Origin of the sequence: Vibrio anguillarum (assembly GCF_001989995.2) — a bacterium.
GTDB classification, from domain to species: domain Bacteria; phylum Pseudomonadota; class Gammaproteobacteria; order Enterobacterales; family Vibrionaceae; genus Vibrio; species Vibrio anguillarum.
This window is the reverse complement of the sequence record NZ_JAHGUP010000016.1, coordinates 1-57,671: the sequence shown is the minus strand read 5'-3', so window position 1 is coordinate 57,671 and position 57,671 is coordinate 1. Positions and strand designations below refer to the sequence as shown.

General features: G+C 44.4%; 46 protein-coding genes and 2 pseudogenes (1 of these 48 running past the window's edge). 24 read left to right on the top strand and 24 right to left on the bottom strand.

Annotated features, from left to right (window positions below; genetic code table 11):
* Positions 1-1,026, bottom strand: partial view of a sugar ABC transporter substrate-binding protein gene (locus tag PL85_RS03315; RefSeq protein ID WP_013868518.1) — the 5' portion only. It extends 204 nt beyond the left edge of the window; the window shows 1,026 of its 1,230 coding nt (coding positions 1-1,026); it begins with the start codon at positions 1,024-1,026; its stop codon lies off the left edge, out of view.
* Positions 1,027-1,434: 408 nt separating this feature from the next.
* Between PL85_RS03315 and PL85_RS03310 the strand changes: the two genes are divergently transcribed.
* The 5 genes from PL85_RS03310 to PL85_RS03290 are packed head-to-tail and all read left to right on the top strand — an operon-like array spanning position 1,435 to position 7,202.
* The gene (locus PL85_RS03310; protein WP_013868517.1) at positions 1,435-2,469 is read left to right on the top strand and encodes a cyclodextrin porin; all 1,035 of its coding nucleotides are present in this window, start codon (positions 1,435-1,437) and stop codon (positions 2,467-2,469) included.
* 19 nt (positions 2,470-2,488) lie between these two features.
* Positions 2,489-3,496, top strand: a complete 1,008-nt coding sequence (locus PL85_RS03305; protein WP_064626702.1) for a UDP-3-O-(3-hydroxymyristoyl)glucosamine N-acyltransferase — start codon at positions 2,489-2,491, stop codon at positions 3,494-3,496.
* Between the two features lie 49 nt (positions 3,497-3,545).
* Positions 3,546-4,028, top strand: coding sequence for an early set domain-containing protein (locus PL85_RS03300; RefSeq protein WP_047691240.1), 483 nt, complete (start codon positions 3,546-3,548; stop codon positions 4,026-4,028).
* 32 nt (positions 4,029-4,060) lie between these two features.
* Positions 4,061-5,188, top strand: a complete 1,128-nt coding sequence (locus PL85_RS03295) for an ABC transporter ATP-binding protein (RefSeq protein WP_115340076.1) — start codon at positions 4,061-4,063, stop codon at positions 5,186-5,188.
* A 40-nt stretch (positions 5,189-5,228) separates the two neighbouring features.
* Positions 5,229-7,202, top strand: a complete 1,974-nt coding sequence (locus PL85_RS03290; protein WP_115340075.1) for an alpha-amylase family glycosyl hydrolase — start codon at positions 5,229-5,231, stop codon at positions 7,200-7,202.
* A 104-nt stretch (positions 7,203-7,306) separates the two neighbouring features.
* Here PL85_RS03290 and PL85_RS03285 read toward each other — a convergent pair whose 3' ends face one another.
* From PL85_RS03285 to srlA (PL85_RS03245), 9 genes are all read right to left on the bottom strand, one after another.
* Complete coding sequence (locus PL85_RS03285) at positions 7,307-7,663, bottom strand: PTS glucitol/sorbitol transporter subunit IIA (protein ID WP_013868513.1); 357 nt, start codon at positions 7,661-7,663, stop codon at positions 7,307-7,309.
* A gap of 6 nt (positions 7,664-7,669) precedes the next feature.
* On the bottom strand, positions 7,670-8,641 hold the full coding sequence (gene srlE, locus PL85_RS03280) for a PTS glucitol/sorbitol transporter subunit IIB (protein WP_094131810.1): 972 nt from the start codon (positions 8,639-8,641) through the stop codon (positions 7,670-7,672).
* Positions 8,638-9,201, bottom strand: coding sequence for a PTS glucitol/sorbitol transporter subunit IIC (gene srlA / locus PL85_RS03275; protein WP_115340074.1), 564 nt, complete (start codon positions 9,199-9,201; stop codon positions 8,638-8,640). Before srlA (PL85_RS03275) ends, srlE (PL85_RS03280) begins: the two co-directional genes overlap by 4 nt.
* Before the next feature lie 193 nt (positions 9,202-9,394).
* Entirely contained in the window at positions 9,395-10,171 is a 777-nt protein-coding gene (srlR, locus tag PL85_RS03270; protein WP_013868510.1) for a glucitol operon DNA-binding transcriptional repressor SrlR, read from the bottom strand.
* Between the two features lie 82 nt (positions 10,172-10,253).
* Positions 10,254-10,610, bottom strand: coding sequence for a transcriptional regulator GutM (locus tag PL85_RS03265; RefSeq protein ID WP_013868509.1), 357 nt, complete (start codon positions 10,608-10,610; stop codon positions 10,254-10,256).
* A gap of 95 nt (positions 10,611-10,705) precedes the next feature.
* Positions 10,706-11,485, bottom strand: coding sequence for a sorbitol-6-phosphate dehydrogenase (gene srlD, locus PL85_RS03260; protein ID WP_115340073.1), 780 nt, complete (start codon positions 11,483-11,485; stop codon positions 10,706-10,708).
* 58 nt (positions 11,486-11,543) lie between these two features.
* The gene (locus PL85_RS03255; protein ID WP_013868507.1) at positions 11,544-11,906 is read right to left on the bottom strand and encodes a PTS glucitol/sorbitol transporter subunit IIA; all 363 of its coding nucleotides are present in this window, start codon (positions 11,904-11,906) and stop codon (positions 11,544-11,546) included.
* Positions 11,907-11,918: 12 nt separating this feature from the next.
* Positions 11,919-12,914 (bottom strand): PTS glucitol/sorbitol transporter subunit IIB, encoded by a 996-nt coding sequence (gene srlE, locus PL85_RS03250; RefSeq protein ID WP_115340072.1) that lies wholly within the window; start codon positions 12,912-12,914, stop codon positions 11,919-11,921.
* Positions 12,915-12,927: 13 nt separating this feature from the next.
* Positions 12,928-13,476, bottom strand: a complete 549-nt coding sequence (gene srlA, locus PL85_RS03245) for a PTS glucitol/sorbitol transporter subunit IIC (protein WP_038148604.1) — start codon at positions 13,474-13,476, stop codon at positions 12,928-12,930.
* A 674-nt stretch (positions 13,477-14,150) separates the two neighbouring features.
* On the opposite strand from srlA (PL85_RS03245), the gene PL85_RS03240 reads away from it, so the two are divergent.
* Positions 14,151-14,495 (top strand): helix-turn-helix domain-containing protein, encoded by a 345-nt coding sequence (locus PL85_RS03240; RefSeq protein ID WP_026027796.1) that lies wholly within the window; start codon positions 14,151-14,153, stop codon positions 14,493-14,495.
* On the opposite strand, the gene PL85_RS03235 is transcribed toward PL85_RS03240, so the two are convergent.
* From PL85_RS03235 to PL85_RS03225, 3 genes are read right to left on the bottom strand one after another with little or no spacing between them, the layout of a single operon-like run.
* Positions 14,496-15,212, bottom strand: a complete 717-nt coding sequence (locus tag PL85_RS03235; RefSeq protein ID WP_115340070.1) for a hypothetical protein — start codon at positions 15,210-15,212, stop codon at positions 14,496-14,498. It lies immediately after the preceding gene.
* Positions 15,209-17,245 (bottom strand): lipase family protein, encoded by a 2,037-nt coding sequence (locus tag PL85_RS03230; protein WP_115340069.1) that lies wholly within the window; start codon positions 17,243-17,245, stop codon positions 15,209-15,211. Before PL85_RS03230 ends, PL85_RS03235 begins: the two co-directional genes overlap by 4 nt.
* A 2-nt stretch (positions 17,246-17,247) precedes the next feature.
* The gene (locus PL85_RS03225; RefSeq protein WP_115340068.1) at positions 17,248-18,090 is read right to left on the bottom strand and encodes a DUF4123 domain-containing protein; all 843 of its coding nucleotides are present in this window, start codon (positions 18,088-18,090) and stop codon (positions 17,248-17,250) included.
* 508 nt (positions 18,091-18,598) lie between these two features.
* On the opposite strand from PL85_RS03225, the gene ylqF reads away from it, so the two are divergent.
* From ylqF to PL85_RS03195, 6 genes are all read left to right on the top strand, one after another.
* On the top strand, positions 18,599-19,543 hold the full coding sequence (gene ylqF / locus PL85_RS03220) for a ribosome biogenesis GTPase YlqF (RefSeq protein ID WP_064626687.1): 945 nt from the start codon (positions 18,599-18,601) through the stop codon (positions 19,541-19,543).
* Between the two features lie 225 nt (positions 19,544-19,768).
* Positions 19,769-20,914, top strand: coding sequence for an efflux RND transporter periplasmic adaptor subunit (locus PL85_RS03215; protein WP_017045360.1), 1,146 nt, complete (start codon positions 19,769-19,771; stop codon positions 20,912-20,914).
* Positions 20,904-22,190 (top strand): TolC family protein, encoded by a 1,287-nt coding sequence (locus PL85_RS03210; protein WP_088729436.1) that lies wholly within the window; start codon positions 20,904-20,906, stop codon positions 22,188-22,190. The genes PL85_RS03215 and PL85_RS03210 overlap by 11 nt, the downstream gene beginning before the upstream one ends.
* Positions 22,187-23,404 carry an ABC transporter permease gene (locus PL85_RS03205; RefSeq protein WP_064626682.1) on the top strand — a complete coding sequence of 406 codons (1,218 nt, stop codon included), beginning with the start codon at positions 22,187-22,189 and terminating at the stop codon, positions 23,402-23,404. Before PL85_RS03210 ends, PL85_RS03205 begins: the two co-directional genes overlap by 4 nt.
* Before the next feature lie 2 nt (positions 23,405-23,406).
* Positions 23,407-24,690, top strand: a complete 1,284-nt coding sequence (locus PL85_RS03200) for an ABC transporter permease (protein WP_017046954.1) — start codon at positions 23,407-23,409, stop codon at positions 24,688-24,690.
* Entirely contained in the window at positions 24,683-25,402 is a 720-nt protein-coding gene (locus PL85_RS03195; protein ID WP_017045357.1) for an ABC transporter ATP-binding protein, read from the top strand. The genes PL85_RS03200 and PL85_RS03195 overlap by 8 nt, the downstream gene beginning before the upstream one ends.
* Positions 25,403-25,519: 117 nt before the next feature.
* Here PL85_RS03195 and PL85_RS03190 read toward each other — a convergent pair whose 3' ends face one another.
* Positions 25,520-26,506, bottom strand: a complete 987-nt coding sequence (locus PL85_RS03190; protein ID WP_115340067.1) for a CobW family GTP-binding protein — start codon at positions 26,504-26,506, stop codon at positions 25,520-25,522.
* Between the two features lie 492 nt (positions 26,507-26,998).
* On the opposite strand from PL85_RS03190, the gene clcA reads away from it, so the two are divergent.
* From clcA to cqsA, 3 genes are all read left to right on the top strand, one after another.
* On the top strand, positions 26,999-28,396 hold the full coding sequence (clcA, locus tag PL85_RS03185) for a H(+)/Cl(-) exchange transporter ClcA (protein ID WP_115340066.1): 1,398 nt from the start codon (positions 26,999-27,001) through the stop codon (positions 28,394-28,396).
* Between the two features lie 169 nt (positions 28,397-28,565).
* Entirely contained in the window at positions 28,566-29,519 is a 954-nt protein-coding gene (locus PL85_RS03180) for a TDT family transporter (RefSeq protein WP_459559267.1), read from the top strand.
* A 199-nt stretch (positions 29,520-29,718) separates the two neighbouring features.
* Positions 29,719-30,900, top strand: coding sequence for an alpha-hydroxyketone-type quorum-sensing autoinducer synthase (gene cqsA / locus PL85_RS03175; protein ID WP_017050024.1), 1,182 nt, complete (start codon positions 29,719-29,721; stop codon positions 30,898-30,900).
* An 86-nt stretch (positions 30,901-30,986) separates the two neighbouring features.
* Here cqsA and PL85_RS03170 read toward each other — a convergent pair whose 3' ends face one another.
* The 4 genes from PL85_RS03170 to cra all read right to left on the bottom strand — a co-directional run bounded on the left by PL85_RS03170 (position 30,987) and on the right by cra (position 38,633).
* Positions 30,987-33,038, bottom strand: coding sequence for an ATP-binding response regulator (locus tag PL85_RS03170; RefSeq protein WP_013868489.1), 2,052 nt, complete (start codon positions 33,036-33,038; stop codon positions 30,987-30,989).
* Positions 33,039-33,176: 138 nt separating this feature from the next.
* Positions 33,177-36,218, bottom strand: coding sequence for an AAA family ATPase (locus tag PL85_RS03165; RefSeq protein WP_115340065.1), 3,042 nt, complete (start codon positions 36,216-36,218; stop codon positions 33,177-33,179).
* Positions 36,218-37,360, bottom strand: coding sequence for an exonuclease SbcCD subunit D (locus tag PL85_RS03160; RefSeq protein WP_115340064.1), 1,143 nt, complete (start codon positions 37,358-37,360; stop codon positions 36,218-36,220). Before PL85_RS03160 ends, PL85_RS03165 begins: the two co-directional genes overlap by 1 nt.
* A gap of 142 nt (positions 37,361-37,502) precedes the next feature.
* Entirely contained in the window at positions 37,503-38,633 is a 1,131-nt protein-coding gene (cra, locus tag PL85_RS03155; protein ID WP_174223868.1) for a catabolite repressor/activator, read from the bottom strand.
* A 223-nt stretch (positions 38,634-38,856) separates the two neighbouring features.
* Between cra and fruB the strand changes: the two genes are divergently transcribed.
* The 6 genes and pseudogenes from fruB to PL85_RS18795 all read left to right on the top strand — a co-directional run.
* Positions 38,857-39,999 (top strand): fused PTS fructose transporter subunit IIA/HPr protein, encoded by a 1,143-nt coding sequence (gene fruB, locus PL85_RS03150; RefSeq protein WP_115340062.1) that lies wholly within the window; start codon positions 38,857-38,859, stop codon positions 39,997-39,999.
* A gap of 10 nt (positions 40,000-40,009) precedes the next feature.
* Positions 40,010-40,963, top strand: coding sequence for a 1-phosphofructokinase (gene pfkB / locus PL85_RS03145; RefSeq protein WP_115340061.1), 954 nt, complete (start codon positions 40,010-40,012; stop codon positions 40,961-40,963).
* 18 nt (positions 40,964-40,981) lie between these two features.
* Positions 40,982-42,724 (top strand): PTS fructose transporter subunit IIBC, encoded by a 1,743-nt coding sequence (fruA, locus tag PL85_RS03140; protein WP_094163156.1) that lies wholly within the window; start codon positions 40,982-40,984, stop codon positions 42,722-42,724.
* Between the two features lie 141 nt (positions 42,725-42,865).
* On the top strand, positions 42,866-43,243 hold the full coding sequence (locus PL85_RS03135; protein WP_234782774.1) for a hypothetical protein: 378 nt from the start codon (positions 42,866-42,868) through the stop codon (positions 43,241-43,243).
* A 53-nt stretch (positions 43,244-43,296) separates the two neighbouring features.
* Positions 43,297-43,980 carry a DedA family protein gene (locus PL85_RS03130; protein ID WP_026028609.1) on the top strand — a complete coding sequence of 228 codons (684 nt, stop codon included), beginning with the start codon at positions 43,297-43,299 and terminating at the stop codon, positions 43,978-43,980.
* A 285-nt stretch (positions 43,981-44,265) separates the two neighbouring features.
* Positions 44,266-46,803 (top strand): annotated as a pseudogene (locus PL85_RS18795) (M16 family metallopeptidase); the annotation flags it as partial.
* Positions 46,804-46,878: 75 nt separating this feature from the next.
* Here PL85_RS18795 and PL85_RS03125 read toward each other — a convergent pair.
* The 4 genes from PL85_RS03125 to PL85_RS03110 form a co-directional block, all read right to left on the bottom strand.
* Entirely contained in the window at positions 46,879-47,973 is a 1,095-nt protein-coding gene (locus tag PL85_RS03125; RefSeq protein WP_174223867.1) for a S1 family peptidase, read from the bottom strand.
* A gap of 128 nt (positions 47,974-48,101) precedes the next feature.
* Positions 48,102-49,082, bottom strand: coding sequence for a trypsin-like serine protease (locus PL85_RS03120; protein WP_115340059.1), 981 nt, complete (start codon positions 49,080-49,082; stop codon positions 48,102-48,104).
* Between the two features lie 77 nt (positions 49,083-49,159).
* Positions 49,160-50,293, bottom strand: a complete 1,134-nt coding sequence (gcvT, locus tag PL85_RS03115) for a glycine cleavage system aminomethyltransferase GcvT (protein ID WP_174223866.1) — start codon at positions 50,291-50,293, stop codon at positions 49,160-49,162.
* Positions 50,294-50,584: 291 nt separating this feature from the next.
* Positions 50,585-51,208 (bottom strand): helix-turn-helix domain-containing protein, encoded by a 624-nt coding sequence (locus PL85_RS03110; RefSeq protein WP_010320321.1) that lies wholly within the window; start codon positions 51,206-51,208, stop codon positions 50,585-50,587.
* Between the two features lie 392 nt (positions 51,209-51,600).
* Here PL85_RS03110 and PL85_RS03105 point away from each other — a divergent pair.
* From PL85_RS03105 to gcvP, 3 genes and pseudogenes are all read left to right on the top strand, one after another.
* Positions 51,601-52,894: pseudogene (locus PL85_RS03105) on the top strand (serine hydroxymethyltransferase).
* A gap of 57 nt (positions 52,895-52,951) precedes the next feature.
* A complete protein-coding gene (gene gcvH, locus PL85_RS03100) occupies positions 52,952-53,332 on the top strand; it encodes a glycine cleavage system protein GcvH (protein WP_115340057.1) in 381 nt (126 codons plus the stop codon).
* Positions 53,333-53,413: 81 nt separating this feature from the next.
* The gene (gene gcvP / locus PL85_RS03095; RefSeq protein WP_115340056.1) at positions 53,414-56,293 is read left to right on the top strand and encodes an aminomethyl-transferring glycine dehydrogenase; all 2,880 of its coding nucleotides are present in this window, start codon (positions 53,414-53,416) and stop codon (positions 56,291-56,293) included.
* A 149-nt stretch (positions 56,294-56,442) separates the two neighbouring features.
* Here the strand turns inward: gcvP and PL85_RS03090 are convergent, their stop codons facing one another.
* A complete protein-coding gene (locus tag PL85_RS03090) occupies positions 56,443-57,201 on the bottom strand; it encodes a class I SAM-dependent methyltransferase (protein ID WP_064626259.1) in 759 nt (252 codons plus the stop codon).
* Positions 57,202-57,217: 16 nt separating this feature from the next.
* Positions 57,218-57,643 carry a MarR family winged helix-turn-helix transcriptional regulator gene (locus PL85_RS03085; RefSeq protein WP_017037465.1) on the bottom strand — a complete coding sequence of 142 codons (426 nt, stop codon included), beginning with the start codon at positions 57,641-57,643 and terminating at the stop codon, positions 57,218-57,220.
* Positions 57,644-57,671 lie beyond the last annotated feature (28 nt).

Sequence of the window (57,671 nt, the reverse complement as noted above, 5' to 3'; positions counted from 1 at the left end):
GATCTCTTCCATTAACGATTGAACGGGTGGAATGGATTTCGTCATCTCATATCGCTTCATCAGCATCTTGTCAGACGCAATGTAATCAGCAAACAGTTGCGCTGCTTTTGGGTATTCACTGTATGTCGATACCACTGCAAGCCTAACTGTTGAAAAAGTACGTAATTGCTGACCTTCTAGAGTGGGAATCGGCATGACCCCATAGTTTACGCCGCTCGCGGCATAGCCTTGAATTGCCCAAGGACCATCAATAATTGCGGCCACTTTACCCTCGGAAAATAAACCACGGCGAACTTGCGGGTTACGCATATCAATCGGGTTTGAACTATTAGCCGCTTGCAATGTTTTCATGGCCAAAAGACCTTTTTGCGCTAATTCAGAATTGATCCCGATATCTTTAGCATCTGTCCCTTTATTCCCAAATTCATAAGCGCCATAAAGGGTTAAAAACATTCGAGATTCATAATAATTTTGCACATCCCACAATAAAGCGTATTTGTTCTCTTTTACATTATTAAATATCTCGCCAAAGCGAATCAGTGCTTCAAATGTTTTGGGTGCTTCAGGTAACAAATCTTTGTTATAAAAGAGCGCCAACGTCGCATAACTGACAGGGAAACCATAACTGGCTCCACCATATTGCATTGCAGAAATAGCATTTGGCATAAAGTTATGTTTCATACGATCAACTGAAACTAAGTTTTCCATCGCCCCACCAGCAACTACTAACCTTCCTAATAAGTCATGCTCTATTTCCGCCACATCCGCAACGCGTGCGGATCCGCCGTCTTGAATCATTCGCGATGCAGCGTCTATCGGAGCTAAACCACGAAATGTAAATTTAACTTTGTAACCAAAATCTTGATTGAATTGGTCAGCGGCATATTTCATATAGTCGAGCGTCGTGTTATCTGTCCAAATCAATAATTCAGAGTCTATTTCCGGCGTAATCGTCTCAGCAGAAACAATAGAAGCTGAGCAAATCAAAGTTGCAGCCAATACTGTTTTCATCCATCTATTTCTCATATCAACACCAATGGTAGTACAAAAGATACTACTAGGTTAAATGTCGCCGATTTTAAGTCAACCACTATCATCTTCATACCACAGTAAATTGTGATTTCAATCACCAAACCTTATTTAAAAACACTTAAATGGGCATATACAAAAACCTAAACAACACGTCACCAAGTAGAGCCACAAGGCAAAAACGCGTAAAAACCTCCTTTAAATTAATCGGCAAAGAAGTAAATTCGTGATCGAAATCCCTATAATAAGCAATTAAAGGTGACCGACTTCTCACTTATAGAATGCTTAGGAGGAAAAATTTATTAATATGCAGAACAATATTTAGGCGTTCACAGTGAACTACTAAATATTCATCTATATTATAACTACGATTTACAACCTTAAATAGGTTGATAAGGACCTGTCGTGAAAAGAACGTTACTTGCTATATCCGTAGCAACAGCAATCGCTGTTTCTACTCCCGCTTTCGCTGCCAGTGAGCATGGTTTAAACCCTGAAGATAGCTTTTTTGACCAAGCGCTTCAGTTTGGAGGCCATGTAGGAACTTCTCTTGAATACGAAGACAAAATTACCAATGGCTTTACTGGCATAGATAAAAAGGAAAAAACGACCACCCATGAAGCCTTTGGCGTGTACTACAACAATGCCAAATGGAACATGACCGCTTTGTATGCCCTTAAAATAGAAAATAGAGAGCAACATGAGGGCAGTTACCACGAAAATGAAGATGGATTAAAGCATCTATTTTCACTCAATAAGGGTTACGACTTAAGTAACGGTTGGGCGACAGGCCTAATTTATGAATTGGAATATACAGACAGCAAAGTTTATTCACCTTATGTAAGTGGTTTACGTAAAAATTTAGCAGAACACAGTTTACGACCTTATTTGACCTACTGGAATAATGAATACAGTTGGGGTTTTTATTCAAATTTGGAGTATCTCTATAGCAAAGAAGATAAAAGCGAATGGGGTGAACGAACAGAAACTGGGTATAGCATTTTATTCAGACCCTATAAACGGTTTGGTAACTGGGAACTTGGCTTGGAAATGTACTACCAAATCAAAGATAATGAAGATTACCAATCTAACGGAAATATCAATGAGATCAGTGATTTTACCGAGAAATATATTGAGCCCGTCGTACAATATAGTTTTGATGACGCAGGCACGCTCTATGTAAGAGCTCGTCTCGGTGACAATGAAACCAATAATGCCAGCAACAGCGGTGGTGGGAACGCTAATGTTGACTACTTCAAAGATATTCGTAAAGCCACTTTAGGCTATGAACAAGCTGTAGGTGACAGCTGGTTAGTTAAAGGAGAATACGAATTTGCTAATGAAGTAGAAGAAAAAAGTAAACTGGCGGGTTGGGAAGCAAAAAATGAAAGCGAGCTAACACAGCACACTGTTTATCTCCAAGCTCTATATCGTTTCTAATCCATTCAAAGAGGCTAAAATGATCCATGTTTCAGAAATTGCGCAGTTGATCTCCGGTAAAATTGAAGGTGATGCGTCTATATCGATTGATACAATTCGACCAGTAAATGCGCCACAGATAGCTGGCGGATTAGCGATTGTTTTTTCTAAAAAAGACATACATTCAATTTCTGAAACTACAGCAGATGTTTTAATTGGTCCGGCCGCGATTTGTAGCAGCACTGTCAAAACCAAAATTATTATTGAACATTTAGATGCAAATACTCTCAACAAACTGCTGCGTTATTATAAAGTACAGATGTATCAATTATTTGATCAAGGGAACACCGCAACCATCGACGATGTCTATATTGGAAAACATTGTCAAATTGGTGAAAACTGCCATTTCATGCCTGGTGTGAAGATTATGAATGGTGTGACTATCGGTAATAACGTCGCTATTCATGCTAATACAGTGATCAAAGAAGGCACAATTATTGGAAATAATGTCACTATCGATTCTAATAACTCTATTGGCAATTTCAGTTTTGAATATATGGCAGTGAAAGATGGAGCCTACCAACGCGTTGAAAGCATCGGCAGAGTAGTTATTCACGACGACGTAGAAATTGGTTGCAATAATACCATTGATAGAGGAACACTCGGCGATACCGTTATTGGCCAAGGAACCAAGATCGATAACCAAATCCAAATTGGGCATGACTGCCAAATAGGTAAACATTGTCTGCTCATCTCACAATCTGGATTTGCAGGGCATACCACTCTTGGTGATCACGTCGTGGTTCACGGCCAAGCGGGTACTGCTGGGCACGTCACCATTGGCAGCTACTCAGTAATTAAAGCCAAATCTGGCGTAAGTCATTCTTTTCCAGAGAAAAGTGACTTATTTGGTTATCCCGCGAAGGAGGCAAAAGCCTATTACAAGAACCTTGCGGTTCTCAATAAAATAACCCAGCACTTTGAAACTCATAAATCGAAATCAACACACCGAGGTTGGCTTTCTAAATTACTGCAGAAAAAAATCTGATGATCATCTGTTACTCAAATATTTCACATTACCAATGAAGGAATTTACGATGAAAAGCTCTCTACTTATCGCAGCGACACTGGCTGTATTGCTCGCTGGTTGTGCCAGCACCACTACCCAACAAAACGACTCAGTACAAAATGTAGACCCTCGATTCTCTCAATGTGACTTACCTACATTAGAAGAACGAGGCCCTATCCGCCCATCCATATTTGTTGTTGGAACCTTTGCTGATGGGCAATGGCTTCATATGGATAACCGCCAGATGGGTTACAAAGGTGACGGCATTTATCAAGTAGTAAGTAACGAAAAGGCAGGCAACGTGAGCTTGCAATTCGCCACAATGAGCTGGAACCCTCAATATACAGCCGCAGGATTAACGCTAACGGTAGGGCAAGTCAAAGAACTCAAACGTGCTGGCTTTGCCAAAAATACAGTCGTCATGCTACCAAAAGATGGCCAATACGTCTGGACGGTACAAATAGCCGACGATAAAACACCACGTTTAGTCATGATTTCTGAATGTAAATAACTGCTTGCACAATACAATACACGGAGAAATTCATGGCTACTGTTAGCTTACGAAAAATAGAAAAAGAGTATGAGAACGGCTTTAAAGCCGTTCACGGAATTGATCTAGATATCCATGATGGCGAATTCATGGTGTTTGTTGGACCATCAGGCTGCGCAAAGTCAACCACACTCAGAATGATTGCCGGGTTAGAAGGGATTAGCGGTGGGGAGATTCGTATCGGTAACCAAATTGTTAACGATTTACCCCCTAAAGAACGTGGTATCGCTATGGTGTTTCAAAATTACGCCCTATACCCTCATAAAACAGTTTTTGACAATATGGCCTTTGGATTAAAAATGCAAAAAAGGCCTAAAGATGAAATTAAACAAAGAGTAGAAGAAGCGGCAGAAAAATTAGAAATTACCGAATTGCTCTATCGTAAACCCAAAGAAATGTCGGGTGGACAACGCCAACGAGTAGCAGTAGGGAGGGCAATCGTTCGCAAGCCTGATGTTTTTCTTTTTGACGAACCACTATCCAATTTGGACGCAAAGCTTCGGGTTTCAATGCGTGTGAAAATTGCCCAATTGCATCAATCACTCAAAGAAGAAGGCACACCCGCAACGATGATCTATGTCACTCACGATCAAACTGAAGCCTTGACGTTAGGTGATAGAATTTGCGTATTAAACCAGGGCCGGATTATGCAAGTTGATACGCCAGCCAATCTTTATAATTATCCAGCCAACAAGTTTGTGGCCAGTTTCATTGGATCACCTGCCATGAATTTAGTCGACACTGTGATTCGCTCAGAAAACGAACAGCTTTATATAGACATTGCCGCCAATGTTCGCATGTTTATTCCACATGAGAAGCAAATCGCCTTACAACAATATATCAATAAACCTGTCTGTTTTGGCATTCGCCCTGAGCATATTCATTTAGCAGCAGAACACGACACTATCAATACCGTTGAAGGCACATTGACGGTTGTTGAAAATATGGGGAACGAAAAATATCTCTATTTTACTGTGGCAGGTAAGGAGTTGATAGCAAGAGTCAACGATCAAACCATTACAACTGCTCATATTGGCAAAACAATGCGTTTTAACCTCAATACCACATTTTGCCATATTTTTGATTTCTACAGTGAACAAAGTTTGACCAATAGCCAGTAATAATTACTGGTTAATATTCACAAAAATGAAGGGATCTCCAATGAAAAAAAACACCATACTGTGTACGGCAGTACTCAGTGTTATTGCACTTAATGGATTATTGAATAGCCAAATATTACTAGCCGCGGAACCAACTATTCAATCCGGAGAAAATACATACCTCGATTTTCGTAAAGAAACAATTTACTTTGTATTTTTAGACCGTTTCAGCGATGGTGATCCAAATAATAATACTGGTAAAAATGCAGAAACTTATAACCCTAACAATCTTAAAAAATATATCGGTGGTGATATTAAAGGCTTAATTAATAAATTGCCCTACCTCAAATCGTTAGGAATTACTGCCATTTGGATTACACCACCAGTCGATAATGCTGACAATACAGATGCTAATGGTGGTGCAGGTTATCACGGTTATTGGGGAAAAGATTTTTTCCGCGTAGATGAGCATTTAGGCAGTATCGAAGATTTCAAAGAACTCACGACTAAAATGCATTCTCCTGAATACAACATGAAATTAGTTCTAGACTATGCTCCTAATCACTCAAATGGCAATGATGAAAACGAATACGGAGCACTCTACCTAGATGGACAATTGATCACTGATTATAATACCGATGTTGCGGCGGGTACTAACTGGTATAACCATAACGGAGGTGTTACTGACTGGAATAATTGGTATCAAGTCCGTAATTATAACCTATTCAACTTATCTGATTTTAACCAAACCAATCCCGATGTTTATCAGTATCTTTTAGACGGTGCTAAATTTTGGATTGATGCTGGAGCTGATGCAATACGTATTGATGCTATAAAACATATGGATAAAACTTTTATCCAACGTTGGACTACGGACATTTATAATTACAGTAAAGCATTAGGTCGTGAAGGATTTTATTTCTTTGGTGAATGGTTCGGAGCAAGTGCAAGCATCACGACTGGTATTGATGGGTATGCCATTGACTACGCCAACTCTTCTGGTTCAGCTTTACTTGATTTCGGCTTTAGAGACACCTTAGAAAGGGTACTAACTAACCGTCCCGGAAATAACATGGAAACATTAAATGGCTACTTAGAAAAAAGGAAAACTGTCTTCAGTAGTGATGATTGGCAAGTTGTTTTCATGGATAACCATGATATGGCCAGAATATCCACCGCTCTAAGGTCAAATGCATCGACATTTGGCCCTGGTAATAATGAAGCTGGTGGCAATCAAAATGAAGAGTTTGCCAAACAACGTCTCAACCTAGGACTAGTTATCACAATGACAGTACGTGGGATACCCGCCATTTACTACGGAACTGAACACTATGCAGCTAACTTTACGACAAATGATTTCGGACAAGTAGGAAGTGATCCTTACAACCGAGAAAAAATGCCAAGTTTTGATGAGGATACCGAGGCATTTAAGATCATCCAAGCACTAACATCACTCAGAAAAAATAGCACAGCGATACAAAAAGGAAGTTACATACAACGCTGGAAAAATGACGACATACTGGTATATGAACGGCAAGATGGTTCAGATACTGTTACCGTTGCACTAAACCGTGGTCCAGCAACAACCATAGTAGTGAATAACTTAGCGATTGGTGATGGATCCCACCTCAACTTACTTAACAACGAAACAATTGCCGTTAACGAAGGAAAAGCAACACTCCATCTAAATCAAAATGAAGCTATCGTTTTGCACAATAGTGAGGGTGCCGAAGAACCAAGACTGAGTACCATCTCTTTTTCCTGTAATCAAGGATATACAATTACAGGACAAAGTGTTTATGCCATTGGCAATGTGACACAGCTAGGAAACTGGGATCTAACAAAAGCAGTCAAGCTTTCACCTAATTTATATCCAACTTGGAGCGCCGATATTGCAGTACCGGCAGGAGAGGCTATTGAATGGAAATGTGTTAAACGCCATGAATCTATCTCAACAAATCTAGTCGAATGGCAATCGGGAGGCAATAACCAATTTAATAGCTTAAATACTCAAACAACTAGTGGATCTTTCTAACCGCTTCTTTTCTCCATAGCTAACACCAGCTATTTGGTTCCTTTTAAAACAGGAGCCTTTTTTCTTAGATATGCCTAATCACAATCAAGCCACATTCCACCATTTTAACCAAACATCAGCACATCACCATGTTGAAGCACTTCTAATTTAGGACCGAGTAAATGGATGGTACCCGGCAATTCTGGGATTCGCTGACCGTCAAATTTAAGTGTTACATGCCCAAGCTCCGCAAGATTTTGGTTCGCCACACTGCCGACTGCCGTCACAACAAAACCGAGATCCCCAATTAATAAAGTGGTGTTGTGGTCAATCAATCCATACAACGAAGATCCAGAGTGTATGAAGCAATATTCCTTCACCGCATCAGGGGCGCTCGGGCCGAATAAAATCACCATATCATCATGCAGTGAGTCTTTAGCATAATCGCCAGCGGACAAAATCGTCGTTTGATACTGAAGCATATGCCCTCACTGATAAATGAAGAATGAGATAAGCCAAGCAATCAGCACCGTTGGCGCACCTGTAAGAAAACGAGAGTAAAGTACCGAAGGCACACCGACCTGTACCGTTTCGGGCTTAGCGTCTGCAAGGCCAAGCCCTACAGGGATGAAATCACAAGCAGCTTGAGCATTTATGGCAAACAAAGCGGGTAATGCTAAGTGCGGTGGGATATTTCCCATACCGATCTGAGTCCCGATAAGTACACCGATCACTTGCGCAATCACCGCACCTGGTCCAAGAAAGGGTGACAGAAACGGAAATGAACAGATCAAGGCAATCGTCAGTAAACCGATCGGGTTCCCTGCTAATGGCTCCAAAGTATGAGCAATTAAATCACCTAACCCAGACGCGAGAATAACCCCAATCAACATTGAAACAAACGCCATAAAAGGCAGAATGGTTTTAAGTACGGTATCAATGGTTTCACGTCCAGCCTGATTAAAGGTCGCCATCACCGAGCCCATACCGATCCCCACTTTAGCCAGTAAGCTATCTGTTTGTTGGCTAAGCTTCTTGGTCGTGTCAATGGATTGGGGCTGAGATAGGCTTGGTTCACAAAACGTGGTTTTGTGATCGTCTACCAAGGAAAAACAACCACTGTGTATGCCAGATGCATAAATATCTTCCTGAATATATTGTGCCAAAGGGCCACTTTGACCTGTAGCATGGATATTTAATGTCGGAATACCTTTTTTGGGATAAAGCCCACAACGCAATGTGCCACCACAGTCAATCACTACACAAGCGACTCGTTCATCGGGAACGAAATGTTCAAAGCCGTTAACCGCTTGCATGCCCGTCAACGCCACCATCTCATCAATAAAATGGGGACGAGTCCCTGCTGTGATATAGATGATCTTCTTGTCAACCTCAACCGGAATGAATAGCGGGCCACCCCATCCACCCTGGCCTCGGTTTACTTTCAATACCGTCATCACTTTTCCTCAACCACGTTAAGATCGACTTTATCGCTGAATACTACACCTTGTTGTCTAGCCACAAACATAGTCGTCATATCGGTTACCCAACCGCGTAAAAAGTTGGTCACTAAGCCGACCAGTAAATAGGAAATAGCGAGAGGACCGAGCGATAAGCCCTGTTGAGTGATCCCAGCGGCAATGCCTAGATAAATAAACAATTCACTAGGATTTACATGAGGGAACATACCATTCATGGTGTGGCAACTGTAGGAGGCAGAGGCATAATAAGAAGGTTTGTACTTTTCAGGTAAGAAACGCCCTAGGCTGAGCACCATGGGATTACAAAAAACAAAGGTTCCTACTGTCGGCAAGAGCAAATAGCGAGATATAGGATTAGACGCACTTTTCTGAGCTAACACTTCTATGCGCTGTTGGCCAATAAAACGGATCAGCGCATTCATGGCAACTAATAAACAGATCAGCACTGGAAGTACTTGTGTCACCATTTCGCTAAACACTTCACCGCCTTTCTCAAAAAGACCAATAAACCATTCCGCTCCCTCGATTATCCAATCCATACCTTCGGCTCTTAAATTATGTGGGGATAGTGGGAGTGTTTCCGTTATTGATATATTGAAAAAGAGGCAAAAGAGAAAAGCGTGAATTCAATCACCGATAACTTTTATTTTAAAAGTAAAAAATTGAAATAGACGACAAAATAAAAAAGAAAGCCAACTGGCCTCCTTTCATAAATGGGGTTTATGGAGTGACTTAGGAGCCAACGGTGATCACTTGGATACCTTTCTCTTCCAAATACGTCCGATCCTCTGCTGCGATAAGGTTATCTGTGACAACTATATCGATTTTATCTAGCGGAACCACCACGTTAGGGCTACGACGGCCAAACTTACTTGAATCGGTCACGACAATGATCTGATTGGCTGCTTGGCACATCGCCTGGCTGACTTGATACGCTTCGTTGTAGGTTGTTGTTCCCTGCGCAAGGTCAAAACCATCAGCACCAATAAAGAGTTTATCGAAAGAAAACTGTTTAAATGCTTGCTCTGCCAGCGTGCCATGGAAAGACGCTGATTTTCGACGATACGTTCCGCCCGGAACCAATACAGTATGTTCCGCATCCAAATTCGCTACCGCGTTGACGATGTGGATACTGTTCGTCATCAATGTCAGTGACATCACCTGTTCAAAATGCGGCACCATCTGCAGTGTGGTACTGCCACAGTCCAGAATGATCGAATCCCCGTCCTTGACCAGTTGTGAAGCGGCTTTAGCGATTAAGCATTTACGTTCAAGGTTCACCGTCTGCTTTTCATCCATCGAACGGTCTTCCAAAATGACGCTATTAGCGATACAAGCTTCAGCTGCTCCGTAACGGCGAATAACAAGCCCTTCTTCCTCTAACGAACGTAAATCACTGCGTATTGTCGCTCCTGATGTTTCAAAGGTATCCGCCAGATCGTTCACTGACGTTTTCCCATTAACACGCAGATAATCCAGCAACTGCGCTCTTCTGTTATCTAAATTCATAGCATCAACTTCATTATTAAACTGATAGCAGTTTATAACAGTTCCCTTTCAACTTAAAAGGAAAAGGGGGAACATTCTTTCATTACTGCCTAGAAATTGCGACGTTTAACGCTTCTTGAACATTAGAATCCAGTTGAAATATGAGTGATTCAGGGATAGGTAGTGATTGACCAATGAGTTGATCTAGGGTCTTTGGTCTAGCAAATACAGAAATACCCTTCATCACTTGGGCATCTACAACATGCTGATCTTCATCTTCAACCAACACCAGTACGGTACGCGGTTTCCATCGGCTTTGGGTGCGGCCTATCTTGACTTTCCCTTTGTGAGTCATAGATTGAAGCATCCGATTAAAAGATCGAATCTGCAAATAACCTAAGACGATCTGTATCATCCAAGCTCCTGCAGCAAAATAAATAAGTACAGTTGTTGAGTCCATCTCATACCTCTTGTCAAAAAGGGGCAAGCATAACGCCTGCCCAATATAAGCTGCCCTTATTCTAGGAGCATAGGGCTTAATCCATGGGGGATGGATTAGAACATTACCTGACCACCCGTGATATTGATCGATTGACCAGTACAATAGGCGGCTTCATCGCTGGCGTAAAACTTCAGTACATTAAGAACATCCTGATATTCACATCCTGCCTTAAGTGGTACTTTATCGATATAAATCTGTTCAACCTCTGATTCCGGTACACCCAATTTTTTCGCATACTGAGGTAGCAGTGATTGGAACATAGGGCTTTTCAACAAGTTACCCAACATCAAAGAATGCACCGTGATTTTGTGTTCCGCTAAATCTAACGCAAGTGACTGAGTCAGGCCAACCCCACCAAATTTGGCCGCTGAGTAACCACTGTTATGCTTTGAACCCACTTTACCCGACTTTGAGTTGATCTGAATAATGCGCCCACCACGTTGTTCACGAATCATTACTTTTGATACTTCTCGTGCACAGAGGAAATACCCCGTTAGGTTTACGTCAATCGATAGCTGCCAAGCAGTCAGTGGAAAAACGTCAATCTTGCCAGCCTGAGCTACGCCAGCGCTGTAAACCAGCAGATCAATCCGTCCAAAAAATTCATCTATTTGCCTAACCATATTCACTACACTTTGCTCTTTGGTGGCATCTACCTCCACACCCAGTGCTGTAGCCTGGCCGTATTCTTGATTAATTCTATTAGCCACCTTTTCAGCACTGCAACCATTTAAATCGGCGACCGCAACTCGGTAACCTTCATTAGCCAAACCTAAGCACAGAAATTCACCTAGAGTCTGACCACCACCAACCACTAACGCAACTTTACTCATAACTTACACCTTACTTAGAGGGTGCCCCATCGTAGGCATAGAGCACCCATACTGACTATTAATTTAAAAAGACAATTTCATCACCGCAGCGCACTTGCTGAGGTCGTTCACCATTGACATGAAGACAACCCGGATATTCAGCTTCAACTAAGGCATCAAACCGTATGGTAATGTGCCCAAGTTCTGCAAGGTTTTGATTGACCACCTCACCAACCGCTGTAATCGGATACTGATACCTTCCCAATTGCATCACACCACCGGGTTTGATATTCCCCTTGAGTGCGTCATGCGAGTGGATGAAGCAATACTCTGCCGCATCTTTTGGGGCAATATTACTGAAGATGATCATCATATCGTCTTCCAACGCACTATTGGCAAACTCACCAATGCTCTCGATCTTGACTTGATATAGTGGCGACATTGCTCTCCCCTCCTATTGATAGATAAATAGAGACACAAACCAAGCCAGTAGAACGGTAGGTGCACCAGTAAGGAAGCGTGAATACAGTACCGAAGGAACACCTATTTCAACGGTTCTCGGCTTAGCTTCTGCCATACCCAACCCAACTGGGATGAAATCACAAGCCGCTTGAGCATTGATGGCAAATAAAGCGGGCAACGCGAGATGTGGTGGTATATTGCCAAGACCAATTTGGGTGCCGACTAATACACCAATAACTTGAGCGATAACCGCACCGGGGCCAAGGAATGGAGAAAGCAACGGGAACGAGCAGATCAACGCGAGCGTTACTAACCCTAGTGGGTTTTGCGCCAAAGGCGTCAATACATGCGCGATCACATCGCCCAAACCAGAGGCAATGATCACCCCAATCAGCATGGAGACGAATGCCATAAAAGGCAAAATCGTTTTCAAAATGGTGTCAATGGCTTCACGCCCAGCTTGGTAGAAAATCGCCATCACCGAACCCATCCCAATGCCGATCCGAGCCAACAAGCTGTCACTTTGCTGAGTTAGTTTTTTACTCGTATCGTATTTGTTTGTCGCCAGATTCTCGTTCGAGAGTTCATCTCTTAGTGGTGGTGGTTGCATTGCTCCCCCCTCGCTGCCTACTAGTTGAATGTCACGCTCACGCACACCCGATACATAAATATCTTCAGTGATGAATTCAGCCAATGGTCCACTTTTACCCGTAGCGTGAATATTAACTGTCGGTATCCGTTTTTTGGGATACAAACCGCAGCGCAATGTTCCACCACAGTCGATGACCGCAACACCAATTTCTTCATCGGACACACTAGTTTTGAAACCATCAACCGCTTCATAACCGGTAAGCTCAACAATACGGTCGACAATCGCAGGGCGAGTACCACCCGTAATGTAAAACACCTTTTTATCAGCTTCGATCGGCAACTCCAATGGGCCACCCCAACCGCCACTACCTTTCTGTATACGTAATACTTTCGTCATTTTTATTGCCCCATTAACCTACGTGAACCTGACGCTCTAACTGAACACCCTGTTGACGTTCAACCATAGTTGTAGTGAAGTCAGTGACCCACCCACGGAAGAAATTCGTCACCATACCAACCAACAAATAGCTAACCGCAAGAGGTCCAAGCGGCAGACCGAGCGTTGTCAGGCCACTAGCGATACCTAGATAGACAAACAACTCACCAGGGTTAATGTGCGGAAATAAACCATTCATCGAGTGACAGCTATATGAAGCCGCCGCGTAATAGGAAGGTTTATAACGTTCAGGTAAAAAACGACCGAGACTCAATGTCATCGGGTTACAGAAAATGAAGGTGCCGATAACTGGCAATATCAAATAGCGAGAGATTGGGTTGCCAGCACTACTCTGTGCCAGTTTCTCCACTCGTTCTTGACCCACCAATCGGATAAGCGCATTCATCGCCACCAGCAGTGCAATTAGTAAAGGTAGAATACCGGTTACCATCCCCGTAAACACCTCTCCTCCTTTTTGAAATAGTCCGATAAACCATTCCGCTCCGTGAATTATCCATTCCATAATCAAACCTCATTGTTGTTATTGGCTTAGTGTCAAAGTACGTATTTATACTTCCACTTTGCATTTCAAATTAAAAGAATTGGCTTTCATTTTAATGACGATGATCACGAAATAATTTTCATAACGAAAACAACAACAACGAAATAACAAGAGATGAAAACGAATTAACAACCAAAAGGCATCACCCATTCCTGAGCTACTTTAAACACTACAAATCAATAACCTCAAAACCCAAGCCAAACATAACTGCATGTATTTAATGCATATTAAATAAAACAAGCTTTTATTAGGCCGCATTCGACAGGTATTGTCTGACCGTAAAAAAGCCACGACTCATCAGTATCATGATTAAAATAACTACAGACAATCCTTAAAGCAGTTTAATCAGAGCCACGCACTAATTTTTAAACCAAAAGAAACAACAGGAATATTACAAACCTGCTTTCAGTATAAAAGCCCATAAAGCAGGCTGTAAGCGCTACTGAATCACGCTTTACATTTTTTGATACGGTGGCTCGATATCAAATAGGAAGAACCCGAGAGCAGGAAAGAGTTTTGGTAGGGAAATTGATTAAAAATTTAAACTGGCCTTAACCTCTCATTGACACTACCTCAACTCGTTTTTGTCACTCTGCACACCACCAATAAAGGTGATAACAAAAAGAGGATGGGCTATGGTGTTTAGCGAAGAGGATCGCCAAGCCTTATACAATGTATGGATGTCACAAAAGGCTAAAATGCATTTGACTCAGATGGAGATGGCTAAGCGACTTAACCTTACTCAACTTGAGTTCTCACATCTTTTACGAGGGGATAGCTCTTTATCGATGACGTTTATCAGTCAATTCTGTCGTCATCTACATATTGAGCCTCACAGGGTACTACCGAGTTTGAAACAGACCGCCACCAGCGAGGTAAAAGCGATCTGTTTAAAAAACCGAATAAGTGTTGATGGTGATATCCAGCATGTTTCTATAGAAGGTAATCAAGTGATCATTGAATACATTCATTATGCCTAATTATTGCTCTACAGCGACTTGTTCTTGCACTAACGGCTCAGAGCGGTAATTCTCACCGGCTAAAATATCGTAATGAATCACAGTGTCGTTATTAAATTTCGAGAAATCGTAGTAGACGGTGTAGGCGTTGAATTCTTGATCTTGGCTTTTTTTCTTACCATCAATGTAGTAATAACAACCAAAGCCATTTGTCCATCGATTGAACTTTTCAGAGTAATATGGCTCACAATTTTTTGCCTCGATAAAAGTACTAAATGATAAAGGCTTTTCGTTATTTTTATTAGTCTTATAAAGACGCAATTTAGCAAAGCCAACTTGGTCAAAATCATTTTTTGCTTCGACTTCTATTTGGTGTAATTTCATATCACAACCAGAAGAGATAAAATTATGAAAAGGAAGCCTTATCTCATAGCTATCATTACTTTCCGAAAAGTTATGTTCAAATAATATATCTGCTTTTCCACCTTTCCTTTTCTTACCATCCGAGGCACTCCAAGAAAATGATTTACATGTTTCACCACCGCCAAAAAATGTACCATAAGCGGTTATATCTGCATCTATCGGTTTTTTCCCTCGAATCACAATATATTGATCTTCTGAAGAGGATCCAAACGGTGGCTGACGACTTTCATACCATTCCGCTAGCGGATAAACCACGTAAAACATAACTATGAAAAACCCAATAACTGCAAAGATAACTTTAAATCCAGTCTTCATTGTAACTGTTCCTTGATAGTGGTACTTATATCATTTTTATCACCAAACAATAATGATTCCCTTGACAATTGTGAAGGATTATTTATTAACGAATTTAGTTCTTTCTTCGTCCGTTGCAAGTTTAAAATAATTGTATTCGTAATACCTTGCTCCAGTCTTAAATTGAGTCTTTTCGCTTCTCCAACATGATATGGAATACTCAGACTAGCAGCAAGTTCATGTGAAATCTGGTGATAAGCCTTTGTAAGATGAGCTTCCGTATACTCTAACTCGTCACTTGCTTCTTTATATGTGTTAGATAAATAATCGTTCAATAATATATTAAGCTGTGCTTTTAAGTTTGGTATATATTCTGACATCATATGATCTAACCCTGAATCGATAATGGTGCTAGCATAACCATTAATATCAACATGTTCTTTGCGCAGTGAGTCAGCTAAAATAAATGAGTCATCTTGCTTATCAATCGCAAACGTCATGCTTTTAATATGTGTTTGGTAAGGCGTAAGCAACACTTGCTTTACCTTTTTTGGTTGGTGTTTTTCAATACTATAGGTTAATAGTTGAACCAAATTGCCATGATGGTGATAGTTATCATTGTCGTCATCAGTAACTCTATTAAACAATGAATCGGCCACATAGAGTAAAGGAGACGTACCTTTTAATATTTCCAATGGTAGAGGAACATTGCTTTCTTTTTTAGAATTTGTATTCATCCATTTAAATGGAACTTGTGGTACCAAATCATGGTTATTAACATGACGATAGTGGACAATATTATTAAATTTAGCAACAAAGGAATGAGTGCCAGTCCTTGGCATACCATATGTAAATAGTTTTAAATTATTTGATCTATAGTTTTTTTGTATTAGAGCTGAGATAATCAGAGCGCCTGCACCACCTAAACTATGACCACAAATGTAGAATTTCTTATCTGAGTGGTACTTAAGGATATCATCAGATAATGGAATCCATAGTCCTTTTGCATATTGATAAAAACCTTTATGTAGATAGGCATTATCTAGTTCGGGTATTGCTATTTGAGATGCATCTAAATCAGACATGACATCTTGATAACCTGGAGACTGTAAAAAGGCTCGGGTTCCATCAAGACCTTCAATTATTCTAAAGGCTACAGGATTTAACATTTTAACAGGTTTTGTGGTGTTTTTATCGGCTAATTTAACAATTTCTTCATTTCCGAAATATGTTTGGGTTCCACGTACTCCAATAATAGCTATATCACTATTACTTAAAATATATCCTTCACAACCAATAAGCTTATCGTTATAAAATTTATATTCCAGATGCTTAGAATAGGGTATCTCTCGTAACAGCCAAGTCTCTTTCGATGATGCACAATATTGAGGTCTATTACCTTGCTTTAGCTGCTTGATAATGAAATCAATTCCTCCATCTTCTAAGCTTGGATTTTCACCATCAGGAATACCAAATTCATCACTCGCATAAGCCAGCTGTGACAACAACGCAAAGGTATAACTATTCACCAAACTAAATTCATCGGTATCAATAATTACTGGCATATAACTGCGCAGTGCTTTGATTTCAAAAACGTAACTTTGGTTGTGGCTAAGGCTGAACCCTGCTTTTTCCGCAGAGGTATTGGTATCTATCCCTTTATGATGCTCTTGTAAAAACTCATCTTGCGGGGCTTCATCCCAAAAATCACCGATGGTAGTGCTGTGATACCGTTTCGGGTTTTTCTCAGCAGCATCCAGCTCTGCCGATGCACGGATTTTCACTGGCGACTCTTGCCCTTCTTTACGGCTGGCGTACTTTTCGACTTCGCTTAACAAAGAGGCTTGGCTGACGGAAGCGCGCCATTCACCTGCGGCAATATTTGCAAATAATACTTTACCAGCGCTGGTGGTTTGCGTGTGTGTGTTGGAGGTAATTTTGTTCGTAATGGTGACGGCAAGGCCATCAATCGGTTCATCGTTTTCACTCATGAACTCCAGTTCCAACCAGTTTTTCTCGGGGTTGCACTGCACGCAATGGTTAAATGAATCCATGATTATCCCTCATGTTGTAATTGGCGACTTAAGGCATGCAGAGCGTATTTAATCTCTTCATTTTGATTGTCTTTGATCAGTTCTATCATGCTAGGCTGAGCCAAGTATTCGTTGCCCATGATCGCCGCGATGGCCGCGCTCATCACACGATACGTTAAGGTTTGTTCAGCAGCAGAGAGAAACGGTGTGAGCATGGAAGCGATATCACGCCCTTGGGTTAAGTGCTGGTCCATTGCCTTGGGGAAATGCTGCCATAACCAAGATTCAAGGTTAGCTTTTAACAAAGGTAAGTTCTCTTGTTTATCAAGATGATGCGCTTTTATTACCCACCAAGAGCCTTGCTGAGCATTAAATGGCGCGTGCGAGGTGTTGTCAAACGTGACTAAGTGGCCTTGGCCACCATTATCTAATGCAGCCAATTGATTGATATTACCCGAAAACTGGTTCACTTCTGATTGGTCCATTCGCGCTAACATAGCAATAATGACCGACCTATCGTAAAAGCGAAACATCACTTCCTCGCCTTCTAATCCGGCAATTAATAAACTGCGAAGATGCTGCAACACTTCATCGCCCACGGCATGGCTTGACAGCCCAATACCCTGTTCAAGTAACGCTTCAGGGAGCGACAATACCGATTCAGACACAGGGATTAACCATGGTGAGAGTGCCATCACCTCAGTAAACATTGCACCATAAAACAGAGGCACGGCTTCTTCAAATCCAAAGCCCCCATTTTGCTGTAAGGCCTGCTTATGAAGCTTGCGATCAACTAACCAATAGCGATGGTTTTGCTGCTGTTGAAACCAAGACAGGATCATGACGGTTTCCCCTGCGTAGAGCATAATCTTACGGCTGGCATATGGGCTTGCTCTGCGTTTAATAACGCTTGGTAAGAAATGGTTCGAAGAGCGGCTGGCATGGTTTGGTCCTTTTTCGTGAATCGCATCGCATAATGTAATGACTCACTAAGCAAAAGCAATGCCAGTGTTAAATTATTATATTTCAATAGGTTAACTTTTGCTTTTGACTACTTGAGCAATAAATTGCTCCGCTGGGCAAAAACTTGCTTAACCAAGCACGATCTGACCGAATTTTTGCTCGGTTCAGTGCTCTCTCACCGACAAGAGATGTAACTGCACAAGCGTCGTCAATCCTAAGCCATCTCATCATTGACAGAACACGTAAAGTTCACCGCACAGCTTAGATTCCAGCCTCGCCAATTAAATGTTAACATCATCACATCTAAAACTGCGGTGGTTATCAGTAAACCTTGTTGATGATTCTCATAAACATCAATAAAAACTCTCTTCCTCCACCAGCAGAATTTTTACATTAAAAGGCAGTTTTCAAATGGTTAACAACACAATTCAATGGTTTCCGGGACACATGCATAAAGCACGTAAGGAGATCGAAGAGGTCATTCCGCAAGTTGATGTGATTATCGAAGTGTTGGACGCTCGTATCCCGTTTAGCAGCGAGAATCCACTTATCTCCCATTTGCGTGGTAATAAACCGTGTGTGAAGGTACTCAATAAACGTGACCTAGCAGACCCTGAAATGACGCAATTGTGGATCGACCATTTTGAGAAAGAACAAGGGGTGAAAGCAATGGCGGTAACCACGTCTAACCCTCAAGAAGTGCATAAAATCATGGAGCTTTGCCGTAAGTTGGCACCACATCGTGAAGAAGTGGGGAAAAATATTCGCACCATGATCATGGGTATCCCGAACGTCGGTAAATCAACCATCATCAATACGTTAGCCGGTCGCGCTGTGGCTCAAACAGGTAACCAACCCGCCGTTACTCGCCGCCAACAACGTATCAATTTGCAAAATGGCATTGTGCTGTCCGATACTCCGGGAATTTTATGGCCTAAAGTGGAAAACCCGCACAGTGGTTTTCGCCTAGCCGCAACGGGGGCAGTAAAAGATACTGCAATGGAATATGAGGATGTAGCCTTTTATACTGTTGAGTATTTAGCGCAAGCTTATCCTGAGCGTTTGCAAGAGCGTTATCAAATCGATGAGCTACCTCAATCTGATGTGGAATGGATGGAAGAAATTGGCCGCAAACGTGGTGCTCTGCGCCCCGGTGGCCGTATTGATCTGCACAAAGCTTCGGAGATCCTACTGCATGAATTGCGCCAAGGTATTCTCGGCCAAATTACTCTTGAACGCCCTGAAATGATCACCAAAGAGTTAGTGGAAGTGGAAGAACGAACGGCTAGAGAAGCCGAGGAAAAAGCAGCCAAAAAAGTAGAGCGTCGTAAACGTTATTTGCGTAATAAGCGCTAAATTCCTCTCGGATCCCTTCTACGCTACACCTCATTTCTACTATTACCATCAGGGCGGTCAATGATCGCCCTTTTCATCAGAACAGACAACTGCATGCTGTTTGCTATTTCTAGCTGACATTATCATGACAAATCAATACAGGTTTTTTATGCGCTACTTCTATAGCATGAAGGAACCTTCTGATGACACTCAAGTCATACCACCATTGTTTATTTTCTCCTTGATATGGAATTGTTCATGAAAAAGCGTTGGGCCATCGCGGTAATTAGCGCCGCCTTAATCAGCGGGGGCTATTACCTAACTACCAATAGCAATGAATCTCTCTCGGCTTTCCCCACTCTGACGGTCGAACAGGGAAATATTGCCAAACAGGCAATCGCTGTTGGCCAAATCGTGCCAGCTCACTCGGTATCTATAAAATCGCAAATTGAGGGGATTGTCGGTGAAATTTATCATCGGGTCGGTGAACAAGTTACCTTGGGCACGCCTTTGATCAAAGTGCGTCCAAATCCAACACCGCAAGCGTTAACCGACGCAACCACTGCCTTAATGCAAAGTGAGGCGAGCTTAGATTCCGCCAAACAGACGCTGGCAAACTTGCAGCAGTTAGTTGAACAAAAGATTGTGCCGGAAAACTACGGTGAGCTAATCCAAGCAAAATCAGAGCTGAAATCAAAACAAGCCGAAGTGCAACAAAAAAGGCAGAACCTTGAGCTGATCCGCAGCGGTGAAGCATCGGTTGGCGATTCGAAACTCACGTCCACACTCGTCGCCCCCATTGATGGCACCATTTTAAACCTAAAAGTGGAAGTAGGAGAGCCGATCATCTCCACTGCCTCAAGCCAAGCGGCAACTGAAATGATGTCGATTGCCGATATGAATGACATGATTTTCAAAGGCAGTGTCAGTGAACATGATGCGGCACAACTCGCCGCAGGGATGGCCGTCAACTTAACGTTAGCACCGTATCCAGAAGCAGAAATCAGCGGCGTATTAAGCAAAGTTGCGGTTCAATCTGATAAGTTGAATAACCCTAGTGATACTAAAACGACTAGCTTTGATAATGGATTTGAAGTGGAGATTAACCAGATTCGCTTTCCTGACAATATGGTGATTCGCTCGGGCTTTTCTGCTACCGCACAGATCACATTAAAGAGCGTGGAAAACGTCATCACCATTCCAGAACGCGCATTACGATTTAGCGGTGAAAAACCTGAAGTCTTGATCCCAGATCAGTCAGAACAAGGTTACCAAGTGCGCGCCGTAACCTTAGGTTTGTCCGATGGCATTAATGTGGAAGTGATTGCGGGTTTATCAGCGGAGGATGTGATCATCGACAACAGTTTATTCGGAGGCAAAGATGACCACTAAGCGCCCTTTTCAACGTAATGCGCTAGCAGCCGCGCTAATGACGTTCTGTGGCGCGGTGACTTTTTCAGCTCACGCCATCACTATTGAACAAGCTTGGCAAGCCGCCAAAGCTTTTGACCCTACTTATTCACAAGCACAGATCCAATCTCAAATCAGTGAAACAGAGGTCCGAAGTACCAAAAGTGCCTTGCTGCCTTCTTTTAGCCTCAGCGCGGATACCTCATGGGATGACGATGGCAACAACACTAAAGGCTATGGTGCCACATTAAATCAAACCATTTGGGATAGCGCTAATTGGGCACAGCTCGACCAATCTCAAGCAAGCTATGTGGCATCACAATTAAAAGTGAAGACTGCACATAATGAGCTGGCTGCAACATTACTGTATGCCTATCTCGATCTCGCCAGCGCACAAGGCGATCTACAACTTGCTGAGCAAAAGTTCGTAGAAGGTGCAAAACTGCTGAAGATTACCGAGCAGCGCTACAAAGCAGGAAAAATTCGATCAACGGCATTGGAAGACATGCGTGCTAACCACGTCGATGAGCAAGCCGATATACTCAGTGCGCAAGCCGCTCTAGAAGAGAAAAAGTCAGCCCTTATCGCGCTCATCAATCAAGACCCACAGCACATTGACCAAATTAAAACGACCGACCTCATTGAACCGCCAATGCAAGTCAGCAGCGAAACTGAATGGTTAAAGCTTGCGCAGAATAACAGCCCTGAGTTATTGGCTGCCCAGCAGGAAGTCGCCGCTTCTGAATTTGGCCGAGATGCAGCCAAAGCCAAATATTATCCCACCTTATCTGGCAGTGTTTCTTACCAAGACAATGATCAGGGTCGAGATGGGGATCTCAGTGCAGGTTTAAGCTTAAAAATTCCGTTGGATTTGAATGGTTCCACGCGCGCCACGGTCGATCAGGCTGCGCTGCAAGTCTTAAACGCCAAGCAAGTACTGCGCAAGGTAGATATCGAGATTAAACGCAAAATTCAAAGTGGCTTTAGCCAAATCCATCTGGATTGGCGACAAGTGGAGATGGCTCAGTTACAAGTCCGCTCAAGAGAGCAAGCTTTAAAAAGTAAACAAACCGTTTATGAGTCAGGAATGACTGAAGCTTCTGATTTGATTGACGCCCATAACGCTCTGTTTAACAGTAAAAACAGTCTACAACGGCGATTGTACCAATATTGGAAGCAGCGGATTGGCCTGCTGCAAGCTGCTGGGCAGTTAGATGATGACGTGATCGCTTCGCTCTCTCAGGCTCTGCACTCATGATCTCAAGCCTACAGCAAGTCGTGCAAACGCTGCTTGCCCATCGGCTACGCAGCGCCCTCGCGGTCATTGCTATCGTTTGGGGTATTGTTTCGGTTTTAGTACTCGTTGCCTTAGGTGAAGGATTTTATCGCGTCAATACACAATCTTTCGCGCTGTTAATGAGTGATACACAGATGGCTTTCCCCAGTCAAACCACCAAACCATGGCAAGGCCTTGCGGCAAGACGAGCGATTACCCTTTCAGAGCCGGAAATGCGCGCTTTGGCACAGCACCCAAACATCAGCGCCTTATCAGTTATCTACGGAAAATGGGATGCTAAAGTGACGAATGTAAAAGGCCGAATGCTTCCCGGTTACGTCAGCGGGATCGACTCTCAATTTTTAGCATTGCGCAACTTGCAACTGACCGCGGGGTCACGCGGCATTCACGCCAGCGATCAGCAAAACCATTCCCGAATTGCGGTGGTTGGTTGGCAGTTGGCACAAGTTGGTCAGCTATCTATTGGTGATACGATCAAAGTCAATACCATTCCCTTCTCGGTTGTCGGCATTACTCAGCAGCAAGAAGGGGGCATTTCTATAAACAATGAAAACAGCCAAGTGATGATCCCAAGCAGCGCTTTTACTGATCTTTGGCAAAGTGAGCCTGAATTTTTCCTTGTGCAGCCCGCCGCAGGGATACCAGCAGCGGTATTGCGCATGAACATCCTCTCTTTCTTCGCCAAACAGAAACATTTTGATCCGAGCGATACTGAGGCCATAAACCTACCGGACTTCAGCAGCGGCGCTCAATTTTTCAATGCCTTGTTTCGAGGTATACAACTATTTTTAGGGGCAAGTGGAGCGATGACGCTTGCGGTCGGCGCTTTGGGCGTCGCCAATATCATGTTCCTTTCTGTCACGGAAAGAACGCGGGAAATTGGTGTGCGTTTAGCCATTGGCGCAACACCGAAGATCATTTTGCGCCAGTTTATTTTAGAAGGTGGGTTGCTAGTGGCATTAGGTGCAGTGTTCGGAATGCTCCTCTCCTATCTGGTGGTGCGATTACTGAATTACATCGGCTTACCTGATTGGCTCGGCGAACCAGTCATCACTGTGCCAGCTCTAGGCTGGTCACTGCTCGTCACCACGTTGTTTGCACTGCTGGCTGCTTATTTCCCAGCAAAGCGTGCCGCCAATCTCACCCCCGTCATCGCATTAAGTGCGAGGGCTTAATAATGATGTTACCTATCAGGCAAATTTATCAAGAGATGGCGGCCGAAAAACTACGCTTGCTACTCACTATTTTAGCGGTGGCTTGGGGCACACTTTGCATCGCCACCATGCTCGCAACAGGCGAAGGATTACGCCAAGGGCTGACACGCTCATCACAAAGTGGCAATGGCAATTTACTCTATGTGACCGGGGGTTATGCCAGCCAGACCGCCGGACGCTTTTTTGAAGGGAAAGCCCTCTCTTTGCAAGCGGATGATGTTGAGCTTGTTCGCGCACTGCCCTTTATCCAACGCGCTGAAGTCAGCGCACAATGGGATAAACGCGTCAGCAATCAAGACAATGGCACCTGGCAGCGCCCACTAGCGGTTAACCCAGAATATCAGTCTTTAACTGGTATTGAGATAGCCAAAGGAGGGCGATGGATCAACCCGCTCGATAATCAACAGCAGCGTAAAGTGGTTGTACTCGGTTATAACGCCGCAGTGCAATTGTTCAATTCTGAGGATGGTTGGAGTTGGCTGGAACCCCAGACGCTGAGCATAAACCCTGTAGGTCAATTGATAAAAATAGGTGATGAAAACTTTACCGTTATCGGCGTGATAGCGCAGACAAGTGCAGAGGTAGAACAAGGAACCCCTATTGACTACGCGGTATTTGTGCCTTTTCGCACTTGGCAACGTTTTAACCCCAACGCAGCGATTGCAGCGATCAATGTGCAGCTCAATGCCACGGTTGATCGCGAAAAAGCCGCGCAAGTGATTAAGCAAGTGATCGCCAGAAAGTACGGTGCCAGTGCTTCAGACACGCAGCTCTTGCAAGTCGAAGACATGCTATTGAGGCAAAAAAGCATGCGCCGTTTCTTATTCGGTCTACAAGGCTTTTTGGGCATTATTGGGCTTATTACCCTCGGCGTAGCAGGCATTGGTATTGCCAATGTCATGTACGCCACGGTAAAACGATCCACGCGAGACATCGGTGTACGAATGGCCGTCGGAGCTACGCCAACCACTATCAAACTCCATTATTTAGTGCAAGCCTTGCTCACGATGTCACTTGGCGGTTTAGCTGGCTTAGGATCCACTTACGGGCTGATCACCTTATTAAGATACGCTCCCTTAGAAGGCAATATGCTGTTTGAGCAATTAGGGAAACCCTTACCCGAACTGTCGTTTTCGATTGTCTTTCTTGTGATCGCGGCGCTGGCGATTGTCGGTGTGATTGCCGCGTGGTTTCCCGCCAATCGCGCGGCTAGCATTACGCCATTAGAGGCATTACAAAGTGAATAAACAAAACTTACCAAACCTTGTTCAATTGACCAATATCAGCAAGCACTATCGCAGTGGTGAAGAGTTGGTCAAAGCATTAGACGGCGTTTCGCTATCGATTCAAAAAGGCGAATTTCTCTCTATTCTAGGGCCATCAGGCTCGGGTAAATCAACCTTAATGAATATCCTCGGTTGCTTGGATGTTCCTACATCGGGTGAATATCAGTTGGACGACAAGGCGGTCGCCTCGCTCAGCAGCCATCAATTGGCTCATATTCGTAATCAAAAAATTGGCTTTGTTTTTCAAAGTTTCAACCTGCTCGAATACGCTAATGCTCTCGATAACGTTGCCCTACCCTTGGTCTATCGCGGAGTAAAATTAAAAGAGCGCCGAGCACGTGCAGCAACACTATTAGAAAAAGTGGGGCTTGGCGATCGCATGCAGCATAAACCCAACCAGCTCTCGGGGGGGCAAAAACAGCGGGTGGCGATTGCGCGCGCGTTAGTCAATGATCCGCAAATTATCTTAGCCGACGAACCGACAGGTGCGTTAGATTCAAAATCAGGCGCTGAAATTGAAGCCCTGTTCAATGAGCTTCATCAAGAAGGACGAACGCTTATTGTCGTCACTCACGATCTCGCATTAGCGAAGCGAACTCACAGAATAGTGAATATCAAAGATGGGCAGATTTTATCTGATGAACGCGTTGATCACGCAACAAGGCAGCCATAAATAGCTCAACGCATTATAAGAAGTTATAAAGTGAACGAGAAAGACGAAGCCGTTCCAGTTCGCCTTTCTTAGTTCATTTTTTCTTTGTTCTTTCTTTGTTGGTTTTTTCTTTGGATCCTATTGAGAGATACCCGCCAATTTCAGCAATACCGCTTCGAGTTGATCCCATGGCATGAGCTGTGAGTCAATCACTTCTAAGCGTGATTCAAACCCTTCTAAGCTCATCTCATTCACTGAAACGACTCCTTGGTTGATGTTGAAGGCGTAACATCCTTTATCGGTATTGACGACCGCCTTAACACGCTCAGCGGTCAGGGCACTCAGCATAGAAAAGAGCTCATCAAAATCAAAATGGTATTCAGCGCCGATTAACCAACCACAACTGAAATAACCTTGGCCCCGATTTTCTTTGCGCACAAACGCTTTACCCGGCTGTAAGGCAAACTGTGGTTCTAACGAAGCATGATGATGGTGATGCGCTTCAATATGAGTAGAAGCTGCGCCGTGAAGACGTTCAATATCTAATAATTCTAAAGGCAACTCACCTTGCTTGACTAACTTGCTAAAAATCTTCGCGGGTGATTGATCAGTTACCCAGTCATTAAACGCATCCACATCAGCACTAGTGCATTGATCCACTTTGCTGCCAATCACCACATCACCACTGGCCAATTGGTCATTAAAATTTTGGTTGGATGTGTATTTTTCATTACGCAAGTTGCGCGGATCCACTAAAGTGATCGTGGCTTTTAAATCGACATACGGTGCATATTGATCAGAAGTTAAAGTCGCCACCACTTGTTTAGGGTGTCCAAGCCCTGTTGGCTCAATTAATAGACGATCGGGTTTTTGCCTAAGTAAGGCGTTAATTCCAACAGACATAGGAACACCCGCGGTACAGCACATACAGCCGCCCGGTACTTCTTTGATCAGCGCGCCTTGGTCAGACATCATCGCCCCATCAATACCAATTTCTCCAAACTCATTAACTAACACCGCCCACGTTTCATCAGCAGGTTTATTCTTCAATAAATTCAAAATGGCCGTCGTTTTTCCTACACCAAGAAAACCGGTAATAATGTTAGTTGGTACTTTTTTTGTCATGTCAGCACTCCTTTTGCGGCAGTATATACCGAAATAAGAAGCCAGTGCATGGTTTGCCAGTTAGACAGGCAACAATGAGCCGAGGTACATAAGCGACAAAAGGCGCACTACGGTGAGCGCGCCTTTCCCCTCGTAACTCAATCGTGAGTTCGCGAATCGGGAGGACTATAGATGCAACCCGATCATAAACGAGGACATAGAATTGAAATATTGCTGATTCCATCCAAATTGTAGGTAAGGCTTGAATTCCTCCCTGTACGATATCTGAATCTGCCTTACGCTTTAACTATGGTTCATTTGGCTGGCTTAGCAAGGTTCAATCTCTGTTTTTTAACTCATTTTTAACTCAGATCTCGTTTTTAGTAGAGAATCTCTCTATCTTCCAGATATGGAAATCTACATTGCAGCTTTGACGCTATAGTTAATCACTTTGGCGCGTATAATTCTGTAACAAAATATGTTCACATTTTACCAATCGAGGCCCTTTTTTACATGACCAAAAGAGAGAGATTGAAACAGTCACTGCTTGCAAAAGTTCCAAAAGATACGATTAACCAATTTCTCTCGAAGGACAAAACACCACTCTCAATCCTTTTTCTTTCGCTCATTGTCGGTATTCTTGCTGGGATTATTGGTACTTACTTTGAAGCCGCTGTGCACTTGGTTTCGGAAACACGCACCGAATGGTTGAGAAGTGAGATTGGCAGCATACTGCCACTTTGGCTGGCTGCTTTTCTTATCAGCGCGGCGTTGGCATTTATTGGTTATTTCCTTGTACACCGTTTTGCGCCCGAAGCCGCTGGTTCTGGCATTCCTGAAATTGAAGGCGCGATGGATGGTATGCGCCCCGTTCGTTGGTGGCGAGTACTACCAGTGAAGTTTTTTGGCGGTATGGGCGCGTTAGGTTCTGGGATGGTTTTAGGACGTGAAGGGCCCACGGTTCAAATGGGGGGAGCCATTGGCCGAATGGTGTCGGATATTTTCCGCATCAAAAATGATGATACCCGCCACTCACTCTTAGCGTCTGGCGCAGCTGGAGGCTTAGCTGCCGCATTTAATGCGCCGCTGGCGGGCATCATGTTTGTGATAGAGGAGATGCGCCCGCAGTTTCGCTATACCCTCATTTCAGTACGTGCCGTCATTGTCTCTGCGGTGGCGGCAAATATCGTCTTTCGAGTGATTAATGGCCAACATGCTGTGATCCAGATGCCGCAATATCAAGCACCAGAGCTGGCTTCACTGTGGCTGTTTCTGCTGCTTGGGGGACTGTTTGGTATTTTCGGTGTGCTATTCAACCGTTTAATCACACTATCACAAGATATTTTTGCCAGAATTCATCGCAATGATCGTAAGCGATATTTACTCACGGGTTCACTATTGGGAGGCTGTTTTGGCTTAACTTTATTGTATATTCCTGAATTGACTGGGGGTGGCATCTCACTGATCCCTAATATCACCAATGGTGACTATGGTGCCGCTATCTTGCTGCTTTTGTTCATTGGTCGTATTTTTACCACCTTGATCTGCTTTGGTTCTGGTGCTCCGGGCGGGATTTTTGCGCCAATGCTGGCATTAGGCACGCTGTTTGGCTACGCCTTTGGCCTGATTGCGCAAGAACTGTTACCACAATTAGCGATTGACCCAGGAATGTTCGCCATTGCAGGCATGGGTGCACTGTTTGCCGCAACGGTTCGCGCACCCATTACAGGTATTTTGTTAGTTATTGAAATGACCAATAATTATTATTTAATTTTACCGCTGATTATTACTAGCCTTGGCGCGGTTATTTTCGCTCAATTACTTGGCGGCCAACCCATTTATAGCCAGTTGCTTCATCGCACCTTGAAAAATGCCAAGCTGCAACAACAAGATCTTCCACCAAAAGAGTAATCGTGAGACTCATGAATATTGACTCCGCTGCGAATTGTTATGTCTAAGTAACAAATTAGAAGGTGAGATGTTGCACCACAACTCGATAAACTTGATAATGCGCTCGTTTGCTGGCTGCTAGAAATACATTATTCATTTTCTAGAGCAAATGATGACATGGAGTTTATCGTTGAACTGGAAAAGGTTAATTCAAGTACAAAGCACACCGCCCTCTCAAGCGGCGCTAGCATTAGGTGTGATCAGCCTCGGGCATGCGTGGGCGCTTTATATTCCCTCGGTCGGTCTCATTATTCGCCCCTATTTGGCACTGCTCGGTGCATTATTACTGCTGCCTGTCTTGCTAAAATACCTCACCAGCTTCAAGACATTCATGGAGGACATTCGCCACCCTCTTTCAGGTAGCTTGATGGCTCCAATGAGCATGACTTTACTGATCCTAAGTGATTATCTCGCTTTAATTTCACCGATGATTGCTTATCCTATTTGGTTTACCGCGCTCTTGCTGCACTTCACCATGATGCTGCTTTTCTTCAGTTTTCAGGCCATGAACTTTAAAATCAGCCATATTGTACCAAGCTGGTTTCTTTATCCGGTTGGGTTAATCAGTAGCTCGCTCGCTGGCACGCAATTTGGCCACACTGTCTTTTCAGAAACACTCGTCTCTGTCTGTATCGCTATCTATTTTTTTATGCTGCCGTTAGTGTTATATCGTTTGGTGTTTGCTGGAATGTTACCTAAACGCGCACGCCCAACACTCGCGATTATGGCTGCACCTATTAACCTCACCCTCGCGACGTATTTGGTCAACTTCCCTCATCCTGATCCAATATTAACAGGCGCACTGGCTGGCATTGCCATCACCATGACACTGCTTATTTACCTTTGCTATATCCGTCTGCTCAGGCTCAAGTTTCAACCGTCTATTGCTGCTGTGACCTTCCCTTCTGTCATCAGTGCTATCGCCATGCATCGTTTAACCACCTTCTTTGAAGGACAGTACCCGCAATGGCACTGGTTACATCAATTTGGGTTATTTGAATTGACTATTGCTACTTTCTTAGTCGTTTGGGTTTCTATTGGTTATATAAAAATGTATTGGCCTGAATTATTTGCTAATAAATAAAAACCTAATATTTATCTTTAATTAAAAATTAATTAGGGCTGGATAAGCCTAGGCAATGACGAACAATATAAAAGACACTATACCTTAATTTGCAATAGCAGCCAAAATAATAAAAACTCACTCGTGACAATTTTAAATTAATATTCAATATATCCTTTGTCAGCTGGCATTTAATTAAAAACATATAAAGGATATAACCATGAATTCACGTAAGTGGAAACACGAACTACCGGCTTCTATACAATCTAGAATTGACTATTTTATCAATGATTTGATTAATGCAAATGCTAACGGAAAACATCTAGTCCTAGGGAAAAGGCCAACAAAAAACGACATAGTGTTACAAAGTAATGATTATTTAAGCTTGGCTGATCATCCATTAATTAAAGCACGGCTGAAAAATGCCATCGATAAAACACATGATAGTGTTTTTATGTCCGCTATTTTTCTACAAGATGAAGAGTCTAAACCTTCATTAGAAACGAAATTTGCAGAATTTGTAGGCTTTGATAGTTGCCTTCTTTCTCAATCAGGATGGAATGCTAATACTGCCTTGTTGCAAGCCGTGTGCGGGCCACAAAGTAACGTCTACATTGATTTTTTTGCTCACATGTCAATGTGGGAAGGTGCTCGTTACGCTAATGCCAATATTCACCCATTCATGCACAATAATTGTGATCATTTGCAAAAACTAATCGCTCGACACGGCCCAGGGCTCATTGTGGTTGATTCGATTTACAGCACTATAGGTACGATTGCACCACTCACCGATTTGGTCACTATCGCCAAAGAGTATGGATGCGCCATTTTAGTTGATGAGTCGCATTCACTTGGCACACATGGCGAAAAAGGTGCAGGACTTGTCAGTGAATTAGGGTTAACAGCAGAGGTTGACTTTATTACAGCTAGCCTTGCGAAAACGTTCGCGTATCGCGCTGGCGCTATTTGGGCGAATAATAATGTGAATCACTGTATCCCTTTTGTGGGTTATCCCGCTATTTTTAGTTCAACTATTTTGCCTTATGAAGTCGAAGCGTTAGAAGCGACATTGGACATTATCAAATCAGCCGATTCTAAAAGAACTCAGTTGCACCGCAATGCACACACACTGCGTCGTGGACTAAATAGTATAGGGCTAAGCGTACGAAGTGAGTCCCAAATCATAGCGCTAGAAACCGGAGATGAACGAAATACAGAAAAAGTTCGCGATTATTTAGAAGAGAATCAAATATTTGGTGCTGTTTTTTGCAGGCCTGCCACTTCAAAGAATAAAAACATTATTCGGCTTTCGTTAAATAGTAATGTCACTGACTCACAAATTGACACCATATTAACCGTGTGTGAAAGGGCCCAAAATGATAGCAGTCTCTATTTCAAGTAAGTCACGCATCGACATACTAAACCAATGGTGCAATCTCAAATAAGAAGGATAAGGTAAGGAATAACCCTAGGGTTTACCTAGGGTTATTAAATCCAGTGACTTAATTTTTTTAACAATAGCGTTTTATCCGCTGGTTTTAAAACGTAATCATTCATTCCTGATGTACGGATTTTTTCTATCGTTGAAGGGCTATTGTCACCCGTGTGCCCAATAATAGGCACTTTACTGTAAGAAGCGGTGGATGAACGGATAGATAAAGTGGCCGAAATACCATCCATAATCGGCATTTCAATATCCATTAACACCAAGTCAATTGAATTATTGGCCAACATTTGTAATGCTAATTCCCCATCGCTCGCTTGCAGTACTTCATACCCTTGCTTTTCTAGCAACAGAGCGGTGAAGCTACGTAAGGAGTGGTTATCATCGACCAACAAAATTCGTTTTTCATAATCATATTGTTTTAACGGGATAACATTTTTATCGGCAATAAGCTCTTCCGTTTCAAAGAGTAGTTCATCAATAATCGCCGATCCATCCAATAACAATTTGTGCTTTTCAATTGGGTAAATGGTTAAATGACGCTCCATCGTCAGCGCGTAACGCTGATTTTGGTCATATAAATAGCAAACTTTTGCTTGTGTAAAATGCAGTTTAGGTTCCAGTTTGGTTAAGTAATCCGGCGTTTCATCCAACGTTTGCAGATCCACAAAGATCAGATCAAACTCAAATTCAAACTCTTCTCGACGCAAAGCACTCTCAGGCTCTAAGACATTAAGCTGGAAACCAAGATAGAACGATTTCTCACTGAGATAACGATTCACTATGCTCGTTTTGCCAATATAAAGCAGAGATTTCGCCTTCATTAGATCGAGTTTAATATTAGCGACGGCTTGCGAATCATACTCGGGAAACGTTAAAGTAAACTCCGTCCACTCTCCAAGTTCAGAACGGCAGATAATATCCCCTCCAAAAGCATGCATTACTTTACGGCAAAAGGGTAACCCCAGACCATAGCTGCCATTTTTACCGAAGGTATAAAAGTCTTTAAAAATATCGTCCAGCAAATGAGGTTCAATACCAACACCATTGTCTTTCACTGTAATTTGGTGGCAATTCTCACTTGATTTCAAGGTGATATGGATATTAAACATATCGTTATTTTGATAGTAGAACGCATTCTTGAGTAGATTGTAGAGCACGTATTTTAACAGTGTACTGCTGCCTAAAAAATCAAAGTCATCCACCACCTTAAGAGTCACTGCCTGCCTGTCTTCTGGTCTTTTATAAGAAAAACTGCGCAGTGCCTCTTCTATAACAGGCTTTACAGCATGCTTTTTAAAGGTCGATGTTGAGACCCTATTTTGATCAATCGAAGTTAACAGCAAATCAATGGTCTCATTACCGGAGCGAATGACTTCATCAGCATCTCTTAATAGCCCAGCAATCAGCTCTAAATCTTTAGACGGTAGCGTATAAGATTCTGATTTGGATGCCGTAGGATTGGGCAATACTGAACCCATTACTTCAATTGACGCTTTTAACGCACTTAATGGATTTCTCATTTCATGCGCAATCCCTGCGCCAAAAGACTTGGCAATTGATACCTTCGCTTCATGTTCAATTTGGTTACGAAAATAGAACAGGTTGCCAAAAATGTAAGTAAATAGAAAAATCGGTACGTACGGCCATTCCACCATCACTCGCAGTTCCGCGTCCATTACGCCATAAGTCACAAAGTAAGCACATGCTAATGCAATGGCGGCTTGAATCAGCATAACTTTTGTTTCGTGGACTAAGAGGATATGGAGGAAAATAGACGCCATGAACGACATCGCCCAGATCGTTGACCAATCGTTCATCAGCATCATGTAGCCAAAAAAGAATGGCAAACAAAATCCTATTGAAAACAAGTAATAATAAGGTAAGTAGTGCTGTAAATGTTTCGGCGTTGAATTGCGAAAAATAATCCCCGCAAATAAAATGGCGCAAATCGCCCGTAACTCCATACTTTCATAAGGTTGTGGAAAGAGATAAGTCCACACGTAATAATAAAGGGGAAAACCAATGAACCCCATCCATCCCACAAGGGTGAGGTTCGGCTCAGCGTACTGGTATATTTTTTTTACTACGTCCATGCAACCTTACCAAACTGATACATTCATTTTTATAATCATCATTATGCATAACATGGTCTTTTTAAACGTCGAAGTGAGTCACACTCGCCACGCTATGCTTATTAATAACTAGCACAAGATAACCTACATTCCCATTCATTATGCAACAAGTCTTATTGAACTGCCGTTGTTTCTCGCCACATCGACATCAATGCGTAAGGCTATTTGCTCTTTCAGCTCGCTCACGTGAGAAATGATGCCGATCGTTCGGCCTCCTTGTTGTAAGTCGACAAGGGTTTGAATCGCCAAGTCCAATGACTCAGGATCTAAACTGCCAAAACCTTCATCGATGAACAGTGTATCCAGTTTAATACCGCCGCTGTATGATTGCACCACATCCGATAAACCCAGCGCCAATGACAACGCCGCCATAAAAGATTCACCACCAGACAAGGTCGCCACATCTCGCCATTTTCCGGTGTAGCCATCTTCGACCATCAGATCAAGCCCTGAACCCACATTACCTTTGGCGCGATCTTCTTTACGCTTGAGCAGGTAACGCCCCTTACTCATGATCTGCAGCCTCATTGAGGCTTGGATCAGCACATCATCTAACAGCACGCCAAGAACAAAGCGGTGTAAACTCACTTTAGCGCCTGTTTTGCCGTTGGCGATATCGCTCAAAGTCCCAAATACTTGGTACTCTTGCTCTAAGGCTTCATTTTTTATATGTAAAATAGCGATTTTTTCTTTCACACTGGTTAAGGCATCCATTTTAGACCGTAACGTGCTCCATTGATCCAATGCGCTTTGCTGTAACATGGCTACAGCCTCGACCGCGCTTGCATACTCAGCAAGATTGGGCTCACTTTTTTCACTAAGCTCACTGGCTAATGTTTGAAGCTGGGCGTTTAACGTCGTACTTCTTTCATCAAATTGTTTGATCTGCTTTTCAAGCTGCTCGATCTGCTGCGAAGATAAACGTGCCTGTAAATAGTGCTCAGTATCGTCGAACTGGCTCTCAATCAGCGCACTGTGCCACTGCTGCTGTGACTGCGTAAACGCATTTTGCCAATGTATCTGGTGTTCGACCGCCGCCGCCAACGCCGCTTTCGCACCAGAAAAATCGGCGTTCGCTTGATTGAAGCGCGCTTTAGTTTCCGCATCTAAATGGTTGAGATTGGCCAATTGTAGCTCTAACTGGGTTAAAGATTCGTTCAAATGCAAACTGTCTTGATACAACTCCGGGATCCCTTGGCTTAATGCAGAAACTTGAGTCTGCTCTTTGGCAACCGTCAGGGTGGCTTGTTCGACTTTATGCTGCTGCGTTTCAGCATTTTGCTTAGCTTGTGCTAACTGCAATTCTAATTTTGCCAATTGTTGAGCTAATTGCTCTGGATTGAGCGATTCAAGATGAGCAATGGAATGTTCAAGATCGCTTTGAGCTTGCTGCAGTTGCACTAAACTTTGCGTATTTCCAGATAATGACTCCCTCAAACTTGCCATCTCTTGCTCAAGCCGTGCGTATTGGGTCGCTCGTTGCTGTTGCTGTTTTAGCGTTTCTTGCTCTGTGGCCAGTTTGTTTTGCTGTATCGCTCTTGCCTGCTGCACTTGCGCCTTAGTCACCGTTTCTCCGGCATAACGCGCTAATTTAGGATGATCGCAACTGCCACACACCGGGCACTCGTCGCCTTGCTCCAAGGTTCGAGCCAGCTCGGCGGCTTGGTTGGTGTGCCAAATCAGCTCTAATTTATCGGCTTGCTGTTTTGCGTCCAACGTTGCGTGCTGCGCCAACTCAAACTGCTGCTGACTATAGCTCAGTGCAGCTTGCTCTGTGGCTAAACGCTGTTCAAGCTGCTGCAGCTTTAATAAGCGATCAATCTGCTGTTTGGTGGTTTCAAGCTCTAAGTGCTGTCCTTTTAACTCAGCCAACTGTTGGTTGACTCTTTCGCACTCTTGGCGCTTAAGCATAATTTGCTGCTCAAACTGCTCAACAGCGGCGTGCAAGTTGTGGCGATTTTGCGTCGCGAGCTCCACTTCACGTAAGGCTTGTTGCAGCGCTTTTTGATGATGCTCCCGTTCAACAAGCTTAGTTTTGATTAGGTTTAAGTCATAAATTTGTTGCATCAGATTCGGCACTACTTTGACTTTTTCTGCCGCGTCTTCTTGAGCCGCTTTGGCCTGTTGCCACTGCTGTTGTGACTGTGTAAGCGCTTGTTCTTTTTCGACTTTTGCTTGGTTGGCCGCTTCTAACTGACGTTGTGACGATTGTAATTCGTAATAGGGTGAATCTAAGCGCGTCGCTTGCAAGGCTTGCTGCCTTTGAGCTTTTACCGCATCGATGACGGACGATTGTGCATCGTGATCGGCTTTAAGTTGCACGAGTTGACGCTGCTCTTGAAATTGTTTAGCAAGGGTTTGCGCCGCTTTTTGCTCGCTACTCGCTGCATCAAACCTTTGCTGGGCATCTAAGTACGCGGCGTGAGCGGCCGTTAATTGGGGTGACAGCTCAGCAATGCACGCTTCAAGGTGTGACTCGCTAGTCGCGTTCACGACGTCCAATGCGCCTTTAATTTGGTGATCAAATTCTTCTTTCGCTTTGCGGATCCCCGCGGCTTTCTCAAACAGCGCTCGTTCAATTTGGCTATAAATGTGAGTTTGAAACAACTGACCAAAGATTTGCTCCCGCTCTTTGGAGTTGGCAGTCAGTAATTCACGAAATTTACCTTGGGGGATGACCATCACTTGGCGAAACTGTTTTACATCTAAACCGATCAATTCCACCATGGCTTTACCGACAGGATTAGGTTTGTTAGCAAGCAATTTTATTTCGCCATCGACCCATTCAAACAAGCTCGCGGCATGGGATTTTTTTGTTGAGCCTTCACCGCGTTTTTTCGGCACTTCTTGGTCGGGCGAGCGATCAACTTGGTAGATTCGCCCGCCAAGCTCGAACTGGTAGCTGATTTCGGTGAGCGTGTGCGGGTCCGCGTAGTCGCAGCGCATTTGATCACCAGTGCGCTCACTGCCTGTCGTTTCACCATACAAAGCGTAGCAAATGGCATCGAGCAGTGAACTTTTGCCCGCTCCGGTTGGACCATTAATCAAAAATAGCGGCGAGGCACCCAAGGCGGTAAAATCCACCACTTCTTTATGAGCAAAGGGGCCAAATGCTTGCAGGGTCAATTGTATTGGACGCATTAGGCTTGGGCTCCCGGTTTTAGTGCTTGAATGACGTCGATCACCGCTTGCTCTTGCGCTGCGGTTAACGCTTCTTGCTTAGCTTCTAAGAAAAAATCGCGGAACATATCCACCTCACCGCGTGCCAAACGTGCACGCCCCATTGCTTGATCAACTCCCACCAACATGCCCGGTTTTTCTAAATGCAGTACGTTGGGGTAGGATTGACGCAGTTTTTCCATCGGGTCCAGTATCGCGTGTTTGTCGGTAAGACGAACCAACAGATAATCGTGGTTGTGTGGGTCTGTTTTGCCTTGCTCTATGATCTCCAGCAACTCACCTTCAATAATACGCATGCTATGAGGAGCAGTCAGTGGCACATGCGTGGCGCTGGCAAAACCTTGTTCATCAAATTCAACCAAGGTCGCTCCTTTCTTGTGGTGCTGCTCTGAAAAGCTGTATTTCATTAGAGAGCCAGAGTAACGGATATACTCTTCCCCCTTTTTCTGCGGTTGGTGCAGATGGCCGAGCGCAACATAATCAAAAGGTACAAAGTGTTGATGACTGACACGATCAGAGCCGCCAATGGACAAAGGACGTTCAGAGTCAGATTCGATAGCGCCATCAACAAAGCAGTGGCCAATCATAACGTGACGTTGTGACGGATTCCACTGCGATATAATCTTCTCAATAAGGTATTGATGGGCTTCATCATGGCTGGTTACGGACTCTCCAAAGTGGTGGCGAACGACTTCAGGGTCGTTATAAGGCATACCATAAAATGCCACTTCACCAGCAGTGGCTGATTTTAGCACCACAGGCTGCATCATCTGTTCAAAATTGCTAATAATGTGCAAGCCCGAGTGTTGCATCTGCTTGGCCGCAAAGCCTAAACGCTTCGCCCCGTCGTGGTTACCGGGGATCATAATTAAGGGGATGGAAAGCTCGTTGCACACCCGGTTGACTATATCATCCATCAATTCAATGGCTGCCGTCGGTGGAACTGAACGATCGTAGATATCTCCGGCGACGATTAAAGCATCCACCCGATTGCACTGCAGATACTCAATCAATTGATTGAGTACTGCGCGCTGATCATCCAATAAAGAAACGTTATGAAATTGTCGACCGAGATGCCAGTCAGAGGTGTGCAGAAACTTCATTCCAACCCTAAAGATAGCGAAAATCAAAGTGCTTCATAATACGCGATTAACCAAGAAAAGCGACGTAAGATCGAGCAAAACAGAGCTTAGGTTACGTGAATTTTCTTGATGACTTTATAAAAATCAAGCTAAAAAGTGACCATCAATGAATACGAACTTTCAGTTTACGAGGCACCAATTCGATCCCAGCTTGATAACGTTTTGCCGAAGCGTTGAGTGCCAACGCGAGTGCGCTGTCGGCAATCAGCTCAAACTGCTGCGGCAACGAGTTGATTTTAATCGGCAAGAAATCAAGTAGACGGTTGTCACCAAATGTCGATAACTTAACCTGATTCATTAAACTTGGGTTTTCAAACAATACATCTAAAATCCCTTCAAGCAGAGTGTAGGAAGTCGCGACGATCGCATCTGGCATACTGTTATTGGCGATCCATTCATTCACCACTCGTTTGCCCTCTTCACGGTTAAAGTGCGCGCCATAACCGATGATACTGTGCAGATTTTTCGCTCTCAGCGCGGCTTCAAAACCCAACTGGCGTTCTTGCGAAATATTAAGCTCTGGTAATGCACCGACCAAACCAACGGTTTTAATCTCCGGCGTTAATAGAGAGTGAGTCAATTCAAACGCGGCGTTGAAATCTTCACTGATCACACAGGCGAAAAATTCATCATCTAACGGGCGGTCAATCGCAATAACCGGAGTACCTGAATGTTGCAACTTGAGATAAAACTCACTGGCGTGAGGAATCGCGCTGGCAACAAACAGTGCATCGATGCGGCGTGAGACCAAGGCATCCACCACCGACATTTCGGTATGCGGGTCATCGTCCGAACAGGCGATGAGAATTTGGTAACCCGCTTGACGAGAGTTCTGCTCTAACAATTTGGCAAGACGCGCGTAACTGGTGTTCTCAAGATCAGGGATGATGAGCCCAAAAGAGCGGCTATTTCCTGCTCGCAAAGCAGAAGCGGCGTGATCGGGACGGTAATTATGGGCATCCACCACCGCCATCACTTTCTGCTGGGTTTTTTCACTAATGCGGTACTTCTGCGCTTTGCCATTGATTACATAACTGGCGGTGGTTTTAGAGACTCCCGCTAACTTCGCTATCTCATCTAGTGTCATATCAACCACTCTTGTTCTGTGCGTCGGATCATAGAACTCATTTTTTGATCCTTGATGAAGTTGAATTATACGCTGAATCGATTCAGTATAAAAGCTGAAAGGATTCAGCAAAATTACAAAATGATAACTAAGGCTACATTTGACCATCACTTCATCGATGTAAAAATCACCAAATGTGAGTGTTATAAAAAATGAGCAGTGCGAGTAAGTTGAACAGCGCCATTTTTCGTCAAAAATAGGTTTGCTGAATTTTTTTGGGAAAAAAGCTGAAACGATTCAGCTTGAATAAATAATATTAATAAACTATCGCTTAGGTGAAATCTATACTTCAAAGTGATAACGAATTAAGCCGTAAGGCAAAGAGGCCAAAATGCTGCAACTCAATTCCAACAATATTACTTTGGGCCAATCACCCACGAACAAGCAAGAGGCGATTCGAGCTATCGCAGCGGATCTAACCAACAAAGGGTTCGTCGAAGCAGGTTATGTCGATGGCATGCTTAACCGTGAAGCTCAGAATTCGACCTTTCTTGGTAATGGTATCGCGATCCCACACGGTACAACCGATACACGTCAACTGGTTAAGCAAACGGGTGTTGCTGTTCACCACTTCCCCAACGGCGTTGACTGGGGTAACGACACAACCGTTTATGTCGCGATTGGTATTGCAGCGAAATCCGATGAACATTTGGGCATTCTGAAGCAACTGACGCAAGTGTTATCCGCCGATGGCGTTGAAGAGAAACTGAAACAAGCGTCCAGTGCCAATGATGTCATTGCACTCCTCAATGGTGAAGTGCAATTTGAGCCTGATTTTGATGCTTCGTTGATCCAACTGCTTTTCCCTGCCAGTGATATGGTACAGATGAGCGCCGTCGCTGGCGGTTTGCTACGCAATACCGGCTGTGCCGACAATGAATTTGTTGCCGAACTGGTCACGAAAGAGCCAACCCACCTAGGCAAGGGATTGTGGTTAATCAGCAGTGACAAAGCGGTCAAACGCACGGGCATTTCGTTTGTGTCAACCGCCAATGCGTGTGAATACAATCAACTCAACGTCAAAGCCTTGATCGCGATTGCCGCTTGTAATAATGCTCACCAAAACATTCTGGATAAGCTCACGCAGCTTGTGCTTCAGCAACAGCAAGAAACCTTGCTCAATGCGAATGCTGCCCAATTATTGGCTTTCTTCAGCAATGACAATGAGCAAGCTCCGGCAAAAGATGAGAGCGCAGCAAGCAAGGTTGCGGTATTCAAAATCAAAAATGCACATGGTCTGCACGCTCGTCCAGGAGCGATGTTGGTGGCCGAAGCGAAGAAATTTGAAGCCAATATCAAAGTGTCTAACTTAGATGGCGACGGAAAAACAGCCAACGCGAAAAGCCTGATGAAAGTCATTGCGCTGGGCGTAAAACATGGCCACCAGCTTCAGTTTTCAGCTGAGGGGGCAGACGCCGAGCAAGCATTAGAATCGATCGGTAAAGCGATTGCTTCTGGTCTAGGTGAAGGGTGAGGATTAAGCCATGACAAATAAAGTCGTCACTATCACGCTAAACCCAGCGCTTGATTTAACAGGTAGCTTGGATGTGCTGAATGTTGGCTCAGTGAGCCTAGTCAAACAAGGTTCACTTCACGCCGCAGGTAAAGGGGTTAATGTTGCGAAAGTACTGAGCGATCTCGGTGCAAAGGTGACTGTGACCGGCTTTCTTGGCCGTGATAACCAAGCGTTGTTCTGTCAGCTATTTGATCAGATGGCCGCAATTGATGAGTTTGTTCGTGTTGATGGTGCAACCCGTATTAACGTGAAATTGGTGGAGCAATCGGGTGAAGTGAGCGACATCAATTTCCCCGGAGTTGAAGTGACGCCGCTTGCCATTGAGCAGTTCGAACGCACTCTCGAGAGATTAGCCGCTGATCACGACTATTTTGTGCTCGCTGGCAGCTTGCCACAGGGCATCTCCCCAGCATTATGTGCTTCGTGGATCGAAAAACTGCACTCCATGGGTAAAAAAGTGCTGTTTGATAGCAGTCGTGATGCCCTCAAAGCGGGTCTTGACGCAAAGCCTTGGTTGATTAAACCAAACGATGAAGAGCTTTCTCAGTTTGTGGGGCGTGAACTACACACTCCTGAGCAATGCCAAGCTGCCGCCGCGCAACTGGCCGAAAAAGGCATTGAAAATATCGTGGTGTCGATGGGAGCAAATGGCGTGATGTGGTTGAACCAACATCAATGGCTGCATGCAAAACCACCACGTATGCAGGTCGTTAGCACTGTTGGCGCAGGCGATACTTTAGTCGCGGGCCTTTGCTGGGGACACATGCAGCAGATGGAAAAAACAGAACTGCTTACTTTTGCCACTGCCCTCTCTGCGTTAGCTGTTACGCAAGTCGGCGTGGGTATGTCAAACCGAAAACAACTCGAAACCCTACAACAACAAATCCAATTACAACCCGTTAGCTTAAGCGCTAACTCATAAGGACAGAAGGTCGTAACTATGAAGATTGCTATTATTACCGCATGCCCCAGTGGCGTTGCAAACAGCATCATTGCTGCCGGGCTGCTTGAACAAGCGGCAAAATCGCTCAATTGGACCGCGGTGGTTGAATGCCATTCCAGCATCATTCAAGGCCATACGCTCTCTAGCAGTGAAATCGACAACGCAGATGTGGTGGTTATTGCTCGTAATACACCAATAGATACTACTCGCTTTATCGGCAAAAAAGTGTACCAAAGTGACATTTCAGCCTGCACCTCTGATCCCGTTGCTTTTTTAAACAGCGCGATAAACGCAGCGACTATCCTAACTGAGCAAGAGGCAAAAACGGTGTCTGCGCCAGTCGTAACGCAAGCCGCTAAAAAAATCGTGGCGATTACCGCTTGTCCAACGGGTGTTGCACACACATTTATGGCGGCAGAAGCGCTAGAAAACCATGCAAAACGCCTTGGCCACCAGATCAAAGTAGAGACACGTGGTTCTGTGGGCGCGAAAAACCAACTCACGGCGCAAGAGATTGCTGATGCGGATTTGGTGATCATTGCGGCCGATATCGAAGTGCCACTCGATCGTTTCAACGGCAAAAAACTGTATAAAACCAGTACAGGTCTTGCACTGAAAAAAACCGAGCAAGAGATCACCAACGCGTTTAACCAAGCGTCTATTTATACGCAATCGTCAGCGTCTAATAACAATCAAACCGAAGAGAAAAAAGGGGTGTACAAGCACCTGATGACTGGGGTATCTCACATGCTTCCTGTCGTAGTCGCGGGTGGTTTGATCATCGCACTCTCTTTTGTGTTTGGTATTGAAGCGTTTAAAGAGCAAGGCACATTAGCGGCAGCGCTGATGACCATTGGTGGCGGTTCAGCCTTTGCATTAATGATCCCTGTCATGGCGGGTTTTATTGCGTTCTCGATTGCTGACCGTCCGGGGCTTGCTCCTGGTTTGATTGGCGGGATGTTGGCAAGCTCTACCGGAGCCGGTTTTCTTGGCGGTATTGTGGCCGGTTTCATTGCAGGTTACGCCGCTAAATTCATTGCAGATAAAGTCTCCTTACCGCAATCGATGGAAGCGCTAAAACCAATCCTCATCATTCCATTTGTGGCGAGTCTCTTTACTGGCTTGGTGATGATCTACATCGTCGGTGGCCCTGTATCGAGCATCATGGCTGCAATGACTGAGTTCTTAAACAACATGGGCTCAGCCAACGCCGTACTTCTGGGTGTAATCCTAGGCGCGATGATGTGCTTTGACTTAGGTGGGCCGATTAATAAAGCAGCGTATACCTTTGGTGTTGGTCTACTGGCTTCGCAAACTTACGCACCAATGGCCGCCATTATGGCTGCGGGTATGGTGCCAGCGTTAGGTATGGGCCTTGCCACTTTCCTTGCCAGAGACAAATTCGAAGCCGGTGAACGTGAAGCGGGTAAAGCCTCATTTGTACTAGGTTTATGCTTTATCTCTGAAGGGGCAATTCCATTTGCAGCGAAAGATCCAATGCGCGTTATCCCAGCTTGTATGGCAGGCGGCGCGTTAACGGGTGCACTGTCTATGTTGTTTGGCGCGAAATTAATGGCTCCGCACGGCGGCTTATTTGTCCTACTGATACCAAATGCGATTACACCTGTACTGATGTACCTAATCGCGATTGCGGCTGGTACGGCGGTGACTGGCTTTGGTTACGCCTTCCTTAAAAACCGCGCAAAAGCGAGCGAGAGCTCAACCGCGGCAGCAATATAATTTGCATCATTAATATCTAACCATCATGAGTGAGCAGCAGCGCTGCTCACTTTTTCACGCTTTTCCAGGGCTAAAATTCCTTTACACGCACCGCTGACACGCCGCATACTCACCCTCAGTTTAAGTAGCCTCGCGATAGTTATGATCCAGTCATTGATGTTTGCCTTCTTGTTTAGCTTATTGAGCCTGTTCTCCTCGCTCAACCTCAATGCTACACAAAGCTTTTCGGCGAGTGAGTCTACGACAATCCAGCATGTTCATTTTTCCAGTCATCCATTTTTTGTTGATCGTGATGCAGCAATATTAACCACAAGGCATGAAACACCACGAGTCAGTGGGCTTCGGTTAATCTCAGATGACGACGAAGAGACGAGCGCAGAAACTACCCTACTTTTTTACACTCTCAGTACCACTGCGTTTGTCGTCATTTGTTCTCTGTATATAGGTCAATCAACTCACGTTTTTGTGCGTAAAGCACTGCAATTTTCCAACCTGTATTCACGCTTCGCCCACGCTTAACACCTTTTTCAATCGGACCAATTATTACTATTTACTGATTGAGGAAGCTTGTTATGAATACTTTTTTGTCTATTTTCTCTGCCTTATGGCATCAAGATCTATTTGCGCTACAACAGGTCGATCTGTCGTTACTTTACCTCTGTATTGGGTTACTTATCTTCGTTGAAAGTGCATTTATTCCAGCAGCGCCGCTGCCTTGCGATAGTGTGATTGTACTGTGTGGTAGCCTTGCGGCCGTTGGGGTACTCAACCTGTATGCCATTATTGGCGTGCTGGTTTTTGCTGGTTGGCTGGGCAGTGCGATCGCCTTTTATCAAGGCCACCAACTTAAAGAGTGGCGATTAGTCTCAACTTGGCTCAACAAAGTCTCAGAAAAACAGTGGCGCACTACCGATAACTTGATCCAAAGGTATGGGCTACTGGCCATGTTCATGGGGCGCTTTCTGCCGGTAGTTCGTTCTTTGCTGCCTATGGTAATGGGGCTGCGTAATGCAGTAACACCAACACGCTTCCTGCTCGTCTCACCACTGAGCGCGCTGGCGTGGATTCTGTTTTTGGTCGGCTCAGGCTTAGGTATTTCTCTTTTGCCCGATAAGCTTGCCAAAATAGCCAATCATGCGTTGATATTAGCACCACTGATGACACTGTTGATCGCTATCTCAACGGTACTGGTGGGTTGGTTAATGCGTAAACGTTCACTGCAAAAAGCCCCTCGTATCAGTGAAGAAAGCCAGTAGATCACCGAACTAATCTCTCAGCAGTGTGAAGCTAATGCTTCCACTGTTGAAGAAATTAGCCAGCCTCTCTGTTTTATGGTGTTAGCTGACGTGTTAGAGATATCCAATACAAAGGTGGGTAAACTATTCAAAACCTAACACTACCGTTACACAATGTAATTAATAACATTCATTGTTACGAAAAAATTGAAACTTCTTTCTCAAAACCTGAGTTGACAGTCGCATTCCCCCAAATAATTCAAACCTCATGACGTATATTGCCACCAAATACATGTCGAGGTTGTTATGAAAATATATCGTCTACTATTCGTTAGTTGCTTATTTCTGTTGGGATGTGCTTCAAATCAAGCGTTCACTCCGATCAAAGAAGATCCCTATTGGGCGAGTGCCGAGCTGGCCAATGGCATGAAATACCACATTTATCCCAATCAAAAAGAACCCGTTTCCATCCGCTTGATTGTTCACGCAGCCGCATTTCAAGAAAACAATCAGCAACAGGGCTACGCTCATTTTCTTGAGCATATGGCTTTTAATGGCAGCGCTCATTATGCCGGAAATGATGCGATCAAAACCTTTGAGCAATCAGGTGTCAGTTTTGGCCCTGACATCAATGCTTATACTGCTTATCAAGAAACGGTTTACAAACTGGATTTACCCGATAACCAAGCGGTAGAGCCAGCTCTGGTCTGGTTTAGAGATATTGCCGATGGTATAGAGCTTACTCCCACATCGGTTGAAAATGAAAAACGCGTGATCATGGGCGAGTTTCGTTTCTCACGCAAAGAGGAGAAGAGCTACGCTCAAAACGTTTATGAGCACATGATTGCTAATACTTTATATGCACAACATGATCCCTTAGGCACCAAAGAGAGCGTGAACCAAGCAACACCCGAAGGAATTGCCGATTTTTACCGCACTTGGTATCAGCCACAGCTCACCGAAATCGTTATCGCCGGCAATATCACATTAGAACAAGCCACGGCATTGATAGAAAAACACTTCGCGAGCTGGGAAAAAGGCAGCACGCCAATGCCGACTAGAAACCACAGCATTACCGCCAATAATACAGATTTTGTGGGTTACATTGGTGCCAATGACTCACCGAACATTAGCCTATTCATCGACCGTGGCGAGCAAAAAATAGCCAGCCGTGAACAACAAGCCCAGTGGTGGCTCGATGATATCGCCCAGCAACTGATACAACAGCGGTTATCCAGCAATTTTAGTGACGCCAACCTTCCGGCACTTTGGATTTATTCCCAAACTATCCCGTTTGAAACCCAGCGCTATTCGTTTGCAGAGGTCGGGTTTCCAGTGGACTCAAGAGAAGCATCGCAAAATCTCTTCTTCTCCACACTTGCTGCACTGCGTGATCATGGTGTGGGTGAGCAAGAGTTTCAGGCGATTTTCCGTCAGTATCAAGAGATGTTAGCGAACTTCGATAACAATTGGCAAAAAGCTACCGCGATAGATTTAGTCGAAGAAAAAACGCTGGCGCGCACGTTGGATCAACCGATCCAGTCACATTTAGACCGACGGTCGACGTTAACCGAATTTATCTCGACCACCAACAATGCCATACTCGATGAACACCTTCGCAAATTATTGTCTAGCGACTACCAGATCAATATTGGGTTGGATAAAAGTGAAGACAAAGAATTCGTCGTCGCGACACTGCCAACACTCAAAACCCTGTTTGCCCAAAAAGGGCAGCCACCGCTACTACAAGAGGTCAATCAAGCTTTTGTAACACCTACGCAGATAGGTGCCATTTTGTCAGAATCTCAACCTCAAGAGTCGATGGATATCACCACTTGGACGCTAAGTAACGGTGTTGAAGTGTGGTATCGCAGAGACATTAACGCAGGGGAAAAAGTGTATGCCACTTTGGCTAGCCTTGGTGGTAAAGCAAGCTTAGAGCCCGATTTGCGTAAAGCTTCTGAAGTGCTTATTCCGAGTGCCATACGCGGTGGAATTGGTAACTTTAGCGGCTCTCAGTTGGATAATCACCTGAGAAGACACGGCATCATATTGAATCCCTACATCGACTTTACGTCGCATGGTATCAGCCTTGAATCATCTAAAGATGAGTTAGCCGAAGCGTTTGCGGCCCTTTATACGGCGATGACAGCCATCAACATCGACGACAACCATCTGCAGTTAACAAAACAAGAATTTAAAGAAAATCGTGATACTTTTCTTCGCTCACCCATTGGTCAGATGGCGCTCGCCATTAATCGCAATAGCTATCTGCCGAACACCACTCATTGGTTATACGAAGGATCGGACATCAATACGGTGAGTGTTGAACAAGTGATGCAAACCCATGATGACCTCTTTAAGAAAAATAGGGGTTTTAAACTCTTTATTACCGCAGACATTCAACCTGCCGAACTGAAACCGCTGTTGCGTACCTATGTGGCGTCATTAACCTTCAGCTCCGCACCTGAGGTCGATTATCGCATTGATTATCGCGCAGACTTTCAGCCTCGAATCGACATGGCGATCAATGACGAAAAAAGCAGTGCCTATCTTGCCAGAGTGATCAGTAACGACCCGGAACACAAATCGGCTACTACTATCTTTATGGATGATATGTTGTGGCGTGTGGCAAACCGCCGCATGGTGAGTCAGGTGCGTGAACAGCTAGGGTTGGATTACGCTCCCAATGCTTTTTCGGTTTCAGCCTATAGTGAACCACACAACGATTGGCTATTTAGCGTGGACATTTCATCCAATGATGTCGATACCGCAGAGCAAGCCATTGATAAGCTGATTGACGGTTTATCTGTCGAAATAACGGAAGAGGAAACGCTCACCGCAGCAAAACAGTTGATTGCCGATCTCAAACCACTCAAAGACGACCCCAAGCAGATGAATTGGTTTATTCAACGTTATTCACTGCACGGGTACGGCATCGATGCGTTGTTTAACATAGAGCAAACGGCAAACCGAATCACCGCACAAGAGATGACGTTGAGAGCCAAGCAAATTTTTAATCACCACAACAGACGAACCAAAATTATTATGCGCCCGAAAGCGAAATAACAGCAGTAGAGTCAACCCTAGGATACTCAAACTGCCACCGCTCTCCTCTTGAGGGGCAACAGTTTGAGTATCAATCAGAACACGTACCCCATTTTGAGTGGCAACATAATATTTAGGCGCCTCTGCCCCTGTAAGAACGCGCTGAATCCAGCTCTGATAATCATAAAGCTCCGTAAATACCGAGGTGATCGGTTGGTTAATATCACCACATAGTGAAGGCCCAAAGCTGGTTAAACCAATTTGAATGTATTGCGAGCCATTAAACCAATAGACAGGCCCACCGGAATCGCCAGAACAGGTGGAGTTTTTATAAGCACCGCTTACCGCACCATCAAAACAGATCTGCTTTGAGGTCAGTGCCGAGCCATAGAAAGCGCTACAGACGGCATTACTAACAAAAGTGAGGGTCGTTTCTTGTAACTGCTTATTAGCATTCGGGACATTACCCGCCACGTAGCCATGCCCAATCGCTTTGTAATTATTGCCAGCAGGGTAATCATTATTTAACTGAGTATTGAGTAGCGCAGAATAGTCCGCCACATTGAGCGGTGTTTCGAGCTTGATAATCGCAATGTCATCACGCCAGAGTACGCTGGACGAATTGATGTAAGTACTGGGGTAATAAAAAGCCGCCGCGCGCGATATCTGGATATTCCCGTAGGGGAAATCGGCCACATTATCCAACTGAGGCACTACCACCGTATAAAGCATGGTATCTTTTTTACCGTAAATACAATGAGCTGCCGTCAAAATAAACTGTGAATTGATAATACTCGCCCCACAAAAACTGTTGGTACTATACTGAGCGCTGCTTTGATATAAAAGGCTAGCAAAAGAAGGGTAAGTGGCACTGCTGGTATCCGAACCATTCACAATGTAAGGCTGGAAATCAACCGCATAAGCATTTGCTGATAGCATCGCACTGAACAGTATCCATTTGTACATCCATCACCTCGTCACTCATCTAGAAAGATACGCGTGTATCACTTTCAAGTTTAGCGCCCTAAGTGGAACCTGCTCAAAAAAGGCAATAAAAAAGCGACCTAAACAGGTCGCTCGAGATCAATAAGGGTTCAACGTCTACGAATGAAGGGGATAAACATCAGCAGTAAAGACCACCAGCCGAATGAACCACCACTGTCAGAAGGTGGGTTTAAATAAGCTTGGCGTTTCGCTTCTGTTGCGACAAATTTTGGTGGTTCAGAACCAAGCAGAACACTCTCTATCCAAGTAGAATAGTCAAGGATTTCCGTAAATACCGATGGAGCAGTAACCAGTGGGTCTCCACACTTGGTATTTGGCCCGAAGCTGGTTATACCAACTTGGATATAGTTACCGCCAATATGCCAAAATAACGGACCCCCAGAATCGCCCTGACAGGTTGCATTTTGCAGCCCCGTAGAACCTATCGCCCCTTCCATACATAAATTAGTGTCTGTGGTGGAAGTGTAATTGCAATATACATTAGCCACATAGGTTAAATTAGTTTTCTGTAGATACGTTTTAGTATCGACATTAGAAGCAGTATTACCATGCCCAACGGCAATAAAGGTTTCACTTGATGAACGATAAGTACTATCAGAATTTGCGGTAGGCCGCGTTAAGTAGTCAGCAGACGACACCATTGTCAAAGGCGTTTCAAGCTTGAGGATCGCAATATCATCCAATAAGGTGGTGTTGTTATAAGTTGATGGATAATAGATTTCTGCCACTCGCGCTTTTTCTAATATGTTGAATGGAAAATCTGTTTCAATTTTCAGCTTAGGTACAATAGAGGTAAAAAGCTGATTTGCACTATTACCATAAACGCAGTGCGCAGCCGTCAATACGTATTGGTTATTGAGTAACGAAGCACCGCAATAGCTTCCTCTTCCATATGAACCGTTATAAGCAATTTGATCAAAAAACAAGCTCGCTATAGAAGGAAACTCCGTCACGCTTGCATCCGTACCGTTTACTATGTAGGGCTGAGCATCAACGGCGAACACATTGCCAGAGACGGCGAGCGAAGATAAAAGTACTACCCATTTGTTCATCATGTCATTCCTTATCACTTTGAACCCAGATAGTACTTAATCCGTTATCGATATGAAACATCTTAAAATGTGCTTTTATTACATTTTATGATGCTTTAGCCGCGATAATAACGCTGAGCCACAAACGGCATTTTCTCAACCACCATAGGCAGCATTTTTCCGCGCACATCAGCAAAAATTTCTGTGCCTATCGTTGATAAATCAGCTCGGATATAGGCCATAGACACGGGCTTTCCGGCCGTCGGTCCCGCTGTACCACTGGTCACTACGCCTATATGCTGGCCATCGGCATCAAATAGCTCAGTGCCTTCACGTATTGGCGCTTTAGTTACCCCCACTAAACCTACACGTTTACGTGCAACATCTTTGCTTTCGATCTGCCCAAGAATGATGTCTGCACCCGGGAAACCACCCGCACGCTCACCTTCAGCACGACGCACTTTGCTTATCGCCCATAACAAGCTCGCTTCAACTGGCGTTGTGGTGGTATCAAGATCATGCCCGTAAAGGCACAAACCGCACTCTAAACGCAGTGAATCGCGCGCGCCCAGACCAATCCATTCCACTTCTTCATAAGCGGTCAGTTTACGCGCCAATGCTTCGGCCTGCTCTGCCGGTACAGAAATTTCATAACCATCTTCACCGGTATAACCACTTCGGCTGACAATGCACTGGGCTCCATCGATGTCCATTAGCTGAATATCCATAAAGTGCATCGTCATCACTTGTGGTTGCAGGCGAGCTAACACTTCAGCGGCTTTTGGCCCTTGCAGCGCTAACAGCGCGCGATCGTCAATGACTTCGAGCTCAACACCTTGTGGCAAATGTGCTTGTAGATGAGCAATATCTTGTGCTTTACAAGCCGCATTAACCACAACAAACAGATGATCATCAAGGTTAGCAACCATCAAGTCATCCATGATGCCACCTTGTGCATTAGTGAAAAAGGCGTAACGCTGCTTGCCTGCTGGTAAGTCAATAATGTCGACCGGAACCAATGACTCCAATGCTTGCGCGGCATTGGCTCCATGCAAACGAAGTTGGCCCATATGCGAAACATCAAACAAACCAGCCGCCTCGCGAGTATGCAAATGCTCTTTCTTTACCCCTAATGGGTACTGAACGGGCATGTCATAGCCAGCAAATGGCACCATTTTCGCTCCAACTTCGATGTGCAGCGCATGTAAAGGAGTAGTGAGTAATGTTTGATTTGCATGTTCTTGAGTCATTTTCATCTCCATTTCAGCCGACCCAGCAGGGAATTCACCACCAAATTTTGGCTATTATGTCCAAAGAAGAGGAAACCATGTTTCCAATAGTGAACAAGAATGCGCCCGTTCGGGCGGATTAACAAGTTCAAAACAAGATGAATTGTCAAAATTAACAACCCAGTCACAATTAAAAGTCGCGATATGCTTAGCATCGCCTGAGCTAAAAGTGATTAAAAGCACACTGCAGAAGGTAAAACCACCAAATAGCAAACGATTGCTGTCACTATAAGAAACTTCGCGTTTTCACACTCATTTTGCAGTAACCCACAAAATCAATGCATCCTCTTCGCTGACAGAGACCAGCATGTGCCCCATGTTAGCGTCGTAATAAACGCTATCACCTTCCGCCAATCGAACCGGTTCATAAAATTCGCTATAGAACAAAACTTCACCCGTGAGGATCAACAAAAACTCCTCACCATCGTGACGAACCCAGTCACTGTACTCTTCAAATGCACGAGCTCGCACTCGGCTTTTAAACGGCATCATTTTCTTATTAGAGAGCTGCGTGGCGAGCAATTCATGCTCGTAAGTTGGGGTGGGATGCGGCTTTCCCTGACCAATACGAGAAATATCCCTACGACCTGTTGCCACAATTTTCTTTGGTGGCTCAAATAGTTGAGGCATATCTATCTGCAATCCATGAGCGAGTTTTTGCATCGCTTGGTAGGTTGGAGAAATCTGTTCGTTTTCGATTTTACTCAATGTAGATCGAGCTAATCCTGTCCGCTGGCTCGCCTCTTCTAACGTAATCCCAAGCTTAGAGCGGATCTCTTTAATACGTTGCCCAAGCTTAAGCGGTTCGATCGTTTGTTCACCAGTTTCCTTGGCCAAGGTCAACGATGGGTACTCATCATAAATGTCTTCAGACATGCTTTCCCTCGATTGTTATCTTCCTGATTTCGGCCATCATTGTGGCATAAAGCCAACGCAAGGTTAAAGAGGCTGCACGTAAATAAAGCGTGCTCTTGCTTACAAAAAAAGAAACCATGTTTCCTATAGGAAATTTTTGATTGATTGTTTATAAGCCAAAGAGTATGTTACTGACTTGTTAGATAAAAAGATGCAGTTTACCACTTATTGCGGTTAGGGATTTAACAAGGTTTAAGTGGCTTTTCACCCCGTATTGTTGGGGTTGCAATCCAGTTTAAGGATAACTGACACTCTGCTTTGTTGTCGCCTAACGGCTTAACGATAAGGCAGCCACTAAAAAGGAATGACGGAATGTTTAGCCAATCCGTCGGATTATTGGAAGGTCATCTACCATGAATGCCAACGTGAACAAAAGTTACCCCAACCACTGCCTTGAGAGCTTTTTCTCAACCAACCTTGCTGCCACTGATGATGCTGTCTTTGCGGGTATTCAAGCCGAATACGTGCGCCAAAATGAACAAATTGAGCTGATCGCCTCAGAAAACATCGTTTCAAAAGCCGTTATGCAAGCGCAAGGTACTTGTCTCACCAATAAATATGCAGAAGGCTACCCCGGCCGTCGCTATTACGGTGGTTGCGAACACGTTGATACCGTCGAAACCATTGCGATTGAACGTGCAAAATCCCTATTCCATTGTCAATACGCCAACGTGCAGCCGCATTCAGGCGCACAAGCTAATGGCGCGGTGATGCTGGCTTTACTGCAACCGGGTGACACGATTTTAGGTATGTCTCTGGATGCCGGAGGCCACCTCACTCATGGCGCTCGGCCTGCCCTCTCTGGTAAATGGTTTAATGCTATTCAATATGGTGTCGATAGCACGACCTTAGAAATCAATTATGATGATGTACGCAGCCTCGCGTTAGAGCATCAACCAAAAATGATCATTGCGGGCGGCTCTGCCATTCCTCGCGTAATTGATTTTGCCAAATTCCGAACCATTGCTGATGAAGTGGGCGCGCTCTTAATGGTCGATCGGATTAGTCGCCACTGGTGCTCACCCAAGCCCATTGCCGCATGCCCACGTTGTCACGACCACCACACATAAAACCTTGCGCGGCCCACGAGGCGGTATGGTTTTGACCAACAGCGAAGAGATCAGCAAAAAAATTAACTCGGCGGTTTTCCCCGGCCTGCAAGGTGGCCCGTTAATGCACGTAATTGCGGCCAAAGCGGTAGCACTAGGCGAAGCGTTAGGCCCTGAGTTTCATCGTTATATTGATTCGGTGATCGATAACGCAAAAGTTCTCGCCGAAGTATTGCAAACTCGCGGTTGTGACATTGTGACTGGCGGGACTGACACTCATCTCATGCTTGTTGATCTTCGCCCTAAAGGGCTGAAGGGGAATATCGCCGAACAAGCATTAGAGCGTGCAGGAATCACATGTAACAAAAATGGCATCCCATTTGATACCGAGAAGCCTATGATTACTTCGGGTATTCGTTTAGGTACGCCAGCTGGAACCAGCCGTGGTTTTGGTCGTGAAGAATTCAAACTCATCGGTGAGTGGATTGGCGATGTTCTCGATGGCCTTGTTGTGAGCCCAGAAGGAAACAGTGATGTTGAGCAACGTGTGCGCAAACAAGTTAAAGCGCTGTGCCAACGCTTCCCACTCTACCAATAGCCTTTTTAAATTAAACACAAGTTCAAATCAATACGATACTTTTTTGGAGATAAAGCAATGGACAATACACTGAAGTTTGCAGATAGCCACGAGTGGGTGCGCGACAACGGTGACGGCACAGTGACCATCGGTATTTCTCAGCATGCGCAAGAGATGCTTGGTGACGTCGTGTTTGTTGACCTACCTGAAGTGGATACGGAAATTGATGCTGGAGACAGTTTTTCTCTGGTTGAATCTGTCAAAGCCGCTTCAGATATTTACGCACCGATTACAGGTGTCATCGTTGAAATCAACGAAGAGCTAGAAGATAGCCCAGAACTCATCAACGAAGAACCGTATGAAGGTGGCTGGATTGTGAAAGTGAAGATGTCTGATGCTTCTGAACTCGACAATCTAAAAGATGCAGAAGAGTACCAAAACTCTATCGAAGAAGATTAATTAGCCCATCACGGATCAAAGCTGCCCAGCATGGGCGGCTTTTTTTTAAGGTCGCACACGATCTTTGAAAAGGTAAAGGAAATGACTGAATTACTTCACAGCCCACTGCTTAGCCAGTTAAGTACCGAAAATGAGTTTGTTGCACGCCACAACGGACCCAACTCAGCCGATCAACAAAAAATGCTCAACGCGATCAACGCCGAAAGCTTAGCCGCGTTAATCGAACAAACCGTTCCTGCGCAAATTCGCTTAGAAAGCCCAATGTCCCTTGCTGCGCCTAAAAGCGAAGCCGATATGCTCAGCGCGATGAAAGTATTTGCCAATCAAAACCAGATTAAACGCACGTTCATTGGTCAAGGTTACTACAATACCTTCACGCCGAACGTCATTTTGCGTAACGTACTGGAAAATCCCGGTTGGTATACGGCTTACACGCCCTACCAGCCAGAAATCTCTCAAGGTCGTTTGGAGTCGCTGCTTAACTACCAACAAATGGTGATGGATTTAACAGCGATGGATATTGCCAACGCGTCGCTGCTCGATGAAGCAACCGCCGCTGGCGAAGCAATGACACTGTGTAAACGCGCAGGGAAAAGCAAAAGTAACGTCTTTTTTGTGGCGGACGATGTTCATCCACAAACCATTGAAGTGGTAAAAACTCGCGCTGAATTTATCGGTTTTGAGGTACAAATCGGCGCACTCGACTCATTGCCTGAACAAGATGTGTTTGGCGCGCTGCTGCAATACCCAAGCACCACAGGTGAAGTGCGTGATTTAAGCGACCTGATTGCTAAAGCGCAAGCCAATAAAATCTTGGTTACTGTTGCCACGGATTTACTGGCCAGCACCTTGCTGAAACCAGCGGGTGAAATGGGCGCGGATGTCGTGATTGGCTCGGCTCAACGTTTCGGTGTCCCTATGGGTTACGGCGGCCCACACGCCGCCTTTATGGCCACGCGTGAAGCGCACAAACGCACTATGCCCGGCCGCGTGATCGGAGTGTCGATTGACGCTAAAGGTAACCCAGCGCTGCGCATGGCAATGCAAACTCGCGAGCAGCACATTCGCCGCGAAAAAGCGACCTCGAACATCTGTACCGCGCAAGCTCTGCTGGCTAATATGGCCTCGTTTTATGCGGTCTATCATGGCGCAGAAGGGTTGCGCACCATTGCGCGCCGTACTCATCATATGACAGCAATTCTAGCGGCAGGCTTAACTCAAGCGGGCTACGAATTGGTACACAACAGCTTCTTTGACACGATTACCTTAAAGAGTGCCGCTCAAACTCAAGCGCTCTACGCAAAAGCGCAGCAAGCCGGCATCAACTTACGCCGATTTGATGACCAATTAGGCATCAGTTTGGATGAAACCACCACCACAGCTGATCTTGAAACCCTGTTTGCGGTTTTCGATATTAAGCAATCGGCAAGCGCGCTGTCGGCAGAAATTGCCGCCAACGAATTTGCAGCGATTCCAGAACACTGCCGTCGTCAATCTCGCTTCCTAACGCATCCTGTGTTCAACACCTATCACAGCGAAACGCAAATGATGCGTTATTTGAAAAAACTTGAGAATAAAGACTTTTCATTAACTCACGGCATGATCCCGCTTGGCAGTTGCACCATGAAACTGAACGCCGCAGCCGAGATGATCCCTGTCACTTGGCCAGAATTTGGTTCAATCCACCCATTTGCACCGAAAGAGCAAGCCGCAGGTTACGCCGCTCTCGCTAAAGATTTAAAAGAAAAGCTCTGTGAAATCACAGGCTATGATGCCTTCTCGCTACAACCAAATTCCGGTGCTTCTGGCGAATATGCAGGACTTGTAGCGATTCAGCGCTACCACAAAAGCCGTGGTGAAGGGCACCGTAACGTCTGCTTAATTCCGAGCTCAGCACACGGCACCAACCCTGCAACCGCTTCAATGGTTTCGATGAAAGTAGTGGTCGTGAAATGTGATAATAACGGCAACGTTGATATCGCAGACCTCGCAGACAAAATTGAGAAGCATAAAGAGAACCTCTCTAGCATCATGATCACTTATCCTTCAACGCACGGCGTTTACGAAGAACAAGTTAAAGAAGTCTGTAACATGGTTCACGCCGCAGGCGGCCAAGTTTACCTTGATGGTGCCAACATGAACGCGCAAGTTGGTTTGACCAATCCGGGCTTTATTGGCTCTGATGTTTCTCACCTCAACCTGCACAAAACATTCTGTATTCCACATGGCGGCGGCGGCCCAGGTATGGGGCCGATTGGTGTAAAATCTCACCTAGCGCCTTTCCTACCGGGACATATTGAAGGGGGAGTTGAAGGCAGCGATCACGCAGTATCTGCGGCCGATTTAGGCAGCGCTTCTATTTTACCTATCTCATGGGCTTATATTGCCATGATGGGTGCAGAAGGCTTAACCACGGCTACTCAAGTCGCTATTTTAAATGCTAACTATGTGATGGAAAGACTGCGCCCACACTACCCTATTCTTTACCGTGGTAGTAACGGCCGTGTAGCGCACGAATGCATTATTGACATTCGTCCGCTTAAAGAAGCGACAGGTATCAGCGAAGAAGACATTGCTAAACGTTTGATGGATTATGGCTTCCACGCACCGACGATGTCATTCCCTGTTGCTGGCACCTTGATGATTGAACCAACCGAATCGGAAGACTTAGCCGAATTGGATCGCTTCTGCGAGGCGATGATTGCGATTCGCGCCGAAATAGAGAAAGTTCAATCAGGCGAATGGCCATTAGCCGACAACCCGTTAGTGAATGCGCCGCATACACAATCGGATCTCGCAAGTGAAGCATGGGCTCACCCATATTCTCGTGAAACGGCTTGCTTCCCATCCGCTCATACTCAGGCATCAAAATACTGGCCAACCGTGAGCCGTGTCGATAACGTATACGGTGACCGTAACCTTGTCTGCTCATGCCCAAGTATCGATAACTACCAAGAGTAGGTGCTGATGTTGATGGCGCGTCGTCACAGTTTATGATCATCTTTTAGGTTGTGACTGACTTTGTTATCAATATTCAATAATAAAGGCGAACTGAGAAGTTCGCCTTTTTGTTATGCTGTAAAACGATTTTTGGACAAAAGTGAGTTAGCTTAAGACAATCGAGTGCCTATAATTGCTGTTCGACATTCCGTGCTCGATGATTCAGGTTTCGTATAAAGTTCAACACTAAATCCTACTTCTCCCATAAGTTTTTTATAATACTCAATACCAAATAACCCCAATTCCATACGGTCAAACTCTATGTGTGTCACTCCTTGTTTTTGTTCATAGTATGAAGTCAGTACATTCAGTCGATTTTTATCCGTAGGGTGACGCTCGATGTAGTCGATAACCGTCAAATCTGTTTCAGGAAGTGATGTGGTGCGATGATTAACAATAGGTTTATTAATACTATCTCCGTCAAATTCAGGAGACAAAGCAAAAATACCTCCATAATTTAAGTGCTGGTACGCGTTCGCAAACGTAGCCCTAATATCATCAGCCTTGAACAGATGACCGATACTGTCATGTAGCAAAATAAAATCAAATTTCTGCTGTAAACTAAACTCCGTGATATCTCCCTGAATGGTGTTTACATTAGGGTTAAGCTGCTTACACTTTGTCAGCATCTCTGTGGATAAATCAATGGCAAATGCTTCAACATTAGAACCGATGTGAGAGAGGAGGTGCCCTGGCCCCGAAGCTAATTCAAGTAACATTGGCAAAGTTTTAGCGCATTTTTTTTCAATAAGTTGCTTCCAAAAATGAGCCTCTCCTTGGTAATCATCTCTACTAATCACGTAGTCATAATATTTTGACAAATCACTATAAAGACGGTTGGTTGAGATATTGTGGTGGTTAAATTTCATTGTATGCCCATTACTTTTATTTGTTTAATAATATGTCGACAGCCTTGGATAATAGCGAATTAAACTGCTCATATTCTGTGTCAGAAAAAGCATGCTGAAGTTCACCATCAACTTGTTGGTATATGTTTATCTCTAATGCACGTAGAGCATTCGCTTTTTCTGTTGCGACCAATCTTACCCCTCTGCCATCGGCGTGATTTTTAATTTTTGAAAGGTACCCCTTGGACTCTAACTTGCTCACCATACTGCTAGCAGAGGCGTTACTAACATTCATCTGGCAAGCTAAAGAACCAAGTGATACACCTTCTATTAACCCATTAAGTGCGTAGAGGTAATCTAATTCATTGTTTGTCAATTCGTTGCTTGCTTGGTCACTAATTTTAGAGCGCCAACGGCGCCATAATTCGAACTCAAGTAGTTCCAAGCTCTTAATCGTCTCCATAGTATCTCCGACATTAAGTTATTTAGTT

Coding starts and splice junctions, on each gene's coding strand:
- clcA (WP_115340066.1), top strand. CDS start 26,999: ATGACCAAAAGAGAGAGATTGAAACAGTCACTGCTTGCAAAAGTTCCA.
- PL85_RS03165 (WP_115340065.1), bottom strand. CDS start 36,218: ATGCGTCCAATACAATTGACCCTGCAAGCATTTGGCCCCTTTGCTCAT.
- srlE (WP_115340072.1), bottom strand. CDS start 12,914: ATGACGAAAGTATTACGTATACAGAAAGGTAGTGGCGGTTGGGGTGGC.
- srlA (WP_115340074.1), bottom strand. CDS start 9,201: ATGGATTGGATAATCGAGGGAGCGGAATGGTTTATTGGTCTTTTTGAG.
- PL85_RS03305 (WP_064626702.1), top strand. CDS start 2,489: ATGATCCATGTTTCAGAAATTGCGCAGTTGATCTCCGGTAAAATTGAA.
- PL85_RS03160 (WP_115340064.1), bottom strand. CDS start 37,360: ATGAAGTTTCTGCACACCTCTGACTGGCATCTCGGTCGACAATTTCAT.
- PL85_RS03190 (WP_115340067.1), bottom strand. CDS start 26,506: ATGACAAAAAAAGTACCAACTAACATTATTACCGGTTTTCTTGGTGTA.
- PL85_RS03110 (WP_010320321.1), bottom strand. CDS start 51,208: ATGTCTGAAGACATTTATGATGAGTACCCATCGTTGACCTTGGCCAAG.
- gcvP (WP_115340056.1), top strand. CDS start 53,414: ATGACTGAATTACTTCACAGCCCACTGCTTAGCCAGTTAAGTACCGAA.
- PL85_RS03090 (WP_064626259.1), bottom strand. CDS start 57,201: ATGAAATTTAACCACCACAATATCTCAACCAACCGTCTTTATAGTGAT.
- PL85_RS03205 (WP_064626682.1), top strand. CDS start 22,187: ATGATCTCAAGCCTACAGCAAGTCGTGCAAACGCTGCTTGCCCATCGG.
- PL85_RS03130 (WP_026028609.1), top strand. CDS start 43,297: ATGAATACTTTTTTGTCTATTTTCTCTGCCTTATGGCATCAAGATCTA.
- fruB (WP_115340062.1), top strand. CDS start 38,857: ATGCTGCAACTCAATTCCAACAATATTACTTTGGGCCAATCACCCACG.
- PL85_RS03200 (WP_017046954.1), top strand. CDS start 23,407: ATGATGTTACCTATCAGGCAAATTTATCAAGAGATGGCGGCCGAAAAA.
- ylqF (WP_064626687.1), top strand. CDS start 18,599: ATGGTTAACAACACAATTCAATGGTTTCCGGGACACATGCATAAAGCA.
- PL85_RS03300 (WP_047691240.1), top strand. CDS start 3,546: ATGAAAAGCTCTCTACTTATCGCAGCGACACTGGCTGTATTGCTCGCT.
- PL85_RS03135 (WP_234782774.1), top strand. CDS start 42,866: ATGATCCAGTCATTGATGTTTGCCTTCTTGTTTAGCTTATTGAGCCTG.
- srlA (WP_038148604.1), bottom strand. CDS start 13,476: ATGGAATGGATAATTCACGGAGCGGAATGGTTTATCGGACTATTTCAA.
- PL85_RS03225 (WP_115340068.1), bottom strand. CDS start 18,090: ATGCTCTACGCAGGGGAAACCGTCATGATCCTGTCTTGGTTTCAACAG.
- pfkB (WP_115340061.1), top strand. CDS start 40,010: ATGACAAATAAAGTCGTCACTATCACGCTAAACCCAGCGCTTGATTTA.
- PL85_RS03290 (WP_115340075.1), top strand. CDS start 5,229: ATGAAAAAAAACACCATACTGTGTACGGCAGTACTCAGTGTTATTGCA.
- cra (WP_174223868.1), bottom strand. CDS start 38,633: ATGGTCAAATGTAGCCTTAGTTATCATTTTGTAATTTTGCTGAATCCT.
- PL85_RS03285 (WP_013868513.1), bottom strand. CDS start 7,663: ATGCTTCAGTATCAAACGACGATTTTGTCCGCTGGCGATTATGCTAAA.
- PL85_RS03170 (WP_013868489.1), bottom strand. CDS start 33,038: ATGGACGTAGTAAAAAAAATATACCAGTACGCTGAGCCGAACCTCACC.
- PL85_RS03230 (WP_115340069.1), bottom strand. CDS start 17,245: ATGGATTCATTTAACCATTGCGTGCAGTGCAACCCCGAGAAAAACTGG.
- PL85_RS03295 (WP_115340076.1), top strand. CDS start 4,061: ATGGCTACTGTTAGCTTACGAAAAATAGAAAAAGAGTATGAGAACGGC.
- srlD (WP_115340073.1), bottom strand. CDS start 11,485: ATGAGTAAAGTTGCGTTAGTGGTTGGTGGTGGTCAGACTCTAGGTGAA.
- PL85_RS03085 (WP_017037465.1), bottom strand. CDS start 57,643: ATGGAGACGATTAAGAGCTTGGAACTACTTGAGTTCGAATTATGGCGC.
- PL85_RS03255 (WP_013868507.1), bottom strand. CDS start 11,906: ATGTCGCCACTATATCAAGTCAAGATCGAGAGCATTGGTGAGTTTGCC.
- PL85_RS03240 (WP_026027796.1), top strand. CDS start 14,151: ATGGTGTTTAGCGAAGAGGATCGCCAAGCCTTATACAATGTATGGATG.
- cqsA (WP_017050024.1), top strand. CDS start 29,719: ATGAATTCACGTAAGTGGAAACACGAACTACCGGCTTCTATACAATCT.
- PL85_RS03125 (WP_174223867.1), bottom strand. CDS start 47,973: ATGTACAAATGGATACTGTTCAGTGCGATGCTATCAGCAAATGCTTAT.
- gcvT (WP_174223866.1), bottom strand. CDS start 50,293: ATGACTCAAGAACATGCAAATCAAACATTACTCACTACTCCTTTACAT.
- fruA (WP_094163156.1), top strand. CDS start 40,982: ATGAAGATTGCTATTATTACCGCATGCCCCAGTGGCGTTGCAAACAGC.
- PL85_RS03235 (WP_115340070.1), bottom strand. CDS start 15,212: ATGAAGACTGGATTTAAAGTTATCTTTGCAGTTATTGGGTTTTTCATA.
- gcvH (WP_115340057.1), top strand. CDS start 52,952: ATGGACAATACACTGAAGTTTGCAGATAGCCACGAGTGGGTGCGCGAC.
- PL85_RS03215 (WP_017045360.1), top strand. CDS start 19,769: ATGGAATTGTTCATGAAAAAGCGTTGGGCCATCGCGGTAATTAGCGCC.
- PL85_RS03265 (WP_013868509.1), bottom strand. CDS start 10,610: ATGGACTCAACAACTGTACTTATTTATTTTGCTGCAGGAGCTTGGATG.
- srlR (WP_013868510.1), bottom strand. CDS start 10,171: ATGAATTTAGATAACAGAAGAGCGCAGTTGCTGGATTATCTGCGTGTT.
- PL85_RS03210 (WP_088729436.1), top strand. CDS start 20,904: ATGACCACTAAGCGCCCTTTTCAACGTAATGCGCTAGCAGCCGCGCTA.